General features: G+C 58.8%; 52 protein-coding genes, 1 tRNA gene and 1 pseudogene. 23 read left to right on the forward strand and 31 right to left on the reverse strand.

What is annotated here, in order from left to right:
- From NW838_RS06975 to NW838_RS06995, 5 genes and pseudogenes are all read left to right on the forward strand, one after another.
- A pseudogene (locus NW838_RS06975) lies at window positions 1–650 on the forward strand (flavin-dependent dehydrogenase); the annotation flags it as partial.
- A gap of 789 nt (window positions 651–1,439) precedes the next feature.
- Entirely contained in the window at window positions 1,440–1,778 is a 339-nt protein-coding gene (locus NW838_RS06980) for a hypothetical protein (protein ID WP_414329426.1), read from the forward strand.
- 84 nt (window positions 1,779–1,862) lie between these two features.
- A complete protein-coding gene (locus NW838_RS06985) occupies window positions 1,863–2,204 on the forward strand; it encodes a histidine triad nucleotide-binding protein (protein ID WP_011432043.1) in 342 nt (113 codons plus the stop codon).
- 85 nt (window positions 2,205–2,289) lie between these two features.
- Window positions 2,290–2,940, forward strand: a complete 651-nt coding sequence (locus NW838_RS06990; protein WP_414329433.1) for a precorrin-8X methylmutase — start codon at window positions 2,290–2,292, stop codon at window positions 2,938–2,940.
- Window positions 2,941–3,178: 238 nt separating this feature from the next.
- Window positions 3,179–3,625, forward strand: a complete 447-nt coding sequence (locus NW838_RS06995) for a hypothetical protein (RefSeq protein WP_414427759.1) — start codon at window positions 3,179–3,181, stop codon at window positions 3,623–3,625.
- 103 nt (window positions 3,626–3,728) lie between these two features.
- Here the strand turns inward: NW838_RS06995 and NW838_RS07000 are convergent, their stop codons facing one another.
- Together NW838_RS07000 and hflX are read right to left on the reverse strand one after the other, a co-directional pair.
- Window positions 3,729–5,477, reverse strand: coding sequence for a diflavin flavoprotein (locus NW838_RS07000; RefSeq protein WP_414355649.1), 1,749 nt, complete (start codon window positions 5,475–5,477; stop codon window positions 3,729–3,731).
- A 115-nt stretch (window positions 5,478–5,592) separates the two neighbouring features.
- A complete protein-coding gene (gene hflX, locus NW838_RS07005) occupies window positions 5,593–7,359 on the reverse strand; it encodes a GTPase HflX (RefSeq protein ID WP_414355650.1) in 1,767 nt (588 codons plus the stop codon).
- A 195-nt stretch (window positions 7,360–7,554) separates the two neighbouring features.
- Between hflX and NW838_RS07010 the strand changes: the two genes are divergently transcribed.
- Window positions 7,555–7,689: a hypothetical protein gene (locus NW838_RS07010; RefSeq protein ID WP_414355651.1), complete on the forward strand. Its 135-nt coding sequence runs from the start codon at window positions 7,555–7,557 to the stop codon at window positions 7,687–7,689.
- Between the two features lie 126 nt (window positions 7,690–7,815).
- Here NW838_RS07010 and NW838_RS07015 read toward each other — a convergent pair whose 3' ends face one another.
- The 7 genes from NW838_RS07015 to NW838_RS07045 form a co-directional block, all read right to left on the reverse strand.
- Complete coding sequence (locus tag NW838_RS07015) at window positions 7,816–8,247, reverse strand: DUF488 family protein (protein ID WP_414355652.1); 432 nt, start codon at window positions 8,245–8,247, stop codon at window positions 7,816–7,818.
- Window positions 8,244–8,861: a DUF488 family protein gene (locus tag NW838_RS07020; protein WP_414355653.1), complete on the reverse strand. Its 618-nt coding sequence runs from the start codon at window positions 8,859–8,861 to the stop codon at window positions 8,244–8,246. Before NW838_RS07020 ends, NW838_RS07015 begins: the two co-directional genes overlap by 4 nt.
- On the reverse strand, window positions 8,858–9,541 hold the full coding sequence (locus tag NW838_RS07025; protein WP_011432051.1) for a dual OB domain-containing protein: 684 nt from the start codon (window positions 9,539–9,541) through the stop codon (window positions 8,858–8,860). The genes NW838_RS07020 and NW838_RS07025 overlap by 4 nt, the downstream gene beginning before the upstream one ends.
- A gap of 66 nt (window positions 9,542–9,607) precedes the next feature.
- On the reverse strand, window positions 9,608–10,564 hold the full coding sequence (locus NW838_RS07030; RefSeq protein WP_414355654.1) for an ABC transporter permease: 957 nt from the start codon (window positions 10,562–10,564) through the stop codon (window positions 9,608–9,610).
- A 6-nt stretch (window positions 10,565–10,570) separates the two neighbouring features.
- The gene (locus tag NW838_RS07035) at window positions 10,571–11,620 is read right to left on the reverse strand and encodes an ABC transporter permease (protein WP_414355655.1); all 1,050 of its coding nucleotides are present in this window, start codon (window positions 11,618–11,620) and stop codon (window positions 10,571–10,573) included.
- A complete protein-coding gene (locus NW838_RS07040) occupies window positions 11,610–13,172 on the reverse strand; it encodes an ABC transporter ATP-binding protein (protein WP_414427760.1) in 1,563 nt (520 codons plus the stop codon). The genes NW838_RS07035 and NW838_RS07040 overlap by 11 nt, the downstream gene beginning before the upstream one ends.
- On the reverse strand, window positions 13,144–14,172 hold the full coding sequence (locus tag NW838_RS07045) for a BMP family protein (protein WP_099812061.1): 1,029 nt from the start codon (window positions 14,170–14,172) through the stop codon (window positions 13,144–13,146). The genes NW838_RS07040 and NW838_RS07045 overlap by 29 nt, the downstream gene beginning before the upstream one ends.
- A 401-nt stretch (window positions 14,173–14,573) precedes the next feature.
- Between NW838_RS07045 and NW838_RS07050 the strand changes: the two genes are divergently transcribed.
- Window positions 14,574–15,944 (forward strand): amidohydrolase family protein, encoded by a 1,371-nt coding sequence (locus tag NW838_RS07050; RefSeq protein ID WP_414352109.1) that lies wholly within the window; start codon window positions 14,574–14,576, stop codon window positions 15,942–15,944.
- Here NW838_RS07050 and NW838_RS07055 read toward each other — a convergent pair.
- The 4 genes from NW838_RS07055 to NW838_RS07070 are packed head-to-tail and all read right to left on the reverse strand — an operon-like array spanning window position 15,852 to window position 18,218.
- The gene (locus tag NW838_RS07055) at window positions 15,852–16,310 is read right to left on the reverse strand and encodes an FxLYD domain-containing protein (RefSeq protein WP_414332474.1); all 459 of its coding nucleotides are present in this window, start codon (window positions 16,308–16,310) and stop codon (window positions 15,852–15,854) included. The two genes, NW838_RS07050 and NW838_RS07055, sit on opposite strands and share 93 nt — an antisense overlap.
- Window positions 16,311–16,341: 31 nt before the next feature.
- A complete protein-coding gene (locus NW838_RS07060) occupies window positions 16,342–16,968 on the reverse strand; it encodes a 5-formyltetrahydrofolate cyclo-ligase (RefSeq protein WP_414427761.1) in 627 nt (208 codons plus the stop codon).
- A gap of 44 nt (window positions 16,969–17,012) precedes the next feature.
- Window positions 17,013–17,477 (reverse strand): FKBP-type peptidyl-prolyl cis-trans isomerase, encoded by a 465-nt coding sequence (locus NW838_RS07065; RefSeq protein ID WP_011432059.1) that lies wholly within the window; start codon window positions 17,475–17,477, stop codon window positions 17,013–17,015.
- A gap of 60 nt (window positions 17,478–17,537) precedes the next feature.
- Window positions 17,538–18,218, reverse strand: a complete 681-nt coding sequence (locus NW838_RS07070; RefSeq protein ID WP_011432060.1) for a hypothetical protein — start codon at window positions 18,216–18,218, stop codon at window positions 17,538–17,540.
- Window positions 18,219–18,294: 76 nt separating this feature from the next.
- Between NW838_RS07070 and cobJ the strand changes: the two genes are divergently transcribed.
- Window positions 18,295–20,193 (forward strand): precorrin-3B C(17)-methyltransferase, encoded by a 1,899-nt coding sequence (gene cobJ / locus NW838_RS07075; RefSeq protein ID WP_414373915.1) that lies wholly within the window; start codon window positions 18,295–18,297, stop codon window positions 20,191–20,193.
- An 18-nt stretch (window positions 20,194–20,211) separates the two neighbouring features.
- Here cobJ and modB read toward each other — a convergent pair whose 3' ends face one another.
- Complete coding sequence (gene modB / locus NW838_RS07080) at window positions 20,212–21,999, reverse strand: molybdate ABC transporter permease subunit (RefSeq protein ID WP_414355659.1); 1,788 nt, start codon at window positions 21,997–21,999, stop codon at window positions 20,212–20,214.
- Window positions 22,000–22,036: 37 nt separating this feature from the next.
- Complete coding sequence (gene modA, locus NW838_RS07085; RefSeq protein WP_414427762.1) at window positions 22,037–22,798, reverse strand: molybdate ABC transporter substrate-binding protein; 762 nt, start codon at window positions 22,796–22,798, stop codon at window positions 22,037–22,039.
- Between the two features lie 258 nt (window positions 22,799–23,056).
- Between modA and NW838_RS07090 the strand changes: the two genes are divergently transcribed.
- Window positions 23,057–23,266 (forward strand): TOBE domain-containing protein, encoded by a 210-nt coding sequence (locus NW838_RS07090; RefSeq protein ID WP_414355661.1) that lies wholly within the window; start codon window positions 23,057–23,059, stop codon window positions 23,264–23,266.
- Window positions 23,267–23,294: 28 nt separating this feature from the next.
- On the opposite strand, the gene NW838_RS07095 is transcribed toward NW838_RS07090, so the two are convergent.
- The 14 genes from NW838_RS07095 to NW838_RS07160 form a co-directional block, all read right to left on the reverse strand.
- A complete protein-coding gene (locus NW838_RS07095) occupies window positions 23,295–24,947 on the reverse strand; it encodes a helix-turn-helix domain-containing protein (RefSeq protein ID WP_414355662.1) in 1,653 nt (550 codons plus the stop codon).
- A gap of 343 nt (window positions 24,948–25,290) precedes the next feature.
- Entirely contained in the window at window positions 25,291–25,548 is a 258-nt protein-coding gene (locus tag NW838_RS07100; RefSeq protein WP_011430669.1) for a hypothetical protein, read from the reverse strand.
- A gap of 99 nt (window positions 25,549–25,647) precedes the next feature.
- A complete protein-coding gene (locus tag NW838_RS07105) occupies window positions 25,648–26,025 on the reverse strand; it encodes a ferrous iron transport protein A (protein WP_011432067.1) in 378 nt (125 codons plus the stop codon).
- Window positions 26,026–26,053: 28 nt separating this feature from the next.
- Window positions 26,054–26,353, reverse strand: coding sequence for a 2Fe-2S iron-sulfur cluster-binding protein (locus NW838_RS07110; RefSeq protein ID WP_099813376.1), 300 nt, complete (start codon window positions 26,351–26,353; stop codon window positions 26,054–26,056).
- A gap of 42 nt (window positions 26,354–26,395) precedes the next feature.
- On the reverse strand, window positions 26,396–26,761 hold the full coding sequence (gene nifW / locus NW838_RS07115) for a nitrogenase-stabilizing/protective protein NifW (protein ID WP_414355663.1): 366 nt from the start codon (window positions 26,759–26,761) through the stop codon (window positions 26,396–26,398).
- A complete protein-coding gene (locus NW838_RS07120; protein WP_414355664.1) occupies window positions 26,758–27,021 on the reverse strand; it encodes a CCE_0567 family metalloprotein in 264 nt (87 codons plus the stop codon). The genes nifW and NW838_RS07120 overlap by 4 nt, the downstream gene beginning before the upstream one ends.
- A 66-nt stretch (window positions 27,022–27,087) precedes the next feature.
- Window positions 27,088–27,543, reverse strand: coding sequence for a NifX-associated nitrogen fixation protein (locus NW838_RS07125; protein WP_414355665.1), 456 nt, complete (start codon window positions 27,541–27,543; stop codon window positions 27,088–27,090).
- A gap of 2 nt (window positions 27,544–27,545) precedes the next feature.
- Complete coding sequence (gene nifX, locus NW838_RS07130) at window positions 27,546–27,965, reverse strand: nitrogen fixation protein NifX (RefSeq protein WP_011430663.1); 420 nt, start codon at window positions 27,963–27,965, stop codon at window positions 27,546–27,548.
- A gap of 81 nt (window positions 27,966–28,046) precedes the next feature.
- Complete coding sequence (gene nifN / locus NW838_RS07135; RefSeq protein ID WP_011430662.1) at window positions 28,047–29,384, reverse strand: nitrogenase iron-molybdenum cofactor biosynthesis protein NifN; 1,338 nt, start codon at window positions 29,382–29,384, stop codon at window positions 28,047–28,049.
- A complete protein-coding gene (nifE, locus tag NW838_RS07140) occupies window positions 29,372–30,778 on the reverse strand; it encodes a nitrogenase iron-molybdenum cofactor biosynthesis protein NifE (protein ID WP_414427763.1) in 1,407 nt (468 codons plus the stop codon). The genes nifN and nifE overlap by 13 nt, the downstream gene beginning before the upstream one ends.
- Window positions 30,769–31,128, reverse strand: a complete 360-nt coding sequence (locus NW838_RS07145) for a Mo-dependent nitrogenase C-terminal domain-containing protein (protein WP_414427764.1) — start codon at window positions 31,126–31,128, stop codon at window positions 30,769–30,771. The genes nifE and NW838_RS07145 overlap by 10 nt, the downstream gene beginning before the upstream one ends.
- A 3-nt stretch (window positions 31,129–31,131) precedes the next feature.
- On the reverse strand, window positions 31,132–31,356 hold the full coding sequence (locus NW838_RS07150) for a DUF2949 domain-containing protein (protein ID WP_414355668.1): 225 nt from the start codon (window positions 31,354–31,356) through the stop codon (window positions 31,132–31,134).
- A 42-nt stretch (window positions 31,357–31,398) separates the two neighbouring features.
- Window positions 31,399–31,944: a ferritin-like domain-containing protein gene (locus NW838_RS07155; RefSeq protein ID WP_414355669.1), complete on the reverse strand. Its 546-nt coding sequence runs from the start codon at window positions 31,942–31,944 to the stop codon at window positions 31,399–31,401.
- 54 nt (window positions 31,945–31,998) lie between these two features.
- The gene (locus tag NW838_RS07160; protein WP_099813101.1) at window positions 31,999–32,292 is read right to left on the reverse strand and encodes an Asr1405/Asl0597 family protein; all 294 of its coding nucleotides are present in this window, start codon (window positions 32,290–32,292) and stop codon (window positions 31,999–32,001) included.
- A 773-nt stretch (window positions 32,293–33,065) separates the two neighbouring features.
- Here NW838_RS07160 and nifB point away from each other — a divergent pair.
- The 13 genes from nifB to NW838_RS07225 all read left to right on the forward strand — a co-directional run bounded on the left by nifB (window position 33,066) and on the right by NW838_RS07225 (window position 44,976).
- Window positions 33,066–34,502: a nitrogenase cofactor biosynthesis protein NifB gene (nifB, locus tag NW838_RS07165; RefSeq protein ID WP_011432078.1), complete on the forward strand. Its 1,437-nt coding sequence runs from the start codon at window positions 33,066–33,068 to the stop codon at window positions 34,500–34,502.
- A gap of 25 nt (window positions 34,503–34,527) precedes the next feature.
- Complete coding sequence (gene fdxB / locus NW838_RS07170) at window positions 34,528–34,821, forward strand: ferredoxin III, nif-specific (protein ID WP_414412564.1); 294 nt, start codon at window positions 34,528–34,530, stop codon at window positions 34,819–34,821.
- A 39-nt stretch (window positions 34,822–34,860) separates the two neighbouring features.
- Window positions 34,861–36,060 (forward strand): cysteine desulfurase NifS, encoded by a 1,200-nt coding sequence (gene nifS / locus NW838_RS07175; protein ID WP_414373896.1) that lies wholly within the window; start codon window positions 34,861–34,863, stop codon window positions 36,058–36,060.
- A gap of 56 nt (window positions 36,061–36,116) precedes the next feature.
- A complete protein-coding gene (gene nifU / locus NW838_RS07180) occupies window positions 36,117–37,028 on the forward strand; it encodes a Fe-S cluster assembly protein NifU (protein WP_414355673.1) in 912 nt (303 codons plus the stop codon).
- Window positions 37,029–37,305: 277 nt separating this feature from the next.
- A complete protein-coding gene (nifH, locus tag NW838_RS07185; protein WP_414355674.1) occupies window positions 37,306–38,184 on the forward strand; it encodes a nitrogenase iron protein in 879 nt (292 codons plus the stop codon).
- A gap of 95 nt (window positions 38,185–38,279) precedes the next feature.
- A complete protein-coding gene (gene nifD, locus NW838_RS07190) occupies window positions 38,280–39,743 on the forward strand; it encodes a nitrogenase molybdenum-iron protein alpha chain (protein WP_414355675.1) in 1,464 nt (487 codons plus the stop codon).
- Window positions 39,744–39,808: 65 nt separating this feature from the next.
- Window positions 39,809–41,344, forward strand: coding sequence for a nitrogenase molybdenum-iron protein subunit beta (nifK, locus tag NW838_RS07195; protein WP_414355676.1), 1,536 nt, complete (start codon window positions 39,809–39,811; stop codon window positions 41,342–41,344).
- 253 nt (window positions 41,345–41,597) lie between these two features.
- Complete coding sequence (gene nifV / locus NW838_RS07200; RefSeq protein ID WP_414427765.1) at window positions 41,598–42,785, forward strand: homocitrate synthase; 1,188 nt, start codon at window positions 41,598–41,600, stop codon at window positions 42,783–42,785.
- Window positions 42,775–42,924, forward strand: a complete 150-nt coding sequence (locus NW838_RS07205; protein WP_011432085.1) for a hypothetical protein — start codon at window positions 42,775–42,777, stop codon at window positions 42,922–42,924. The genes nifV and NW838_RS07205 overlap by 11 nt, the downstream gene beginning before the upstream one ends.
- The gene (locus NW838_RS07210) at window positions 42,921–43,184 is read left to right on the forward strand and encodes a nitrogen fixation protein NifZ (RefSeq protein WP_011430646.1); all 264 of its coding nucleotides are present in this window, start codon (window positions 42,921–42,923) and stop codon (window positions 43,182–43,184) included. The genes NW838_RS07205 and NW838_RS07210 overlap by 4 nt, the downstream gene beginning before the upstream one ends.
- Window positions 43,181–43,381 carry a putative nitrogen fixation protein NifT gene (nifT, locus tag NW838_RS07215; protein WP_011430645.1) on the forward strand — a complete coding sequence of 67 codons (201 nt, stop codon included), beginning with the start codon at window positions 43,181–43,183 and terminating at the stop codon, window positions 43,379–43,381. Before NW838_RS07210 ends, nifT begins: the two co-directional genes overlap by 4 nt.
- Window positions 43,382–43,581: 200 nt before the next feature.
- Entirely contained in the window at window positions 43,582–44,736 is a 1,155-nt protein-coding gene (locus NW838_RS07220) for an OFA family MFS transporter (RefSeq protein ID WP_414355679.1), read from the forward strand.
- Window positions 44,737–44,892: 156 nt separating this feature from the next.
- Window positions 44,893–44,976 (forward strand) — tRNA-Leu (locus NW838_RS07225).
- On the opposite strand, the gene NW838_RS07230 is transcribed toward NW838_RS07225, so the two are convergent.
- The gene (locus NW838_RS07230; RefSeq protein ID WP_414427766.1) at window positions 44,977–47,166 is read right to left on the reverse strand and encodes a glycosyltransferase 61 family protein; all 2,190 of its coding nucleotides are present in this window, start codon (window positions 47,164–47,166) and stop codon (window positions 44,977–44,979) included. It abuts the tRNA gene before it with no gap.
- 193 nt (window positions 47,167–47,359) lie between these two features.
- On the opposite strand from NW838_RS07230, the gene NW838_RS07235 reads away from it, so the two are divergent.
- Window positions 47,360–50,053, forward strand: a complete 2,694-nt coding sequence (locus NW838_RS07235; RefSeq protein WP_414355681.1) for a phycobilisome rod-core linker polypeptide — start codon at window positions 47,360–47,362, stop codon at window positions 50,051–50,053.
- A gap of 62 nt (window positions 50,054–50,115) precedes the next feature.
- Here the strand turns inward: NW838_RS07235 and ruvB are convergent, their stop codons facing one another.
- Window positions 50,116–51,252: a Holliday junction branch migration DNA helicase RuvB gene (ruvB, locus tag NW838_RS07240; protein ID WP_414355682.1), complete on the reverse strand. Its 1,137-nt coding sequence runs from the start codon at window positions 51,250–51,252 to the stop codon at window positions 50,116–50,118.
- Window positions 51,253–51,402: the final 150 nt, after the last annotated feature.

Below are 51,402 nucleotides of genomic sequence, written 5' to 3' on the forward strand. Positions count from 1 at the left end.
CCATGCAATCGCCCCTTAGCTTTACCGGCTTTGGATCCCTGGTGCGCAATTGCCCCCGCCTGTGCGATCTGCTGGATACGGCGCTGCGCCACGACCTGCTCAGGGCGGCGGACTTAGCCCAGATCCGGGCCTACCAGGGCAACTCGGCCGTCACCTGGCTCTTCTCGCGGGGGATGATGGTGCCCACCGGCAAGGTGCTGCCCCCCGAGCGCATCAATGCCACTCTCAACAGCTTTTTCGGCATTCTCGCCACCGAGCCGCCGGAGGTGGTGGACGATTTCATCAAAGACCGGGCCGGCTGGCTGGCCTTTAACCGCATGGCCATCAAAGCTGCCCTGCAAAACCCACGGCTGCTGCTGTGGATCTGGGAGGCCGTAGGGGCCAAAGGCTTTGCCCAGTGGCTACCTACCTACCTCAGCTATACCGGCCTGGCCTTGACCTCTGCTTTGTTCAGGGGCTGGCTTCCAAATCTGCTGCGTCGCCTGCAGCCCTGGCTAGAAGCGCGTTACCCCCGCCTGTGGCTGCGCTGCCTGCAGTGGAGCTACACCCTCACCTATGGGGTAGGGCAGCCGCGCATCCAGTTTCAACTCCCCCCCACTCAAGAAAAGGCCCAAGACGCAATACCGACTTGGGTAGAGGAGAGGGCTTGAGCTGGTGGCGCGGTCGGAGAATGCGGCCACGCCAGTTTTTTGATGCCTGTGCTTTTGCTTGCCTCAAGTCACAATCTTCAATGTCTGCTTCAATGTCTGCAGAAAAGGCAGGTGACAATACAGCCTGTTCACAAACTGGGGGATACAAAAATCGTGTTTACGAGGCTTGACCCCAACGAGGTTTAAAACAAGCAGGTTTATAGTCATTTTAAACAGAACTGAAAGATTTCTGTTGTATTGCTTCCTAACTCCCCTCTCCCTTTGGGAGAGGGGTTGGGGGTGAGGGATGACTCCCTCTGGGAGAGGGGCTGGGGGTGGTCGCGGCAGCGGCGCGGAACGCTTGGGGAGTGTCTCAATTAGCCTAGAATGACCATACAACCGTATCCCGTGGTCCCTTAGTGGGCTGTAGTTGTGTAGCTAAAGCCAATTAGCAAAAGATCCCATTGGATGCTAGCAGTCCTCACTTGTGTTTGCTAGCAGCTTTACCTCTTATCTGCACAGATTTCTGCACAGATTATTTACACAGAGCTGAACGAGGGAGTGCCCATCAGGCAAAGCCTTCCTCTGTGGCGCAAAAGTATTTCGCCACGCAGGGATCTGCCTGTCCTTTGCCTTGGCATTTTGCCCAAGTTGAGTATAATCAATACCTAACATCCAGGATCAGATCGAGGATAGTTGGGAAGGGATCCCAACCTTGATTTGGTTTTGAGACTGCTAGTCCCCTTTTTAGGATCTTTCGCAAAAAACTCTGTAGGACTGAGCCCAGTCGCGTCAGCGTTGCGGAGCAACATGGTTTACACCTTCGAGATCATCGGCATCGCCCCTGCTCTACAGTTCTTTCATCAGCAACAGAAGCTGGCCCAGCGGCCCTGTGGGGTGGAATACCTGGGTACCAGCTCCTGCACCCTCGATGCGTTACTGGGATCCGTGGAGGAAGTGCCGGCCCGGCGCGGCTGGGACTTGGATCAGTTGGTCGACGCTGTTATCCGCTTTTGGTGCAGCAACCCCGATTTGGTGAGTTTGTGGCGCTCTCGTTTTCGCGATGCCGGGCGAGATGCGCTGTTGGTCTCGCGAGTGGGGCATATTCAATCACTGCGGCAGGAATTTGAATGGCTGCTGAAGCAGTAGGTGCCGAGCGCCACTCTCGCCACCTGGGTGGGAGAATGTGCGGTTAGCAGGTAGGCTAAGGGCAGAACTAATTTGTGAGCACCCATGAGCGACACAGTTTTCGGCAAGATTATTCGCAGGGAGATCCCTGCACAAATCGTTTACGAAGACGATAGAGCCCTGGCCTTCAAAGATATTGCCCCCCAAGCCCCTGTCCACATTTTGGTGGTGCCCAAAGAGCCCATCCCCGGCATTTCCCAGGCCAAGCCCGAACATGAGGCATTGCTGGGACATCTCCTGCTGACCGCTCAACGGGTGGCTGCCGAGGCAGGTTTAAATAAAGGCTACCGATTGGTGATCAACGAAGGAGAAGACGGCGGCCAAACCGTCTTTCATCTCCACATTCACGTTCTGGGCGGTCGGGGGATGGGCTGGCCCCCAGGTTGAGCGATGGTTTTTCCCACCCATTGGAGCCTCTGCAGGTACAATCCTGTCATTACTGAGGATAAACGGCGGGCGGGGTCTGGGATCGATGGAGTGGCACGTAACCGATGCAGAGAGCCTGATGATCATCGACCAGGAGGTGGGCAAGCACGAGCTTTCTCCTGCTGAGTATGAGGTGGTTCGTCGGGTTATTTATGCTACTGCCGACTTTGAGTACTTGAACCTCATCCGTTTTGGTAACGAAGCCTTACAGGCTGGGGCGGCGGCCTTGGCAGCGCGTACCACCATTGTGGTCGATGAGCCGATGGTGCAGGTGGGCATTGCCTGGGCTGTTCAGAACACCTTTTCCAACCCCATCTATTGCAGCAGCGAAGCCATTACCCGCCCCCAAAGGGACAAGACCCGCTCTGCTTGGGGCTTGGAAACCCTGGCCCAACGCTACCCTGAGGCGATCTTTGTGATTGGCCAATCCCAGACTGCCCTCTCCACCTTGGTGCAGCTGATTAGAAAGAAGGAGGTGGCCCCTGCTCTGGTCATCGCCACGCCGGCTGGGTTTGTGAACGTGGTGCAAGCCAAGCAGGAGCTAGCCGATTCCATGGTGCCCCACATCCGCACTGAGGGACGCAAAGGAGGCCCGGCAGTGGCTGCAGCGGTGTTGGATGGCCTGCTGGACTTGGCTTGGCACGCCTATGTACGGGTCAGCAGCGCAGACTATCCTGGCAAATCCGCCGTTTCTTGACATGCTCCTTGCTCTACTGGCTGGCTAAGCCAAGGCAAACTGCGCAGCGGTAGAGCAGGGCTTTAGACCCCATTTCTAGAGTAGGTCTGCTGATCTGATCGAGATCACTCAACTGGGGGGATCCCGGTCACTCGGCCTGCAAATTGGCATGGGCAAGATGGGAGCTGCGCTCTCAGTCCTGCCTCTTCAGAAAATGGCCTGAGAGACGACTGGGTTGGGCCTATGGAGGGATCTTCCCATGCGGTGTGCCATCTTCTTTTGCTGGCTTGCCTGGGTTTTTGCGCCGGGGGCTTGGGCACAAGCTGAGCCATGCCCGGTGGTCGTCCTTTCGCCCTCTTCACAGTTGCAGTTGTCAGAATCGTCAACACTTGCCTCTACTCTCTCGACAGCCCAGAAAGTGCTCCACACTGCTACTGCACTCGACAAGGCAGAGGTTATCGCTACGCAACATTTTCGCGAACCGGTCAGCCCCTACCAGCGCTGGCGACAGAGGTATGCCCCCTCAGATCCCCTCTCTTCGGGTTTGGGCAGCGTCCCTTATCGGCCAGCCCAGCAGGGATCCCAAAGGATTCAACAGGGAACAGAGAGACTGCCCTTTTGGCTAGAGCAGAGCGGGATCCGCCTGGGAGAAGACAGCCCTTTTTTCCTACATCCCGATGGCTTGGTCTATCGGCAGTCCTATTGAATTTGTGAGTCTGTTCGCTACAGGGATCCCAGCTTCCCCAGGGAGAAGGGCTGGAGGTGAGGGATCATCTCTCACTTCTCCCTTCTCACTGCTCACGCCTCAATCAGTAATGATTCCCCACCTTGCGGTGGTGGATGGCAGTAAGGCCCTCTGGGCTGGAGACCCGACCGGCTTCCAAGGTGCTGTACACCACCCAGTGATCGCTGGTTTCCAGGCGGCTCACCACGCGGCACTCCAGGTAGGCCAAAGCATCGGCCAAGATGGGGGATCCGTTGGCAGCAGGGTAGGTCTTGATCCCGGCAAAGCGGTCGGCCCCCGGTGGAAATCTCTTCAGGAAGTGGCGCATCAAGGGTTGGTAATGGCCTTCTTGCAGCACGTTTAACACGAAGGTATCTCCCACCTGCAGGAAGGATTCGATGGCCCGATCCTTGGCTACTGCAATGCTGATCCCCGGCGGATCGGTGCTGGCTTGGGCCACCCAGGAGGCAAGCATGGCGCTGGTGGCTTGCCCTTTGCGGGCTGTGATAATGTAGAGGCCATTGCTGATGCGGCCCAGGGCGCGATCCAAGTCGGCATCCAAGGCTTTCATCTGCTGAATGTTGCGATCCCGCGTCAGCCACTGCCCCAGATCGGTACCTGCTTCTTCGGCCAGTTGCAGCAGAGCCTCGCCGGCAGGCTGCTTAAGCAGAATGGGGGCAAACACCTCTTTGGCGCCGATCTCCTGCAGGGTGTTGCGGCAGAGGTACACCGACTCATCATCTTCGCCGCCCGACTCAAACAGACCAAAGCCTTGCTTGCTGTGGGCAGAGGCCAAAAGGGTTTTCAGCAGCACTTGAGTGGTGGCGGCCTCAGGCCCTGATTGGGGCGGCATGCCTATCACCACACCGGCGGCCAAGCTCATCAGCTCCCGCACCTCGTGGGCATCCACCAGCCGTAAATCTGCCAGCTCCACCTGGATGCCGGTTTTTTGGATCCCACGGGCAATGGCTTGAGCCAAGGTTTCCGCCTGGCCATAGCCGGACAGGTAGAACACTGCCACCAGGCGCTCGGCTTTGGCCTGCTCGAGGCTCCAGGTGCGATATTGCCCCACCCAGTCGGACAGGTGATGGCGCAGCAGGGGGCCGTGGCCGGTAGCAATGGCAGCGATGGGAGGCAAGGCTTCCATGCGCTTCAGGGCAGACAACACCGAGCGGGCATTGGGCCCCATGAGGCAGTCGTAGTAGAGCTTAAAGTCCGCCTGCAGCAGATGGGGATGCTCATCCCAGGCAAAGTCGTCGCAGTAGTGCATCCCAAACACGTCGCAGGTGTAAAGGATCTGGGTGCCGTGGTCGTAGGTGAGGATGGTGTCGGGCCAGTGCAAGTTGGGGGCAGAGATAAATTCCAGGACATGCCCCTTGCCCAGATCCAAGCGATCTCCCTGTTTCACCACCAGCCGCTGGAAGGGCCGATGCACCAGATCTTCCAGAAATTGCACCGCCACCTTGGAGGCCACCACCGTCATCTGGGGCGCCAGCTCCAGCAGATCACCGACTAGGCCGCTGTGATCTGGCTCGGTGTGGCTGACCACCAGGTAGTCGATCGCAGTGGGATCCACGATCCCTTGCAGGCAATCCAAGTACAACCGGCGAAACTTCTCGTGGGAAGTGTCAATCAAGGCCACCTTCTCGCCGCAAATCAAAAAGGAGTTGTAGGTGGTGCCGTTTTCCAGAGCAAATTCGATGTCAAATCGATCCCGATCCCAATCTTGGGAGCGAATGGCGAGGGTGTCGGCCCCGATAGGCAGAGTTTGCAGCGTCAGGTGGGATGGGGCCAAGCGAGGTGCGACTTGAGGTACAACTGCAGTAGAGGCCATGTTCTCTCCCTAACTTTAAGTCGGGTAACAATCTCGATCTCAATGTAACCGAATGTTTATGTTGACAGGGGGTATAAATGCAATTTGCAAGTTGCGAAATCCTTATGGAATGCTTCTAGGGATCTCTGGGTTCCTGACTATCGAAGGGGTTGGGGCTTAGAACTGCAGCAAATTGGGCCAGGGTGTGGCGCAACTGATCCAGGTTTTGGCCGGTGGTGGCGGAAACAAACAGGGCCTTCGGGTAGAGCAGGCGCACATCCTCTACCCATTCGGGATCCAGGCGGTCGATTTTGTTAAACACCAGTTGCCGGGGGCCGGTGGCCAAGGGCATCTCGTCCAGCAATGTTTCCACCGCCTCGATTTGCCCCTCCCAGTTGGGGTGGGAGAGATCCACCACATGTAGTAGGGCATCGGCTTCCGTCACCTCTTCCAGGGTGGCTTGAAAGGCATCCACCAGTTGGTCTGGCAATTCGGTTAGAAATCCCACCGTGTCGGTCAGCAGGACCGCCTGCCGGTTGGGCAGATCCAGCCGCCGGGTAGTGGGATCCAAGGTGGCAAAGAGTTGGTCGGCCACGTAGACCTGGGCATGGGTGAGGGCATTGAGGAGGGTGGATTTGCCGGCGTTGGTGTAGCCCACCAGGGCCACCACGGGAATTTGGGATGCCTCGCGCCGTTGGCGCAGCCGCTGGCGGTGGCGGCGCAGCTCTTCCACCTCTTGCCGCAGCTTGCTGATGCGCCGCTGGATGGCCCGCCGCTCCATTTCCAGTTGGGTTTCCCCCGGGCCACGGGTGCCGATGCCCCCACCTAGCCGCGACATGGTGCGCCCTCGACCGGCCAAGCGAGGTAGCAAATACTGCAGTTGGGCCAGCTCCACCTGCAATTTTCCGGCCCGGGTTCTGGCCCGCTGGGCAAAAATATCCAGGATCACCTCGCTGCGATCCACCACCCGCACCCCCACCGCCTCTTCCAAGGTGCGCACCTGGCTGGGGGTGAGTTCCCGGTCGAACACCACCAAGTTAGCGCCCAGATCCTGGACCAGCAGAGCCAGCTCTTGCACCTTACCGGATCCGATTACCGTGGCCGAATTGGGGCCTTCGCGCCTCTGCCAGAGGGCTTGCAGCACCTGTCCGCCGGCACTCTCCACCAGGCGGCTCAGCTCCGCCAACCCATCCATGAGATCCTCGTAGCTCTGCCCGGACTCCTGCAGCCCCACCAGGATGGCCCGATCCTGATCCAGATCCACCTGGCGGGCGGTCAACTGGCGCCGAAAGCCATCTTCTAGCTCCGCCACCAGCTCCTGCAGATCCTGTTCTGCCAGGATCCCCAAAGGCAAAGGCTCAGAAACCTGCCAACGGCGCTCTCCCTCCGGCAGCAGATGGGCCAGATAGGCCCGGTGAACAAAGCCCGTAGCCGCTCCTCCCCGGCGTCGGTGCCCTCCTGACTTGGACACGGAAAGGGTGATGAGGGCATCCAAACGCTGCAAAGCCATGGCCGTCAGCGCTTTTTGACCGGGGCCCCCCTCCCCCATTTGGGTGGTGATGCAGCGGATCCCGGATAGGCGCTCGGCCCCCTGGCGGGGCAATTCCCAAGCGGGAATCTGGGTTTCAAAAGGGGATCCCACCCCTACGCGGATCACCTGGCCGCGCCGGTTGAGGTAAACGCTGATGGGCCGGCCTTCCAACTCTTGGGTCAGGGATCCCAGCCGTTGGGCAAACTCCACCGTCACCAGGCGGTTGGGGGGTAGGCGCAGTTGGTAAAGCCGTTGCAGTTGCTTTTGTTGGTGGGGCTTTAACCCTTTGGCCTGTTCGCGAAAGCCTCGCGTAGCGATAGCAGAGCTGAAGCGGGGGTCGGTCTGATGGCGAGAGGTGCTAGCCCTGGGCATAGGGACGGGGAAAGACCCAAAAACAAGCTTTCATCTACCATACACGCTAGCTGACAGCAGGAACTTGGGATCCAAAAGCAACGGCGGCAAACACTGGCCCAGTGTTGCGGGGGCAACAGTACGGCGATGTCATCAGCAACGGGTGCAACATTCAAACCAAGGTCATTCCCGAACAAAAGTAGGCGGAATACTTCCATGACCCAACAGAGGTACGCATGGGGCAGCCAAACCCAGACGATCACAGGCTTCCTGCTCGCCCATCATCTGCTCAAGGTCAACCCCAAAGATGTCAATGTGTTGGATCTGCCCAAGCGGGGATCCCTGTATTGAGCTTGCTGTCGGTGAGAGAGTTTCCAAATCAGTTGGGCATCCCTTTCGCTCCGTGTTGCCAGAACCCTGCTGCAACTTGGAATAGCTGCATAAATCGGAAAAAGCCGTAGTGCCAGCTCTTGGCTTTTATAGATGCACGATTTCAACATCACCCCATTTTCTGTGCAAATATTCAGCAACCAGCCTACGATGACAGTGCTCAGGAGTAGCTTCACTACAAAGCAGACACCCTCCATCGAGAATACTTTTATCCACTTGATCTTCGATACGACGCTCGGCCATCAACGACAAAAACTGTCTCTCATAATTAGACCAGTCACCACTAGCTTTATAAGCATCAAGAATTTCTTGGGTCGGTGCCAATTCTGGCAAATGAATGTATCCAAGCTTACAGATCTCGTGAAGGAAGAACTCTAGGTCATTCTTTTTCGTGAATCCTGCCAGTTGTGAGGTATTGTTAAGTCGAGCATCAACAACTCGAACTAGACCAGGCTGTTTTAAACGATTAAAGAACTGTTCTGCACTTTTCTTCGTGAACCCTATTGTAAATATCTTCATGGCCTCGCGCTCCGCTCATCACTTTTTGACATTTTCTCATCTCGATAGGCGACACGCCTGCCTTGAATGAGATAGGCTTCGGCTATACACTCTTCCCGACTTCTAAACAAGTCCCCCTCTGGAAGTTTGCAAAGGGCAAGAAGACGAGATTCTAGAGCCTCATGAGTCTCCAAAGAGCCATTGGCCAAGATGTGGTTGACCGGAATCCCACTTTGAAAAAGTTTACGCGCCACCAGCAACGATCTATGACATTCAATAGGGTCTTTCTCAGCACACATCAGTGCGATCCGATACCGACTAGAACCTTGGATCAGACGGTCGATCCCTTCGAGGAAGGCTGGCTCATTTGCCAGTCGTTCATACTGAATCCTACCCTGATCATAGCAGCTCGGATTTTCGCTACGTCCTCCCAATTCTTTGCCCAGAAAGACGTAAGCAATACCTGCTGCCGCTAAAGCACTTTTCAACTTTTCTTGTGAATATTGAGGGACGTAACGGCTATATGGACGTGAGCGAACGTCGCCAATACCGGTGATGTTGTACTGGCGCAGTAAGTCTATGAAAAAATCAATCTCGTGGTTTGAGTGACCAATCGTGTAGATCTCTGATTTCATATGAGTCGACCTGAGTAGAGAACAGCCGCTATCAGCTTGTAGTAATAGCCCAAGTAGGGATCGCTAAGGCTAACACACAGCACCGGATCGGGGATGTCATATTGACCGTCTTCGCCCATTAGGAAATCCCGTTCAATCACAGGATCGGTAACATCCATGCAGTATTTTACTCCCTTGTATACAAACTCGCCGCGTACTCTACGCTTAGAATTCGGGTATCCTGGTGCCTTGTAACCAACCAACAGACGCAAATGCTCGACCGGTACAAGGTAAAGAGAAACTCCGCTTTCTCGCCCGACACTTAACCGGTTGTTCCACCCAGCATAGCTGCTCTCGCCAGTGCCCCAGAGATTCTCAGGGTTGTCTAGCCAACTGTTGATATCCTCCCAAGGCAGGTGGCCAACTTTTTTCCAGCGGTGCTTTGGATTGATAACGTGGTTCTCCCTCTGGTGAGGTAGTGGCTGAGGTGTATCACAAGAGACACAGAGAATATCAAGAAGTTCTGGGTCGCCACCGCTCTCGTAGTACCTCTCATGTTCAGAGACCTCATGTGACGGGCGGCTGCTGACAGGACGCACCCATTCTCCTGGCTCTCCGTTCTGCCATTCCTTGCCGGCAATACAGCGACCGGCCATTTTTCTGGAGTTGGCGAAACAGACAATCGTCTTGACGTAAGACATACAGGCTTCTGGGGCAAGGGCAAAGGCTCAATAGGAGTAATTTTCGGCTTCTTGAAAGTCCAGTAGTCAAATCCGTTCTTCAGGGCGAAAGGGGATCAAAAGGGCGCGGGGCGCTTTGGCATGGCGAGAGACCAAAATCAACGCCACAATACTGAGCAGATAGGGCAACATTAAGAAAAACTGATAGGGGATCCGGCTGCCCCAAAGCTGCTGAAGGCGTAATTGCAAGGCATCAAATCCAGCAAACAACAATGCCCCTGCCAAGGCTCGCCAGGGATCCCAAGCGGCAAAAACCACCAGAGCAATGCAAATCCACCCCCGCCCATTGACGATATTGAAGAAAAACGCATCGAACGCAGAGAGGGTTAAAAAAGCGCCGGCCACCGCCATGAGAGCGCTGCCCACCATCACGGCCCCGGTGCGAACGGCATAGACCGGGATCCCCTGGGAAGCGGCAGCCTGGGGATTTTCTCCAACCATGCGCACGGCCAGGCCCAGCGGAGTTCGGTAGAGGATGTAGGCCATGAGGGGCACCAGGAGAAGGCCGAGGTAGGTGAGGGGCGGCTGGGTAAACAGGGTTTCTCCCAGAAAGGGCAGGCTGGAGAGACCGGGGATCGGCCAAGGACTGAAGGGGACGATTTTGGGGGGAGAGGTGACCTGGGGCAGGGCCATGCGATAAACAAAATAAGCAGCATTGATGGTCAAGAGGGTAATGCCAATGCCGGTGACGTGCTGGGAAACCCCAAGGCGGACGGTCAACAGGCTGTGAATCAAGCCCACACCTGCACCGAGGACGGCAGCAAAGGCTACGCCCCACCACAATCCGGATCCCTGATAGACCACCAGCCAACCGGTCATGGCCCCCAGGGTCATGATCCCTTCGATGCCCAAATTGAGAACGCCGGCCCGCTCACAGAGGACTTCGCCCAAAGTGCCAAAGAGCAAGGGAGTGGCAATGCGCAGGGTGGCAACCCAAAAGCTGGTGGTGCTGATTAAGCTGATTAGACTCAGGAGTGCAGACATGGGTGCTCAGTCCCAGCGCAGACGATAACGGGCCAATCCCATGCAGACCAACATCCACAGCAGGGCAGCAGCAACAATGACATCGGCAAGATAGGTGGGAACGCCCAAGCTACGCCCCATGGTATCGGCTCCCACATAAACCCCGGCAATGAAAACTGCGGCCCCCACCACTCCCAAGGGATGCAGTTGGGCCAACAGGGCAACAACAATGCCGGTGTAGCCAAAGCCCGGGGATAAATCCAAGGTGAGATAGCCCTTGAGCCCGAGAAGTTCACAAGCTCCCGCCAAGCCTGCCAGCCCCCCTCCCAGCAGTGAGGTATACAAAATAACTCCCTGGACTGGGATGCCGAGAAACCTGGCCGCTTCCGGGTTCGCGCCTACGGCTCGCATTTCTAGGCCCCAAACGGTGAACCGCTCTATGGCCCACACCCCCAGGGCAGCGAGCAGGGCAATGATCAAACCGGCATGGAGACGACTGCGGGGGATCAGCCGCGGCAGTAGGGCAGCATCCACAAGGGCACGACCTTGGGGCCAACCCAGAGCCAGAGGATCTTTGAGGGGGCCTTCCAGGAGATAGCTAATCCCGAGAAGAATGACAAAATTGAGCAGCAAGGTGGTCACCACTTCGTCCACCTGGAACTGGGTCTTGAGCCAGGCCGGGATCCACAGCAGCAGCCCTCCAGCAATCCAGCCCGCCAGCAGCAGCACCAACACCAACCATGGGCGCGGCAGCAAAAGCCCACCGGTGCCCAAGAGGCTGGCAACCAGAGCCCCGCCATAAAACTGGCCTTCTGCACCGATGTTCCACAACTTGGCCCGAAAACACACCGCCACCGCCAATCCCGTCAGGATCAGGGGAACGGCCCGAGTCAAGGTCTCGCTTAGGGCAAAGGGGGATCCCACCGCTCCCCGCAGCAAAGCTCCATAGGCTGCCAAAACCGGGGATCCCGTCCACAGGATCAGCAGGCTACAGGAGAGGAAAGCCAGGACAATGGCTGCCATCGGCGCACTCAGGATCAGCCAGAGGGGCACCGTGGAACGGGGTTCAACACGCATCGGCCACCTCCTGCCCGGCCATACGCAACCCCAAGGCGGTCACCGTTGTGGTTTGGGTCGGGACTGCCGAGGAAAGCCGACCGCGATAGAGCACCGCCACTCGATCCGCTAAACTCAGCAATTCATCCAGGTCTTCGGAAATGAGCAGGATCCCGGCTCCAGCCCGGGCTGCTGCCAGAAGTTGGGCATGCACATAGGCCACAGCCCCCAGATCCAGTCCCCGCGTCGGTTGGTGAGCCACAATCACCTGGGGATCCCGACACAGCTCCCGCGAGAGGATCACTTTTTGCATATTTCCGCCGGACAGCAGTTGCACTGGCATCTGGAGCGCCTGCCGCGGATCCCCACTCTGGAGTCCCCGCACGTCGTAGGTCTGTAGCCAGGTGTGGGCCTGCTGATAGATTTGGCGGTGACGCAGGATCCCCCACCGCGAGAATTCGGGATCCCGATAGCGCTCGATCACCCAATTCTCCCACAGGCTAAGGGAACCGATCAGTCCGGTCTTGTGGCGGTCTTCCGGGATCCGGGCCATGCCTTGCCGCACCATCTCAGCAGGAGAGATCAGCCGCAGGACTCGGCCATGCAGATGGAGATGACCTTGGTGGGGCCGGATCACCCCACAGACCAGATCTGCCAGAACGGCCTGCCCATTGCCCGCCACCCCGGCAATACCCACGATTTCGTGACGCCGCACCGTCAGAGAAACCTGCTCCAGATGCTGCTGCCCTGCCCGACAGGAGACCTGCTGCAGCTCCAGGATCGTCTCCCCAACAGACAAGGGCGCTTTGACCACCGCCGCCAACCGCTGCCCCACCATCGCTTCCGCCAGAGTTGTGGGATGGATCTCAGCCGTCTTGCCCGCCATCACCACCCGCCCTGAGCGCAGCACCATCACCCGGTCACTGATGCGCATCACCTCCTGGAGCTTGTGGGAAATCAGCAGGATCCCCAGCCCGCGACCGGCCATCTGCCGTAGGGTGTGAAAAAACGGCTCAATTTCCGGTGGGGTCAACACCGCCGTAGGCTCATCCAAAATCAGGATCCGCGCCCCTCGATACAGCACCTTGAGGATCTCCACCCGCTGCCGCTCCCCTAAGGTCAGGGATCCCACCAGGGCCTCGGGATCCACGGCCAACCCCAATTCCTCGGCCAGCTTTTGGATGCGCCGCCGTCCCTCTCGCCGCCGAGACCACAGGTGCCACAGGGGCTGAGTGCCCAGAAGAATGTTGTCCAGCACCGACAGATTATCGGCCAAGACCACATGCTGATGCACCATGCCTATCCCTGCCGCCAGGGCAGCCGCCGGGGATCCCAGCTTGAGGGGCCGACCAAACACCCACACCTGACCCTGATCGGGAACATAGTGCCCAAACAGGATGTTCATCAGTGTCGTTTTGCCCGCCCCATTTTCCCCCAAGATGGCCAGAATCTCCCCGGCCCGCAGCTCAAGATCAATCTGGTCGTTGGCCAGCAGAGCACCAAAGCGCTTAGTAATGCCCACCACCTTCAAGGCCAAAGGCGCTTCAGAGGGTGGACTTGGGTTCGCTATCATCGATGGCTACAACAAAAGACCCTGCCAGAATCTCTGCCTGCCTCTGCATCACCTTAGCTTTCAGTTCAGCCGGAACCTTGTCGGCGAAGGTTCCCCAGTCGGAGAGGCTGGATCCCCCATATTTCATCATGCTGTAGATCCCGTAGTCCTCTGCCTTAAATTCTCCGGCCTTCACCGCGGCAATGGCTCTGTCGATGGTGGGTTCCATGTGCCACAGGGCGCTGACCACCACCGTTTCCGGGTAGTCCGGCTGGGTATCGATCACATTGCCGATGGCCAAAACGCCCCTCTCTTTGGCGGCATCAGATACCCCAAACCGCTCCGCGTAAAGGATATCTGCGCCGGCATCAATTTGGGCAAAAGCCGCCTCTTTGGCTTTGGGGGGATCAAACCAACTGCCGATAAAGGTGACCAAAAACTTCACCTCCGGCTGCAGTTCCCTCGCCCCTGCCATAAAAGCATTCATGAGGCGGTTCACTTCTGGAATGGGATAGCCCCCCACCATGCCGATGATTTTGGAGCGGGTCAGCCCCCCGGCCACCATTCCCGTCAAATAGGAAGGCTCGTGGATGTAGTTGTCAAACACGGCAAAATTGCTCAGGGCAGGATCCGGCTTGAGGCTGGATCCCATCAAGAAGCTGACCTTAGGATAGTCTTTGGCCACCTCCCGCGCTTCCCGCTCCACCCCAAAGACCTCACCCACCAGCAGTTGGACGCCGCTCTCGGCATACTGACGCAGCACCCGTGGGTAGTCGGTGTTGGAAACTGACTCCGACCAGGTATAGTCAATATCCCCCCGCTTCTGGGCAGCCATCAACGCTTTATGGATCCGGCTCACCCACTGCTGCTCAATGGGAACCGTATAAACCCCAGCCACTTTCAGCTTGGTTCCTTGAGCCACCGCGGCATCGCGAACCAACCAGCGGCTCCCCATCAGGCCAGCCACAAAAGCCCCAGAACGCAGGCAGAAGTCCCGCCGGGAGAGTTCTAAACGTGCCATAGTCGCTTCTGTTGAGGTTAGTTCGAGATCGGGTTACTGACCGGTTTATCGTAAAGGGGGGATCCCTGAAAATATGTGTCCTGAAATACAATTTTTTGAGAAGGAGCTTGTTTGTAATGGACAACGAAGTTTCGCTGACGGTTGGAATGGATGTAAGGGCCAAGTCCTCTCAAATCAGCTCTCGATAGATTATCCCTCTGACTACTTGGTTGATATCTTGCACAACCGGATGCTGTTGGGGACTACAGCCCTCTTTTATAAAGTGAGCAATAACCCAATCAACTGGTTTCCTAAATTCGGGCTTTGAGGTAATTTAAGACATCTTTATCTGATTTGGCCTATCATTCAGTCAACTGTAGTTGCTTCTTTCCATCCTAAGTTCAAACAAATAGCCACAACATATGGATCTCATTTTGCGCCGGGCCAATTTGCCGGATGGCCGCAAGGGAATCGATATCGGTATCCAGGGGGATCGCATTGTGGCTCTGGAAAGCAACTTGCAAGCCACTGCCCCCCAAGAAATTGATGTCAGCAACCGCTTGGTGTCGCCCCCCTTCGTGGATGCCCACTTTCACATGGATGCCACCCTCACCTATGGGATCCCGCGCGTCAACCAGTCGGGCACCTTGCTAGAAGGGATCGCCCTCTGGGGGGAGTTGAAGCCGCTGTTGACCCCCGAGGCGGTGATGGAGAGGGCCTTGACCTATTGCGACTGGGCAGTGGCGCGTGGGATCCTGGCCATCCGCACCCATGTGGATGTGTGCGATCCCAACCTGTTGGCGGTGCGGGCGCTGCTGGAAGTCAAGCAAAAAGTGGCTCCCTACTTGGATTTGCAACTGGTGGCCTTTCCTCAGGATGGCTACTATCGCTCGCCAGGGGCGGTGCAGCTTCTGGAGAAGGCTCTGGATTTGGGGGTGGAGGTGGTGGGCGGGATCCCCCACTTCGAGCGGACGATGGCCGAGGGAGCAGCTTCGGTGCGGGCCCTGTGCGAGATTGCTGCGGCGCGCGGCCTGCGGGTGGATCTGCACTGCGACGAGACCGACGATCCGCTTTCGCGCCATGTGGAAACCTTGGCCTACGAAACGCTGCGGCTGGGCTTGCAGGGGCGGGTAGCCGGATCCCATCTAACTTCCATGCACTCGATGGACAACTACTACGTCAGCAAACTGATCCCCCTGATGGCCGAGGCGGAGCTGGGGGTGGTTGCCAACCCGCTGGTAAACCTAGTGCTGCAGGGGCGCCACGACACCTACCCCAAGCGGCGGGGGCTGACCCGGGTGCCCGAGCTGATGGACGCAGGCTTGACGGTAGCCTTTGGCCAGGATTGCGTGATGGATCCCTGGTACCCTTTGGGCAGCGGCAACATGCTGGAGGTGGCCCACATGGCCATCCACGCCGCCCAACTGACTGGCTATGAGCAGATGCGCCAGTGTTTTTTGGCGGTAACAGAAAACCCGGCCCGCATTCTGGGGTTGGAAGGCTACGGCCTGGAACCCGGCTGCTACGCCGATCTGGTGGTGCTCCAGGCCGCCGATGCCGTCGAAGCCATTCGCCTGAAACCAGCTTGCCTGTATGTCTTCCGCCGGGGCCGGCTGATCGCCCAAACCCCGCCTGTGGTTGCCCAGCTCCATTTGCCTGAGCGCCCCACCCAGGTGGAGTTCAGCCGCCAGCTTTGGACCTCATCGGCGCACGGTACCGCTGAAGCCGCTGGCCTTGAATTGCTCCAGGGTGAGGGGCAGGGGGCTGGTTATGGGCACCGAGATGCGAATTGAAAAAGGGCTCTCGCCGGGAGGAACTTCTGCAATGGCCCCCAGGCGGGTACGCTCCGGCAGAACCTCGTTGCCGTTGGCATCGTAAAGCCGACCGAAGACATCCGCGTTCAGCAGGGTATTTTTGGAGCGGTTGACCACTGTGCCTTCGACGAACAGGCACCTGGCCGGTATGGGGTTGCCGTTGCTGGTCACCAGGTTGGTGTATTCGGGGGTATCGGGACAGGGGGTGACGTGGAGATCCTTCAGTTGCAGGGGGATCGCCCCAAAGCCCATCAAGAGCACCGCCAATGCCACACAGCCAAAGCTCATGCAGACAAGACGCAGCTTTTGGGTTAGCCACTGCGCCGGCTTCCAAACTTGGCTCATCGTTTTTCCTCCAAGGCCCACCCTCTTTAGTCTAGGGGATCCCCGTCTCGTAGAACCTCTCCTCGGTTTGGATCCCATCCAGGCGCTGATCCCAAGGATCCTGAGGCAGGGGCTGCTCCAGCAAGCAGGCTTGGGGGAGGATGCCCCACTTGGGCACACTGGGATCCGGCAAAGCGGCCAAAAAGCGGTCGTAATAGCCGCCGCCATAGCCCAAACGCCTTCCCCACCGATCGCAGGCCAGGGCGGGCACCAGGATCAAATCCGCCTTGCCAGGGTCGATAACTGTGCTGCCGGGAGAAGGCTCCAGCAAGCCCCAGCAGTTGGGGACAAGCTCAGCCGGCTGGTAGCGGTGCCACTGCATTTGCCGCCGCGGCAGACAACGGGGGATCCCCCACTGCTTCTCTGGAAAAAGGGCAAACAGGGATCCCAAGTCCACCTCGGAGCCGAAGGCCACATAGGCCAGGATGGTTTTGGCGGCCAAAAGTTGGGGGCAAGAGGCCAAATGAGCCACGATCTTCTGGCTGATAAGGGATCTGTCCAACCTCTGCCGTAGCTGGCGAAAGTGCTGGCGCAGGCGAGCTTTTTCTAGGGCAGGATCTGCTGCCAGAGAACTGGGCCGCCAAGAAGAAGACAGTTCCGGGGAAGGGAGTTCCTGCACAAGCCCAATGCCGCCTGGATATTCGGTCTCTGCAAGATCTGAATCTACTGGATGGCCAGGAGCTCCACTTCAAAATCCAAGGTGGCGTTGGGGGGGATCACCCCGCCTGCCCCGCGGCTGCCATAGGCCAACTCCGGCGGAATGCGCAAGTACCGCTTGCCCCCCACCCGCATGGTGGCCAGCCCTTCCTCCCAGCCACGGATCACCTGCCCTACTCCGTAGGTGAAGACAAAAGGCTGATTGCGCTTGTAGGAGCTATCGAAGATGGTGCCATCCTGTAGCTTGCCCACGTAGTTGACCACCACCGTTTGCCCCGGCTGAGGCGAAGGCCCACTGCCTTGAGCAATATCGTAGTACTGCAATCCCGACTCGGTGGTGATGAAGTCCTTGGCTGGGGATTGCACGCTCACCACCGGATTGTCCTTGGCCCGCGATAGAGCTATGGCCGGCTGGCCGCCCCACACCCCAAGCCACAGCAAGCCCAGCACCAACAGCAGCACCCGTTTCATCCGTTGGCGTCTCCCCACCGCCGACTTTTTGCTTTCCTTTACCAATCTTAGGGGATCCCGTCAGCCTTTCAGTTCGGCAAATTCGATAATCTGACCCTGGTGATCCCGCACCCAAAAGACGAAGGGCTTCTCGGAGCGAATGCTGTTGCGGATCCCTTGTTTGTTGATTCGCTTCAGAAGGGCCTTAAGGGACTCCCGCTCATAGCTGACATGGCGATAGCGAACGCCGCTGCTGCGGCCCGCTGCCGGTACAGTCCCGTAAGCAGAAGCAGATGAGGAGCTAGGCCTAGAGGCGTTGCCGTAGGAACCGGACCCCGCATAGGGATCTGTAGAGCCAGGGATCACGTGCAATTGAACATTGTCGGAGAGTTGGTACCAAAGTCCGGGGGTATCCAATTGGGTGGGCCCAGAGGTGGGACGGGCTTTGGCATCGAAGCGGGGACTGAGGCCAATATCCCCTGGAAAGTAAGCGGATCCTAGGCTGTAGCCGACCATGCTCTGCTCGTAGCCGTAGTAGTACTGCAGGGGCAGCTCCGCTTCCGGCAGTTTCAACACCTTCTCGTAAAACCCTCTGGCCTGCTCCAAGTCCGGCACGATGATGGTGTGGACGCGGGGAGCGCCGCTTAAGAATGTCCACATGGCCCCCCCATAGGCCGATAGCAGCAAAAACATCAGCCCCTTCGTGGAGAGCAAAACCTCCAGGGGGATTAGGGGCAGCATCAGTCCAGGTGGGATGACCATCGGCACTTTTCCCTTCGCGGGTGGCTCTATGTCCAGTATAGGATCCGGGGAGAATCCTGGCCTTGGCCCACGCTCGATGAAGCTTGCTCTGTTTGCCCCCAGCCCGCGCGCCCGCCGGTTGGCCAACTCTCTGATCCCGCTCTTGGGCAAGGAGGTGAGCTGCTGGAGCAAAGCTGACCCGCAGGGGCTGCCCTCCCCCTGGCAGGCTTACGGGGATCCCAAGGATCCCACAGCGCCAGGCTCCCTAGCAGAAGCCGTTGCCCAAACCTGGCCCCAGGTGCAGGGCTGTCTCTTCATCTTGGCCGCAGGGTCGGTGGTGCGGCTCATTGCCCCCCTCTTGCAGGACAAGCAGCGGGATCCAGCGGTGGTGGTGGTGGACGAAGCCGGTCGCTGGGCTATTAGCCTGTGCGGGGGACATGTGGGGGGGGCCGATGCCCTGGCGCGGCAGGTGGCCGCTACCTTGGGAGCCCAGCCGGTTCTCACCTCTGCTTCCGAGGGGCTGGGGATCCCGCCTTTGGATTTGCTGGGGGATCCCTACGGCTGGCGGCGGGGCGCTGGAGATTGGAACGGGGTGGCAGCCGCCTTGACGCGGGGAGAGCCGGTGGCCGTTCACCAGACCTGCGGCACGCGGCTTTGGCGACAAGCTTGGCCGGCAGATCATCCCCTAGTGGCCTCCTCTCCTCCCCATCCCGTTGCCCAGATCTGGATTGGGGAATACCTCTCCCCTCCCACGGGGATCCCGACAGTGCACTGGCATCCGCGGGTGCTGTGGGTGGGGGTGGGCTGCGAGCGGGGCACCACCCGCGCTTGGCTAGAGGGATCCCTGCGCCGCCTGCTGCAGGCCCATGGGCTGGCGTTCGAGGCCATTGCCGGCTTGGCCACCTTGGAGCTGAAGCAAAACGAGCCAGGTCTTCTGGAGCTGGCCCAAGCCTATGGCTGGCCCATTGAGTTTTTCCCGGCAGAGGCTTTGGCTGGGATCCCGGTTCCCCACCCTTCGGAGGCCGTTCGGCAGGCGGTGGGCACTCCCTCCGTAGCCGAGGCGGCTGCTCTTTTGGCGGCTCAGATCTGGGGAAGAGGTGACCGAGCTTTTGAGAGGCCCTCTTGCGTTGCGGAGGGGAAGGCAACTCTTCTCTGCCCCAAGCAGGTCTTCACGTCAGAAACCGAAGGGGCCTGCACCCTGGCCATTGCCCGCGCGGCGCAGGAGTATTCCCCTCGCAGCGGCCACCTCTGGCTCATCGGCACTGGTCCTGGGGATCTGGGTCAATTGACTTTGGCTGCCCGTATGGCTTTAACTCAGGCCGATGTGGTTGTTGGCTACCAGCTTTATCTGGATCTGGTGGATCCCCTTTTGCACCCCGGCCAAATCCGGGAGGCCTCTCCCATTACCCAAGAGCTGCAGCGGGCCAAACAGGCCATCGCTTGGGCGCAGCAGGGGCTGAAGGTGGCGGTGATTTCTTCGGGGGATGCGGGCATTTACGGCATGGCGGGGCTAGTGTTGGAGTGCTTGGTCCGCTCTGGCTGGGATGGGATCCGCCCTTCTCTGGAGGTGCTGCCGGGGATCTCTGCCTTCCAGGCGGCTGCTGCCCGGCTGGGGGCTCCGCTGATGCACGACTTCTGCGCCATTTCCCTCTCGGATTTGCTTACCCCTTGGCCGGTGATCGAAAAACGCCTGCAGGCGGCTGCAGCTGCCGATTTTGTGGTGGCCCTTTACAACCCCCGCTCCCGGCAGCGGGTGGATCCCTTCTTCAAGGCTCTACAGATCTTTCTGCAGGCCCGACCCGCCCATACCCCCGTGGCTTTGGCCCGCAACCTCTACCGCCCTGGCGAAACTCTCCGCCTTACCACCCTGGGGGAGCTGGATCCAGAGGAGGTGGACATGCTCACCCTGGTCTTTATCGGCAACTCTCAGACCTTTCGCCATGGAGACCGGCTGATTACCCCGCGGGGCTATTGCCTGGGCGAAGAACCCACTTGACGGGTGTTAAGCCCAGACTCAAAACACCATCAGATGCCGGGGATCCAACTGCAGCCACCACGGGGATCCCCAACCTTCCACCTCTCGCCAGCGCTCCCGCCACACCTCGGCTTGCAGGTGGTAGTCCTGGCTGTGGGCAGGAGGACCGCCCAGCCTAAAGAAGAGGGTCAGCCGGTGGGGGGTCTCGCTCCACTTCACCAGCCAAGCCGGAAACGTGTTGGGCAGCTTCCCGTCGGGCCGGAAGGTGAGGTGGTGGGCGCGGATGGCGATGTATTCTCCCGCTGGGGATCCCTGTACCTGCAGCTCACAGCCCCAATCCAAGGCCAGCACCCGTTGAGGGCCCAGGAGCTTGGCCCGCGAGATGTTTTTGCAACCCGTCAGTTGCGCCACACTAAGGCAGGGGGGAGCCTCAAATAGCTGACGCTTGTCCCCCTGGGCAATGATTCGCCCCTGCTCCATTACAGCCAGATCCCCGCAGAGGCGGAAGGCTTCCTCAATGTTGTGGGTTACCAAAAGCGTGACTCCCTTGTAGCCCGCTAGGATTTCCCCCATCTCCTGCTCCAGTTGGCTGCGCAGGTGGGCATCCAAAGCAGAAAAAGGCTCATCCAGCAGCAAGATCTCCGGCTCAGAAGCCAAGGCTCGCGCCAGGGCCACCCGCTGCTGCTGTCCTCCAGAGAGCTCGGTGGGGTAGCGGTTTTCCCAGCCTTTCAGCTTGACCAACCGCAGCTGGGCCTGGATCCGCTCTTGTTTTTCCGCTTCGCTCAAGCCCGCAGGGATCCCAAAAGCGATGTTCTGGGCGACGGTGAGATGGGGAAACAGAGCGTAGTTCTGGAAGATCACCCCTACCCGCCGCTGAGCCGGAGGCAGCCGGATCCCCTGTTCGGCGTCAAACAACGCCCGCTCGTTGAGCAAAATGCGCCCACCATCCGGGGTTTCGATCCCGGCAATGCAGCGCAAAAGTAGGCTTTTGCCGGATCCAGAGGCCCCCAGCAGTCCTAATGGCCGCCCGTCGCAGCTCAGTTGCGCCTGCAGCTCAAATTGGGGCAGCTTCTTGTCAATGTCCACCCAGAGGCGGGGGGCCGGAGTTGAGAAATCCGGATCCCTTCTGGCCAGAACCCGCAGGGGGCGAGGGGGAAGCTGCTGCAGAGGCTGTCGCTGAAACCAAAGGTTAACTGCCGTCATCACCCCCAAGGACAACATCAAGACCAAGGCCGAGCTAATGGCTGCCCCCCGCATGTCCCCCGCCTGAACGGCAAAGAAGATGGCCATGGACAGGGTTTGCGTGCGGCCTGGGATGTTGCCTGCCAGCATCAAGGTGGCGCCAAACTCCCCCAGAGCGCGAGCAAAACTGAGGGTAACCCCCGCTAGGATCCCCGGCAAGGCCAGTGGGATCAGCACCCGCGTAAAAATCTTGGCCCTACTTGCTCCCAGGGTGCGGGCTGCCGCCACCAGCGTCGGGTCGATCTGCTGGAAAGCTCCCAGGGCCGTGCGGTACATCAGGGGCAGGGCCACCACCGCTGCCGTGATCACCCCGGCATACCAGGTGAAGATGACCGACAAGTTCAGCGAGGCCAAAAGTTGTCCCAGAAGGGTTCGCCGGCCAAACAGCAGCAGCAACAGGAAGCCCACCATGGTGGGCGGCAACACCAGCGGCGCCAACAAGAGGGCCTCGATGAGAGAGCGCCAGCGACCTCGGTAGTGCAACATCCCGTAAGCCGCCAGCGTCCCCACCCCAAAGGTGATGCCCGTGGCCAAGCCGGCAATCCGTAGGGAGATCCAAAGCGGGGATAGGTCGTAGTCGCTCATTTGGAGTAACTCATCCGCGCCATTGCAGAGGGATCCCTCACAGGCGGATAAAGCCGTACTTCACAAACACCTCTGCTGCTTCTTCTGAGGTTAAAAACTCCAAGTAAGACCGTCCGGCGGGAGTATCGCGCACCAAGGCCACCGGGTAGATAATTGGCGTAATGGGATCCGCCGTAGCCACTACTCGCACCCGATTTGAAAGCTGAGCATCCGAGGTAAACAGGATCCCAGCGTCAGCATTGCCCTGTTCTACCGCCGTTAAGATTTCCCGCACCGTGCTGGCAAACACCATCTTGGGCCGCAGCGTCTCAAACACCCCCGCCTCGGTGAGAATTTCCTGGGCATAGCGTCCGGCGGGCATGGCCTGCAAATCTCCAATCGACAAAACCCGGATCTCTTCCGCCACCAAGTCGGCAAAATCCTGAACCTTGGTTCTGGCATTGGCAGGCACAATTAAAGCCATGCGGTTGCTGAGAAGATCTCGCCGGGATCCTGCCACCAGCAGGTTTTGCTGGGCAAGGGCGTCCATAAAAGAGGCGGCTGCGAAAAATACCACGTCCAGAGGCGCCCCCTGCTCCACCTGTTGCTGGAGAGAGCCGGAATTGGCGAAGTTGTACTCAACCTTGATGTCGGGATAGCGGGCGGTGAACAACCGGTCGATTTCCGTTAAAGCCGGTTGCAAGCTCACCGCAGCCCCCACCAAAATGGGCTGAGATTGTGCCAAGCCGGGAGCCGACCCCCACCTCAAAGCCAGGGCGGCCAGGATCCCTAGGAATAACATTGCAGTTCTTCGTTTCATAGCCATTCTTCTTTGACCCGTGACAACTCTCAGAACAGGAAAATCCGCCAATGGTTCGGTGCTTTTGACTGTCGGAATTGGGTTGTAATTTGTATCTGTAGATACACACCTAGACTATCGGCAGCCCTTCCTCCCCAGAGGCAACGATAAGCATCTGATAGTATTGAAACCAATGTTGAATGGCCATCTGCCGAGATCCCTTCTTGTTCAGTTTGGTCAACACCCCTGTTGCTTTAAGTGTTCAACAAAGGAGAAATCATGCAAATCAGCACTCGCAACTTGTTTAAAGGAACTGTAAAAAGTGTCCAGGTGGGCATGGTCAATGCCGAAATTATTCTGGAAGTTGCACCGGGTATAGAAATAACAGCCATTATTTCTAAGCACTCTGCCGAACGGTTGGGTATAGCAGTTGGAAAAGAAGCGTATGCTGCCATTAAAGCCTCAGATGTGGTCATCGCCGTGGATTAGTGGTGGATTAGCAAATTGAGTGACTGGCCTAGACTTGCTGTTGCCTGGGATCCAAATACAGGGCTTTGATAAGGCGCTGGCGATCGTTTAGGCTGATCTGAAGCCGCCCATTCTCTACATCCCGCACCCAGCTCTGGCTGCGCCCCAGCCTCTGGGCCAATTCCCGCTGGCTGATTCCCTTTTGCTGGCGTGCCGCTGAGATATCTGCCCCACGCAAAGCCTTGCCTGAGGAAAAATCTTTTGGGTCTTCGGGATGGCAAGGGAGATCAGAGGCTGTTGCAGCAGGCGCAGACTTTGCCCTACGCTGCCGCCGGGATCCCGATTCTCGGGTTGGGGATCTGGCTTCTTGAACTACTCGACGATGCCAGTCGGAGGGCAGATGAAATCGTTGAATGCGAGCCTGCATCAAGAGTCCCCACTTGCCCCGCGGCCCGGCAGCCGTCAGCAAGCCACCGTTGTTGGCATCTTCAATCCAAAAGTTCAATGCCTCGTCCGCATCCTCGGGCACAGCTTCCAGGCGAGCCCACAGGGGTTGAATGGAAGAAGGATAGGTGAGGGGATCGAACTCCGGCTTGAGGCCGTAGTGGTTGAGAACCTCCAGATCGCTTTCAAAGGTGCGCACCAGCCGTTTGCGTTCTTGGAGATTGAGATAAGCTTCCTGCAGTCGCTCTTCCCCGTAGGCCACTCGCATCAGGGTGGGCACCGTCAGACGCTGTTGCCGCCCCATCCTCACTTTGAACAACAGCCACAGCAGCAGGCGCATGGCTCCTTCATGGTGTTGCCAATGGCTCATCACGGCCTGCAGCAGGGATAGGGGCAGGCTGCTGTACTGATAAAAGGCTTGCCCCTGGCGGCACCCTTGTCGATTGAGAAAGTACCGTGTCCATTCGCCGGGCTGAATCGCCCAAGTCAGGCCCACCAGATGGTTGCAGCCCTGCTCATCTTTTTGAAAGTGGCGATGCATCTTGAGCAGCCTCCACAGAGGGCCAGCCGGTACCGAAAACCCCTTCACCCGCCCCTGATCCGGCCAATCGATGGAGACTTGAATCCGACAGAGCTGCTCTATCCAGGTCATGAACAGGTGGAGACGGGTCATCTTGCTCAGATCTTTACGTTTATCCCAGCCCAAATAGGACTCCAATTGTGAGTCGGTGAAAACAAAGGATTCCTTCCAGGGGCTATCCAACCCGGCGGCATAGGCAGCAAAAATAAGATGCAAACAGGCAGTTCGCACATCGATCGGAGCACTTTGTGGGATCCCGTCCAAACATAGAGTTAGGGTCAGAGATCCCTGGTTGTGGCCAACAGATTTCTGATAGCAAACCTGGTTATCTCCCTGCTTTTGCAGATTGAGAGATTGAAATTGAGATAGGAAATTGCAAGCTTCCCAGACCACAATTGACGAAGCAAAAGCCTGGCTATGGCCGTTCAAAAATAGAGGTGGACTGCTGCGAATGCGGGCCGTGACCGTGCGGTTGCGCCCCTTCATGGCTTCATAAGGCTGCGGGGCAGAACCGGGACACAGGCTAACGCACTGAGGTTCTGGGAAGAAACCTTCGCAGTCATTGCACAACAGAGGATTAATCCAGTATTCCCCATCCTGAACAACAATAGCTTTCGTAGGACAGCTATCTACGCAAGCGTGGCAACCGATACAATCCCCTGAGATTTGATAAGCCATAGCCCTCGAACTCCATAGCGTTTCCCTGTAGCTCTCCTTTGTTCACGCCTGCTATCGCATCTGCAAAACCCTAAACCCGGCCATGGAGACCTTCCTCGCAAAGCCGTGGCAGCCCGGCGAGAGACCTTAGTTTAAGGTCTGTTTCCTAAGCTCAATTCGTGAACTGGATTGAACGATACCTCAAAAGATCCCCGGCAGGCCAGGGAGATTTGGTCTAGGGTGAACCTTCTGGAAAGCTTTGTTTTCTCTTAACTTCTAATGTTTGCAGTGAACTTTTGAGATGGCTTTGCAGGCTACTCCTCCCCCCTTGAGAGCCTTTTAGGGATCCGAACTGCAGCAAGTGTCAGGCAAAACGCTCAATAACCAAGCCGACACAAGGTCGTCCGCCCACCCAATACGCCGATTCATCGGCCAGGTTGTGGCTTGGCTCCAGATGCCAACCCAAGGGATTGGGTTCTAGCTCCAGCGCCCGCACGATTTCCTCTGGGCTTAGTCCTGTGCAGAGTTGGATGTGTTGCAACTTGGGGAAAGGCTTTTCCACAAGGCTAAGCTCTTCAGCAGCTTTAAGGATGGAGCCCAGGTGCAACAAACAGGTGTTCATGGCTTTGCTCCCAAATCAAGATAGGTTATGAAGAGATGAGCTTCCCTTACTTTGAGTGTCCCTCATTACAGGTTAAAAATTGGGTAAATAGACTACATTTTAGAAGGCTCTTGGCAAATTTAAGATTGTTTTCTTATTCGGTTCTTGGGTAGACATCAAGGCGCAACGGGGATCCATGTAAACCCAGATGGGTTTAGCTAAATGAGCAGGAAGGGAAAGTTGGCCACTGGGTAGGAGTAGGATCCACTCAGGGTGACGTTGGATAACCTGGAGATAGGTACCTGGAGTGAGACCCATTTGCTGCAATTGGGCGCAAGCAGCTTCGGATCCGCGCAGTTGGTAGATGCGACCTTCTTCTCCAACCTTCATGAGTTGGAGAGGAGATATGGTTATTGAGATCTTAGGGACGGTGGGCGGTGCCAACATATAGGGATCCCTAATCTTAGAAGAGGCCATTTGAGCCTTGCCCGAGTCCATTTGCGAGCAGCTTGGAAGCAGCGATCTATCAAACCAAGTAAGCTTCCTGGTGAGTGCGAATCGTACAATTGGAGCGAGGTTTAGCCACGCAGAGCAGCACAAATCCTTTGGCTATTTGCTCCTCATCCAGAAAGGTTTGCTCCGATTGATCGACTTCTCCCTCTACCACTTTGGCCACGCAAGAGGAACAACTACCGGAGCGGCAGGAAGAGGGCAAATCCACATCTTGATCCTCAGCCGCTTCTAGGATGGTCGAATCTTCATCTACTGAGATATAGGTGTCGAGCCGTCGTTTTGGGTTAACCAAGTGAACTGTGTAGGTAGCCATGATGAGATCTCCAGAGAGTTGACGAGGGGTAAACAAGGGAGCTTAGGCAGGGATCCCAGGGCTGCATTCGCCCCGCTCTCCCAAAGAGCTGCAGCCGGCACAGCCGCCGACAGCATCTGGACAACCGTAGTCTTGAAAGACTCGGAATAGCTTCTCCTGCTGCGGAGTAGAGGTGAGAAAGGTTTGGTACGCTTTTTCCAGCGCTTGCCGAGCTTGCTCCAATCGCTCTTCTTCGCTGCCCTGGAAACACTCCAGAGGGCCTAGATACTGAGCGAATTTGCGTAAGATATGCAGGCGATTCACGTTGACCACCCGCGGATCGTAGGGGAGCTCGAAAAAAGCGAAATAATCCTCGGCATTGACTAGGGCTTGGAAGTCTTTCCAACGGCGGTTGTGGTTCCAACTCATCGGCAGGTCTCCAGGGTTTTCAAGCGTTGTCTGAGGGTGTGCAGCCGGGCAAACAGGGCATAGGTGCGGGCTGCCAAGTCGGGGAGTCGCTCGAACCCGTCGGGTAGCCCCTCGGCCAGATCGTGCAGATCCATTTTCAGTTGGCCTGCTTTGCTGTTTAGTCGTTTGATCTCGGTGCGGAGCTGGTCGGCAGAGAGGTGTTTAAAGGGCTCGAAATCCAGGCCGTTCACAACATTCTCAACGTCACTCTCATTCAACATGGGCAAGGCACTCCTAATTACTGAAGAAAAAGAAGAAAAAATGGCTGCCGGGACGGAGACAAGCGGCTACAGTCGGCCCACCTCAGGGTAGGTTCGGGCCAGTTGGATCCCTTTGTCGATAAGGGCAGTGGCTTTTTCGCTGAGCTGTTCGAGAGACTCGAAACCGAAGCGATGGGCGTCTCGCAGGGTGTTGACCACCAACAACAGCCGCCCTGAGAAGACCAGCACCCAACCAAAACCTTCACTGTTGAGATCCAGCACCACCTGAGCCAGGAGGCCCGTCTCCTTTTCGATCAGGGCGGCAATGGCGCGGTAGTAGATGAGGATGCGGCTCCGCACTGCCGGATCCACCTCCCCTTCCAGGGATATTTGGCGCTTCTGGGCTTTGGTGACGACAAAGGGCTTGAGCAGCAACTCATCCCTCCAGGTGCGGTAGGTGCCGTAGGGATCCGCCGCCCGCAGCTGGCGGACGATCTCCTGCAGGATGGGGCTGGTCGAGGGGGAAAGAGGGGTAACCGTCATGGCTAAACCTCCGCAGGGGAAGTAGAGGGATTTGGGGCTTCGGCTTTGCGGGCGCGCTCGGCCAAGAGCACTTTGCGCAGCCAGGGGGGAGGGTTGTGCAGGGTGGATACCAGGCGCTGCAGCAAGCTCTCGATGGATTCTTCTTCCGACTGCACTTTGATGGGGGTGATGCGGCGGTTGATCAGGCGGGCGGCGGCACTGCTGCCAATGGCAGCCACGTAGATGAGGGTGACATCGGCCAAAGCCTGCAGCTTGGGCACCAGCTTGTCCTCGTTGCCATCTGCCTCCAAGTTGCCCCCAAAGGTAAGGGTTTTGCAGAAGCGGTAGCCTTCGGGGGTGACTTCGTAGAGGTCGATCTGGTTGGCCCAGCCAAAGTGGGCATTGACGTGCTTGCCGTCGCGGGTTGTAAAGGCCACTTGCATGAGGGTTCTCCTTAGAAACGTGAACTTGAGGGTTTGGGGGAGCTAGGGGCACTTGGGCTGCCCTTCGAAGCTCTGGATCCCTTAGAATCCATGCCCAGAAACCTGGGGTGGGCTGGGGTGACGGGCTTCCTCCTGCTCCATCAGCAGGTTGCCGACAGCAAACAGTTGGGATAGGGTGCCGCGATAGCCCACCTGACAGATGTGGTTGGCCCCCAGCCGGTCGAAGATGGGGATCCCCATCCGATGCACCGGGATCCCCAGCCGCTTGCCCAGGCGCGCCACGTGGGAGTTGCCCACCAGCAGGTCAGCCCCGGGTGCTAGCTCCTCCAGATCCCCCAGATCTCCCACCCGCACTGCCTCAATGGGAAGGGTGGTCAAGTGGGGATCCGGTGTGGGACTGATGGCCGCCTGGATCTGACAGCCCATATCCAGCAGCCAGTCCACCCACCCCCAGAGCAGATCGGCTTCTAGGGCCAAGGCAATCCGCTGGTTGCCGAAGAAAAAGTGGCAATCCAGGAGGGCATCTTGAACCTGGCTGCGCTGGCGGCGGTAGCGAGAGGGCACCGGCTGCTGGCTGTGATCGGCCAAGGTTGCCAAAAAGGGATCCACAGCCTTGAGACCGGTCAGGTGGGGGAAAACCCGATAGGGGGTGCCAAAGCGCTGGGCCAGGATCTGAGCGGCAGGGCGCATGCTCTCGCCGACAGCTATGGTGAGGCCGGAACGCCCGAGCTGGCGCAATTGCTCAAGGGTGGTGCCGCCGTCTGGGGTCGCCCTAAAGCCGGTGCCCAAGTGTCCGTCCAGGGAACCCGCGGGATCCGGCACCAGGATCGGCTCTAGGCCAAAAGCCTCCGCCATTTCTTTGATCTCCTGGGCGTCGGCAGGGGTGAGGGCAGGCCCGCACAGCACCGTTACCTGGGCAGGGCGGACGGATCCCGACGGCGATTCCGGCAGGGTGCTGACCAAGCTGTTGACGGCGATGGCATAGCCGTCCTGCAGGGATCCCTTAAAGTCAGGCGTGGAGGCCAAGACGATGGGCAGATCCTGCAATTGCGGCTGGCGTCGGCGCAGCTCCCGCAGGATGCGCGGCATATCGTCGCCGCGGGTTTCCGTGAGGCCGGTAGTGAGGAGGCCGATTAGCTCCGGCTGGGCCTTCTCCACCAAGGTGAGAATGGCAGCTTCGACATTCTCCTCGCCTCCCAAGATGGTGTCCACCTCGGACATGGCAGTGGTGGACATGGGAATGGCCTCGCGGAAATGGCGTACCAGCAGCGCTTTGGCAAAGGCCGTGCAGCCCTGGGAACCGTGGAAGAGGGGCAGACAGCCCTTGATCCCCAGAAAGGCCAGGGCCGCCCCCAGCGGAGCGCTGAGTTTGAGGGGGTTGACGCTGAGGGGCTTGCGTTCTTGAATCAACTGGGCCATCCTCCCACCTCCTTTGCTGCTGAGGTCTCCCAGGGGGCAGGCCGTCGCAACTGCTCCCAGATGGGGCTGTGGAGGGCGGCATCGATCTCCCGCGCCAAGTTCACCAGGCCGCGATAGCCGGCATAGGCATGGTGCCGCTCCTGGTTGATGTCCAGAAAGGGGATGCGGGCCTTGAGGGCGGTGTACTGGTTGCGTCCGCCGGCGATGAGCAAGTCCGCTTTCGTGCGCTCCACCACCTTGAGCAGCTCTTGAGGGCTGCCCTTGTCCAAGAGAATGCCATCCTGGCCAAGCAGCTCGCGGATGCGGGCTTTGTCTTCTTCGGTGCTTTTGCGGGTGCTGGTGGCCGTTACCTGCATCCCCAGATCTCGAGCGGCGGAGATGATCGACCAACTTTTCACGCCGCCGGTATAAAGGACAACTCGTTTGCCCGCCAGCCGCTGCCGGTAGGGGGCCAAAGCCGCCTCGGTGGCGCGAGTTTCCCGCTCGATGAGGGCCTCGGTACGCTCCTGCAGTTCGGGATCCTTCAGCCCTTGGGCAATGGCCCGTAGGCAGTGGTTCATCTCCTGCAGCCCGTAAAAGGAAGCCTCAATGTAGGGGATCCCATAGCGCTCCTGCATCTTGCGGCCCACATTGAGCAAGGCTTTAGCGCAGATGAGAACGTTCAGCTTGGCCCGGTGGGCGGTACAGATCTCGTGGTAGCGGCCATCGCCGGTGATCTTGGCCAAGATGCGGATCCCCAGCTCGTCAAACAGAGGCAAGACATCCCACAGCTCGCCGGCAATGTTGTACTCGCCGATGAGGTTAATGTCGCGGCGGGTGGTGTATTCCGGGGAGGCCGTGCCGATCACATAGTCCAGCAGCGCTTCTCCGGCCAGACGGTTACCCAAGTTTTTGCTGCCCACAAAGCCGGGCGCATTCACCGGAATGACCGGGATCCCAAGCTGGCGGCTGGCCCGCTGACACACCGCCTCTACATCATCCCCAATGAGGGCAGTCACACAAGTGAGATAGACGAAAATGGCGGCAGGTCGGTATTTGGCCTGTAAGTTGCAGATGGCCTGGAACAGCTTCTCCTCCCCTCCGAAGATGATCTCGTTCTCGCTCAGATCGGTGGTGAAGCCCACCTGATAGAGTCGGGAGCCGGAAGAGAGGCTGCCCCGCGTCCCCCAAGAGTTGCCGCTGCAGGCGATTGGCCCATGTACTAGATGGGCGGCATCGGCGATCGGCACCAGGGCAATCGAAGCCCCGTCAAAGGCACAGCCTCCCTGCGCTCCTCCTGGCTTGGCTTGCTCGGCACAGACTTTGTTTTTGCCTTTGCCGTCTTTCTTGTGGTTGTGCTCGCAGGCGGTCTCGTTGAGCAGCTCCGCCACTTTGGTTCGGCTGATCATGGGCATGATGGGATCTCCTGAGAAGAGGGGGGCTGGGGTTGAGCCGCAGCTTCGGCCAGATAAGCCGCCGCCCGTAGCCGCAGGGCGATGATCTCCTCGTAGAGGGGGTTGATGCGACAGAGGGCCGGAATGTGGACGGTGCGGGATCCCAGTCGGATATCCCGCTCAAAGGGACAGGAAGCCGGGATCAAACGACAAATCCAACGGGCCTGCCGGGATCCGCGAATTTCAATGCTGTTGAGCCAGCGGCGTGGCCACTTCAGGGCGGATCTGAAAATTGAGTTCAAAACCAGGCCGAGCCATCCCAAAGGGTTGCCGACTCTGGGATAGGGAAGAGAAGGGTAGGGATAAGTCATGGCTTAAACCTCCGAATGGGTAGGACTTGTAACAAGGGAACGTAGAGCGCACCATTCAAAAATCTGCTCCAGTTGCTCCAAAGAAATCAGCCCGTAATGCCAGAGGATCATCGGCAGGGGGCCCTGTTCACACCCATGCCGTTTCAGGGCGAAGGTGAGGGCGGATTCCGGGATCCCAAGCTCGACTTGCAAAAACTGGAGCAGCGGCGCCCGATCGGGGGTAAGCATGGCAGAGTCTCCCAAAACGAGAGGTGGGCGTGAATGGGCAGGCTAGGGTGGGGACAAGCCCAAAACCAAGCTGTCGGCAGCGAGAAAGTGGGCCAGGTGAAAGGCCCGTTCTTCTGTCTGCAGCAAAATCTGCTCGTAGAGGTGACGGGTGGCGCGATCCCCAACACTTTCCGCCAGAGCCGCCTGGCGACGCAGCAGATCGATCAGGCTTTGCTCGGCCCGCAAATCCGCTTCCAGCATGGGCCGCACGGCCAATGCATCGTCCCCTTCCGGGCTGAAGCAGCACAGCTCCGCCAGCTTGGCAAAGCTGGAGGCCGGGATCCCACCTAGGCCGTTCAGGCGCTCCCCCACCTCATGGGCGTGGTTCTGAACTTCCTGTAGACTTTCGTTGAAAAATTGGTGAATTGAGTAGAACTCTGCTCCTTCGACAACCAGATGGTGCTTCAGATACTGCAAATACAGCCCCTGAAGACTGGCCCAAGCCAGGTTGAGGCCCTCGCAGATGGGAACCGTGATCTCCCGTCCCAGGTGAACGGGGTTGTCTCGGACTTGTTGGAAGGAGCGAGTTGAGGGGGATGGAGTGGTCATTGGCGCTACCAAAACGAGGTGAACAGGAGAAGCAAGAAGGCAAACGGCAGAGGTTCAGGGGTGGTCATCCCCTCCTGCAGATCTCTCAGGGGGATCCCAGGTCTGGAGAGACCAGCAGCGATCCAACCAACTCAGCCAGCCAGAGCGGTTGAGGGTGAAAAGGCGGAGCACACTGTGGACGAGGAGGGCTTCGGTGGGGGTGCGAATCATCACCCACAGTTGGCCGGTCGGGGTACAGCCACAGGTCAAATCCAGCTCCTGCAGACGGTAGAGAATCCGCCAGCGATCGCAACGGGGCACCTGCAGCACTTCAGCCGTTTTCGGTGGGGGAGAAACAAGGGGGGACATAAGCTCACCGGTTGGGAAGCAGGGGGCGAGTCTCAACAGAGGGGCAGAACCGTTGGGTTTCTGTTCCCCCGCTTATATCCCCCGCTTATAGCAAGCGGCTGCAGGGGCTCAGGCTTGGCAGCGGGCGATCAGGATTGATTGAGTTATTGCCGATGTACTCAAACCCTGGAAGCTTGGCCCAGAGGGCAAAAAAAGTTTTTCTGAGGGCAGGGGGTTGAGTCTTTTGCCCGCAGGGATCCAGTATTTTCGGGGAAGGGTATGGGTATTTGAGCGAGTACATCCCCCCTGTCACAACAAGAAAGTCCGACGGCCTGCCGCCGCAATAGTCTTCACTTCCTTGGCGAGGACTTTGCCCCAGGGGGATCTTTCCTCAAACTCAAACGGCTATTTTCAATACACTTTTGGGCTGATACGATATTAAATCGTAGCAATTGATGCAAAACGCAGCCGAGGCTGCGGCGCTTGAGTGCATCTGAGCAGATTTTTAGTATTTCTTAAGCATTGCCCCAAGCCCTTGTCGAATCAGGGATTCCGGGGATCCTCCCCACAGCCGGATCCCCCGCCCCTTTGGGTCAAAATACGGCATCCCCGGCCTTGAAAAACCAGACCCTTGACCCCTAAAAAAAGTTGGATTTGGCCTGCCATCAGGCTTTGCAGGTCTTGAGTACAAAGCCAATAAACTCGATCAGTTCTACCGGGCTGAGTGCAACGGAGCGGGCAGAGGGCGGTTGATATAACCGCCAGTAACGTTCTATCCCCTGGTTGACCCCACTATGCCGCCCCTTTCAACTCCGCCCCGCCAGGGATCCCCCTTCCCATCGGCCTGCGCTTGCAGCAGCAGCCCCCGCCAGGCTCTCCCCCCTCATCTGCAGCAACGCATCGCCACCCATCCCTGCTACAGCGAAGCAGCTCACCATCACTACGCCCGCATGCACGTGGCGGTAGCCCCCGCCTGCAACATCCAGTGCAACTACTGCAACCGCAAGTTCGACTGTGCCAACGAGAGCCGGCCCGGTGTGGTCAGCGAGCTGCTTACCCCGGCGGAAGCCGCCCACAAAGTGCTGGTGATTGCCGGCAAGATCCCGCAACTGACGGTGGTGGGCATTGCTGGGCCTGGGGATCCCTTGGCCAACCCCAAGCAAACCTTCGAGACCTTTGCCCGCATTGCCGAGAAAGCTCCGGATCTCAAGCTTTGCCTTTCCACCAACGGCCTGATGTTGCCGGACTACATCGACGAGATCAAACGGCTGAACATTGACCACGTCACCCTGACCATCAACATGGTGGATCCAGAGATCGGAGCCAAGATCTACCCCTGGATCCGCTGGCGGCGCAAGCGCATTCGAGGGGTGGAGGCAGCCCGCATCCTGCACGAACGGCAGATGGAAAGCCTGGATCTGCTGCGGGAGGCAGACATCCTCTGCAAAGTCAACTCCGTTCTCATTCCCGGCATCAACGACACCCACCTCTTGGAAGTGAACCGGGTGATCCAGGAGAAAGGGGCTTTCTTGCACAACATCATGCCCCTGATCTCGGCGCCTGAACACGGCACCTACTTCGGCCTTATCGGCCAGCGGGGCCCCACCCCTCAGGAGTTGAAAGCCCTGCAAGATCGGTGCTCCGGCAACATGCGGATGATGCGCCACTGTCGCCAGTGTCGGGCGGACGCGGTGGGCCTTCTGGGGGAAGACCGCAGCCAAGAGTTCACCAAGGAGCGCTTTATGCAGATGACCCCCGAGTACGACCCCGAAAAACGCCGCCAGGTACAGGCAAGCATTGCCCAACTGCAAGCTCAGCAGCAGGCAGCCCCGACCCACTGGACAGCCGACCTGCCTCCCGACAGCCCCTCCATCCTGGTGGCCGTGGCCAGCAAAGGCGGTGGCTTGGTCAATCGCCACTTCGGCCATGCGCGGGAGTTTTTGATCTACGAGGTCAACGCCCGTGGGGCGCAGTTTGTCGGCCACCGCAAGATCCCGCAGTACTGCCACGGGGGATCCGGGGAGGACAACAACCTAGAGCAAATCCTGGATCTCATCAGGGATTGCCGAGCCGTGCTGGTCTCCAAGATCGGCGATTGCCCCATGAAGCGTATTCGCGAGGCCGGCATCGAAGTGGTGGAAGACTACGACCTCATCGAAACGGTGGCCCTCAAGTTTTACCGCACCTGGTTGGTCAACCAGGCCCTGGACAGCAAATCTTCCCGATCTTGAGACCTCATCTTTTGGAGACGCGGCCATGGCTACTGTAACTGCTCTCACCAAAGGCGGACTGCCCTGGATCCCACAGTTTATCGAAAGCCTGGATATCACCCGCTGCCTCGGCTGTAGCCGTTGCCTCAAGGTCTGTGGCCGGGGTGTGTTCGCCCTCAGAGCCCTCAACGAAGACGGCGAGTTTGTCGAAAACGAAGAGGAAGAGGAAAGTGAGCGCAAAGTGATGACCATCCTCAATGCCGCCCTCTGCATCGGCTGTCAGGCTTGCGCCCGCATTTGCCCAAAGCAGTGCCATTCCCACGCTCCGCAAGCCGTTTAACGTTGCCCAACCCCTACCTTGTATCGATTCGGAGCCTGTATGAACCCCGTGATCTACCTGGACAACAACGCCACCACCGCCGTGGATCCCCTGGTTCTGGAGGCGATGCTGCCCTATTTGCAGACCTTCTACGGCAACCCCTCCTCGATGCACAGTTTTGGCGGCCAGGTGGGGCGTGCCCTCAACCAAGCCCGCGAACAGGTGGCAGCCCTTCTGGGAGCCGACCCGACGGAGATCGTCTTCACCAGTGGCGGCACCGAAGGCAACACCACGGCCATTTATGCAGCCTTGGCAGCCCAACCCCAGAAGCGCCACATCATCACCACGCAGGTAGAGCACGCCTCGGTGCTCAACGTCTGCAAGCACCTGGAAAAACAAGGCTACCGCGTCACCTACCTCTCGGTGGATGAGCAAGGCTGCCTGGACTTGCTGGAGCTGGAGGCAGCCCTGACCGGCGATACTGCCCTGGTGAGCTGCATGGCCGCCAACAACGAGACGGGCGTGCTTTTCCCCATCGAGGCGGTGGGATCCCTGGCTCGCAGCTATGGGGCTGTTGTCCATGTGGACGCAGTACAGGCGGTGGGCAAGATCCCTCTCGATCTGCAGCGCCTGCCGGTGGATCTCCTCACCCTTTCCGGGCACAAGCTGCATGCCCCCAAGGGGATCGGCGCTCTCTATGTGCGGCGGGGCTTGCGCTTCCGTCCGTTGCTGCTGGGAGGGCATCAGGAGCGAGGCCGCCGCGCCGGGACGGAAAATGTGCCGGGCATCATCGCCCTGGGCAAGGCAGCGGAGCTGGCCCAAGCCCACCTGGGGGATCCCCATGAGCGGCTGCTGCGGGATCGCTTGGAGCAGGGCTTGCTACAGCGGATCCCGGATGTCCAGGTTAACGGCCACCCCACTCAGCGGCTGCCCAACACCACCAACTTGGGCTTCAAGTTCGTGGAAGGGGAAGCGATCCTCTTCTGGCTGAACAAATACGGCATCTGCGCCTCCTCCGGCTCCGCCTGCACTTCCGGATCCCTGGAGCCCTCCCATGTGCTGCGGGCCATGGGCCTGCCCTACACCGTTTTGCACGGCTCAATCCGCTTCAGCCTCTCTCGCTTTACCCAGCCGGCAGAGGTGGAGCGGGTGCTGGAGGTTTTGCCGGGGATCATCGAGCATTTGCGGGCCATCTCCCCCTTCAGCCACGAGGCGGAAGACTGGCTGCAACAGCAGGAGCGGGAACTGGCTCGCCGCTGACCCCCCTCAAACTCATCTTCCCTCGACCGTTCGCATCCTCAACTCAGGATCCAGCCATGTGGGACTACAGCGAAAAAGTTTTGGAACTCTTCTACCACCCCAAAAACCAAGGGGCGATGGATCCCAGCTCCGAGCCCGGTGTTCGGGTGGTGGTTGGAGAAGTGGGCAGCATCACCTGCGGCGATGCCCTGCGGCTCTACTTAAAGGTGGACGAGGCTAGCGAGCGGATTTTAGCTGCCAGCTTCCAAACCTTCGGCTGCACCAGCGCCATCGCCTCTTCCTCGGCTCTGACGGAGCTGATCACCGGCCTCACTCTGGATGAAGCCCTGCGGATCGACAACCGCCAAATCGCTGACTACCTAGGCGGCCTGCCCCCCGCCAAGATGCACTGCTCGGTGATGGGGCAAGAGGCTCTGGAGGCAGCCATCTACAGCTATCGCGGCCTTCCTCTGCCTGACCACACGGATGATGACAGCGCTTTGGTCTGCTCCTGCTTTGGCGTCAGCGAGCAAAAGATCCGCCGCTTGATCCGGGAAAACCACCTCACCTCCGCTGAGGAAGTAACAGCCTACAGCAAAGCGGGTGGTGGCTGTGGTTCCTGCCTGGCCCAGATTGAAGACCTGATCGCCGCCGTTCTGGCCGAGACTGACGCAACCCCTTCAGAAGATTCAAGAAATTCAAAAGGGAACTCCCAAAACCAGACAGAGCCCTCTCCCGCTGCTCCCTCTCCCCTCACCACCTTGCAAAAGATCGCCCGCATTCAGGCCGTCCTGGAGGAGGAAGTTCGCCCGCTGCTGTTGGCCGATGGCGGCGATGTGGAGCTTTACGACCTGGAAGGGGATCAGGTGTGGGTGCGCCTCAAGGGATCCTGCACCACCTGCCCCAGCCAGCAAAACACCCTGCGGTTGCTCATCGAAACCCGCCTGCAAGAACAGGTGTGGCCCACCTTAACCGTGCATGCCCTCTAGTTCCCCATTCTCGATAAGCCTGAGAGCCCTATGATCTGCCCCACTGTTACTCCCCGTCGCTTCCCCCATCTCCTGCCTCGATTCGGGAGAGCCCCACCGTTCAACCGGTTTGCTTTTGGATTCCAAGGGATCCAAGGCTGCCTTCCCGCGAGCTGAAATCCTTTGCAGTAAGGATCCCGTCTCGCTAATGCGACCAGTTGCGCCCATTGGCAAGAGATTTCTAACCCTTAAGTCGCCCTCAAGTTTTTCCTCAAGTCTTCATTAGGAGAACTGAACCATGAGACAAATTGCATTCTACGGCAAAGGCGGTATCGGCAAATCCACCACCTGTCAGAATACCGTTGCCGGTATGGCCGAATTGGGGCAGCGGATCATGATCGTCGGCTGCGACCCGAAAGCCGATTCCACCCGCCTCATGTTGCACTGCAAAGCCCAGACCACCGTCCTTCACCTGGCGGCTGAGCGGGGATCCGTAGAAGACGTGGAGCTGGAAGAAGTGGTGCTCACCGGCTACCGAGGGGTGCGCTGCGTGGAATCCGGTGGCCCCGAGCCTGGTGTTGGCTGTGCCGGACGAGGCATCATCACCGCCATCAATTTCTTGGAAGAAAACGGTGCCTACGAGGATCTGGACTTTGTCTGCTACGACGTGCTGGGGGACGTGGTCTGCGGCGGTTTTGCCATGCCCATTCGGGAGGGCAAGGCCCAAGAGATCTACATTGTTTGCTCCGGCGAAATGATGGCCATGTATGCGGCCAACAACATCGCCCGCGGCGTGCTGAAATACGCCTACTCTGGCGGCGTGCGCTTGGGTGGCTTGATCTGCAACAGCCGCAAAGTGGATCGCGAGATCGAGCTGATCGAGGCTCTGGCCGAAAAGCTGAACACCAAGATGCTGCACTTCATCCCCCGCGACAACGTGGTTCAGCACGCGGAATTGCGCCGCATGACGGTGATCGAGTACTCCCCCAACTGCAACCAAGCTGACGAGTACCGCGCCCTGGCCAAAAAAATCATCAACAACACGGATCTGAGGATCCCCACCCCCATCTCTATGGATGAGCTGGAGCAGTTGTTGATAGAGTTCGGCGTTTTGGACGACGACCAGAAAATCGCCCACCTCATCGGCAAAACCGAAAAAGAGCTGGCCCCTGTCTGATCCCCGAAAAGACGGGCTGGGGGTAGCTGGTTTCCTCCCTCAGCCCCCCTTCGCACTGTGGCTTTTATCCATGACACCCAATAGCTGAGGTTCTCATGACTACTCTGAAAAGTACCCTCAAAGAGGAAACCCGGAAAATCGTAACGGAGGTTCTGGAAACCTACCCCGAAAAAGCTCAGAAAAAGAGAGCTAAGCACCTCAACGTCTATGACGAGGGCAAAGCAGATTGCGGAGTAAAATCTAACATTAAATCCATCCCCGGCGTCATGACCACTCGCGGCTGTGCCTATGCCGGTTCCAAAGGAGTGGTGTGGGGGCCGGTCAAAGACATGATCCACCTCAGCCACGGCCCCGTGGGCTGCGGCTACTACTCCTGGTCGGGACGGCGCAATTACTACGTGGGAATCACCGGGGTGAACACCTTCGGCACCATGCAGTTCACCTCTGATTTCCAGGAGCGGGATGTGGTGTTTGGGGGGGACAAAAAACTGGCCAAACTCTTGGTAGAAGCCAGCGAACTCTTCCCCTTGGCCAAAGGCATTACCATCCAATCCGAATGCCCCGTTGGCCTAATTGGGGATGACATCGAGGCGGTGGCTAAAAAAGCGGCCAAAGAGATTGGCAAAGCGGTGGTGCCGGTGCGCTGCGAGGGCTTTCGGGGGGTCTCCCAGTCCCTGGGCCACCACATTGCTAACGATACAGTGCGGGACTGGGTTTTGCCCATTGCTGACAAGAAAGCGAAGGAGGGATCCCTCAACTTTGAGCCCGGCCCCTACGATGTGGCCCTGATTGGGGACTACAACATCGGCGGCGACGCTTGGTCTTCCCGGATTTTGCTGGAGGAGATGGGCCTGCGGGTAGTGACCCAGTTTTCCGGCGATGGCACCTGGAACGAGATGCTGCTTGCCCCTCGGGTGAAGCTGAATCTCATCCACTGCTACCGCTCCATGAACTACATCTGCCGCCACATGGAGGAAGCCTACGGGATCCCCTGGCTGGAGTTCAATTTCTTTGGCCCCACCCAAATTGCCAAGTCGCTGCGGGCCATCGCCCAGCGGTTCGACGAGACCATTCAGGCCAAGGCGGAGCAGGTGATCGCCAAGTACCAGCCCCAGAGCGAGGCTGTCATTGCCAAGTATCGTCCCCGCCTCGAGGGCAAACGGGTGATGCTGATGGTGGGCGGACTGCGACCCCGCCACGTCATCCCGGCCTTCCGGGAGCTGGGCATGGAGGTGATTGCCACCGGCTACGAATTCGGCCACGGCGACGACTACAAGCGCACCACCCAGTACATCGACGACGGCACCCTCATCTACGATGACGTGTCCGGCTACGAGTTTGAAGAATTTGCCAAGAGGTTGAAGCCAGATCTCATCGCCTCCGGCATCAAGGAGAAGTACGTCTTTCAAAAGATGGCTTTGCCCTTCCGCCAGATGCACTCTTGGGACTACTCCGGCCCCTACCACGGCTACGACGGCTTTGCCGTGTTCGCTCGCGATATGGATTTGGCTTTGAATAGCCCCACCTGGGATCTGGTCAAAGCCCCCTGGAAGTCTTAGCTTGCCGCCGGGATCCCAGACGCCAACGGCCCTTCCTTCCCCTGCCCCTCATTAGGAGACCGACCATGCCGCAAGATATCCAAGACATCAAAGATCATGCCCGCCTGTTTCAAGATCCGGAGTATCAGGCGCTTCTGCAGTGCAAGCAAACCTTTGAAGATCTCCCTTCCCCAGAAGAAGTGGCCCGGGTGGCCGAATGGACAAAATCTTGGGAATACCGGGAGAAAAACTTTCAGCGGGAAGCTTTGACGATAAACCCTGCCAAGGCTTGCCAGCCCTTAGGGGCCATCTTCGCCGCTGTCGGCTTTGAGGGAACTCTGCCCTTTGTCCATGGATCCCAGGGGTGTGTGGCCTATTTTCGCACCCATCTCACCCGCCACTTTAAGGAGCCCTTTTCGGCGGTCTCCACCTCGATGACGGAAGATGCGGCGGTGTTTGGCGGCCTCAAAAACCTAATCGAGGGACTGGAAAATGCCTACGCCCTCTACAAGCCCAAGATGATCGCCGTGTGCACCACCTGCATGGCGGAGGTGATCGGGGATGACCTGGGAGCCTTCATCACCACGGCCAGAAATGAGGGAGTTATTCCCCACAACTTCCCGGTGCCCTATGCCCACACGCCAAGCTTTGTGGGATCCCACATCACCGGCTACGACAACATGCTCAAGAGCATTCTCAGCACCCTCACCGAGCCGGTGGGCCGCACGGGTAGCAATGGCTACATCAACGTCATCCCCGGTTTCGATACCTACATGGGCAACTTGCGGGAGATCAAGCGCATCTTCGGCTTATTCGGGATCCCGCTGACCCTGCTGGCGGACAACTCCGACTATTTGGATTCGCCCAACGACGGCACTTTCCACATGTATCCCGGAGGAACCCCTTTGGAGGCGGCTGCCCAATGCCTCAACGCCGAGGCTACTTTTTCCTTCCAGCGCTACACCACGCCCAAGACCCTGGAGTTTCTAGCAGAGGCCTCGGGTCGGCCCACCCTGACGGCGCGGCCAGTGGGTATTCGGGGCACGGATGAGTTTTTGATGCAGCTATCCCAGTTAACGGGCAAGCCCATTCCCGCCGAGCTGGAGATCGAGCGGGGCCGGGCGGTGGATGCTTTCACCGACTCCCAAGCGTGGATCCACGGCAAGCGGGTAGCCCTGTATGGGGATCCGGATCTGGTGATGGGCTTGCTCAGCCTGTTGCTGGAGCTGGGAGCGGAGCCGATCCATGTGGTGGTGACCAACAGCAACGAGGAGTTCGAAGCCGAGGCGCGGGCACTGCTGGCCTCCAGTCCCTATGGACAGGGGGCAACCGTCTGGGGGGGCAAGGATCTCTGGCATCTGCGCTCTCTGATGTTCACCGAGCCGGTGGATCTGCTGATCGGCAATTCCTACGGCAAATACCTGTGGCGGGATACGGGCACACCTTTGGTGCGCATCGGCTACCCCATCTTCGACCGCCACCACCTGCACCGCTACCCCACCTATGGCTATGTGGGGGCGCTCAACCTCCTTAACTGGATTGTCAACACCATTCTGGATGAGGCAGATCGGCGCAGCATCATCCCCGGCAAAACCGACATCTCCTTCGACTTAATTCGTTGATGGCCAGAGCAGCGGGATCCCAAAGGCCGGACTTTGTCGGACTTTGTCAAGGATCCCCTGCTCCAAAGACTCCACCCCGCTAAGAGGAACAGCCAAGCCTTACAGGAATCTGATGAATTCTGCGGCAACTTGGTTGAGCTTTCTACCCTGGACATGATTGCCCTGACGCAACCGGGGTCCCGCTAGCGGTGCGGAGCACCATCGACGGTTACCGATTGCCTAGGCGGGCCGTAGGTCTTGGAGGATGGATCCCATGAATTCCTCTGTTACCATCAACGACACCACCCTACGCGATGGGGAGCAAGCGGCAGGGGTAGCCTTCCAAATCCCCGAGAAAATCTCCATTGCTGCCCTCTTGGATGCCATTGGCGTGCCCGAGATCGAGGTGGGGATCCCGGCCATGGGCGCCGTGGAAACGGAAGCCATTCGCGCCATGCTCAGCCTGGGGCTGCGGGCCCACCTGCTGGGGTGGAACCGGGCTGTGCCCAGCGATATCCTCGCCTCTATTCGTTGCGGCCTCAAGCGGATCCACATCTCCGTGCCGGTCTCGGATCGGCAAATCGCTGCCAAGTTCCAAGGGGATCGCCCTCGGCTGCTGCGACAGTTGCGCCAATGCGTGGAGATGGCCTTGGAGCAAGGGCTGTGGGTCTCGGTGGGGGCAGAAGATGCCAGCCGCACCTCCCTGGAGCAGGTCATCGAGCTGGCCCAAATGGCCCAGAGCTGGGGCTGTCGGCGCTTCCGCTACTGCGATACGGTGGGCGTTTTGGATCCTTTTAGCACCTACAAGCAGATTCGCCGTCTGGTGCGGGCCATCGATATCCCTGTGGAGATGCATACCCACGACGACCTGGGCATGGCCACTGCCAATGCCTTAGCCGGGATCCGCGCCGGCGCTCAGTCGGTGAACACCACCGTCAACGGCCTGGGGGAACGGGCCGGCAATGCCCCCCTGGAAGAGGTGGTGATGGCTTTGCGCTACACCTTGGGGATCGATGTTGGGGTGGATACCTGCCGTCTGCGGGAGCTGTCTCAACAGGTGGCACGGGCCAGCGGTGCTCCCCTCCCCCCCTGGAAGGCCATCGTTGGCGACAACGCCTTTGCCCACGAGTCGGGCATTCACGCTGCAGGGGTGCTACGGGATCCCCAGACCTATGAGCCTTTCCCGCCAGAGGCGGTAGGCAGCCAGCGGCGGCTGGTGTTGGGCAAACACTCCGGCAGGCATTTGCTGCTGCAAATCCTCAAGGAACAGGGGATCCCTGTCGAGCAGATCCCACCTGGCCAACTGGAAAAGCTCCTGGAACAGGTGCGGCAGCACGTCACCCACTGCAAGCATCCGATCCCACCGGCGGAACTGGCCCGTTATTGCCGCGCAACGCTGACGCAATGGGCGCAACACACTCCAGAACCCATCCCAGAGGAGAGCCATCCCGATGTTGTCTAACCGCTTGTCCGGAAAGGAAACTTCCAAATCTCAGGCCATTTTGGCAGCCGTGTCTCGACGGGCGCGCCAAGTAGGCCGCAGCCTAACCCGCCAAGAGCTTTGTCAGGTGCTGGCAGAAATCACAGGAGGTACCCCATGAGCGACGAACTGGAGCTGGATCGCCCTCCCCAATTTGAGCTGGGCGACAAAGTCCGCATCCGTAAGGTCATCCGCAACGATGGCACCTTCTTCGGCCAGCCGGTGGGGAAAATCTTGGCCGTTCCGGGCGACGAAGGTTACGTGATTTCCATTGGCACCTTTCTACAACGGTTTTACGTCTATGCCGTCCACTGCTTGGCCAAAGGCTTGGTGGTGGGGTGCCGTGCCCAAGAGCTGGAACTTGTGGAGAAAGGGCTATGAAAGTCATCCTGCACGAAAGTGCCTACGGGCATTTGATGGTCTACGTTCCCAAAAAAGATCTGGAAGAATCGGTTGTTGCCACCCGTTCAGAGGCCGGGGAAACCATTTTCACCTTGAGCAACGGTTGGGAATTGTCCATCCCGGAGCTGCCGGAGCCTTTGTCTCTGCCCAAGACGGTAGAGGCCAAACGCCTCTAGCCAACGGTTGGCTGAACAATTCAAGCAATTCTATTCCTATCGGCTCATCCTCGAAAGGGCTGAGAGAATGGGTTGAACTCAGCTCTAACAAGCTCCAAATACCCATGAAAAGGGTTGGATCCCCCGTTACTTTGTATGGACAACCGGCCCATATGGGGAGATGGCTTTTTATCCTCCTGGGGCTCCTGGTTCTTCTTTGCTTGGGAACCGTCTATTCCTGGAGCATTTTCCGCAAGCCCCTGGAAACAGAGCTGGGGATTGGGGCCAGTGAGAGCCTGCTGCCCTACACGGTTGCCCTCGTGTTCTACGCTACCCTCATGCCCATCACAGGGTTTGTCATCCCCCGCTGGGGATCCCGCCGAGTACTGGCTCTGGGGGGCAGCTTGGTGGGTTTGGGCTATGGGCTGGCTAGCTTTGCCCCTTCTATTGGGTGGATTGCCCTCTGCTATGGAGTCATTGCCGGCAGCGGTGTGGGAATAGCCTATGGAGTGCCAATGGCCGTGGCAGCCCGTTGGTTTCCCGATTGCAAGGGATTGGCGGTGGGATCCACCATTGTCGGCTTTGGCCTATCTCCCCTGCTCACTGCTCCCCTGGCCAACTGCTTGATCGAGGCGCTGGGGGTTCGACCTACGCTGCTGATTTTGGGGATCCTCTTCGCGGCAGTGATCCTGGGGATCGCAACCCAACTGAGATTTCCTCCCCCCGATTGGATCCCTTCCCTATCTTTTCCAAGAAAATCCACGGACAGCCCAGATCACCCTCTACCGGCTTCTAGGCGCTCTCTCCCTCTGCTGAGAAACCCCTCCTTCTATGGCCTGTGGATCTGCTACGCCATCGGCACTCTGATCGGTTTAAGCGCCATTGGGATTTCCGGCCCCGTGGGGGAAGAGCTGATCGGCCTAGATCCCACTGCGGCTGCCAACAGTGTGGCTCTCTTCGCCCTTTTCAACGGGATCAGCCGTCCTCTGTTTGGCTGGTTGGCCGATCGCTTACATCCCCATCAGGTCACTACGGGATCCTACGGGCTCATCCTGCTGGCCTGTGGGCTGATGCTCCTGCCTCCCCAGGGATCCCTTCTGGGCTATTGGGTAGCCTTTTCCTTGCTTTGGTTTTGCCTGGGGGGGTGGCTGGCTATGGCTCCCGCCCTGACCTTGCGCTTGTTCGATCCGGGACGCTACGCCCAGAACTACGGCATCGTGTTTACCGCCTATGGAGTTGGGGCTTTGACGGGAACGATGATCACGGGCCAAATTCGGGATAGGCTAGGCAGCTATAGCTACACCTTTTATGGGATGGCCGTCTTGGCGGTGGCAGGGATCTGGGTGGCCAACGCTTTTTTGAAAGAGAAGTTGTAGGAGCTTCAAGCCAGCGGGCACAGCAGGGATCCCATCAGCAGGGGCAGCAATCCCCTACTTCATACCCTCCACTGCAGGGCTGGGTGAACCAACTTAAAGACTTGCCCCCCCAAGGCAAGCAGTTTGGTAGAGTAGTACGGCTATTGCCGACAGATTGGGATCGTGGCGGAATGGTAGACGCTACGGACTTAAAATCCGTTGTTCCTCAAGAACGTGAGGGTTCGAGTCCCTCCGATCCCATCATCCCTTGATCCCTGTCTGTTCCAGCACATTCAGCAAGTCCGGGATCCGAACCCAGGCATCTTCTCGATCCAAATCGGGGCTGGAAAGAAGAGCCACCAAAGCCGGATCGCAAACAGGCGCCACCAAGGGGAAATACCTTAACCCTGCCACCTGAGCAATACTCCAAAAATAGGGAAGCACTGCATTGCTGGGCAAGATCTCGATGACGGTGGTGCCGGGTGGACAAAAGGCGAGGTTGGTCAGGCCCGCCCCGTGGATCCCGATCACCGCCTCTGCCCCTTGCATTAGGGCTATTTGCTCGGGAAGAGAGAGGGTTTCCATCTGCACCGGTACAAATCCCCAGGGGCGCAAGCAGGCCAGCACCTCCGCTTCGTTGATCACCCGCCGCCAGCGGGCAGAGCGACGGCTGATGTAAATTCGCCGCGGTTGTAAGGGGTCAATGGATAAACTCGGCTGGGCCAGTTGCCGCAGCACCTCCAATCCCCTAGGCGTCAAGCACCCCACCGGAGCGCCTGCTGAGGGCACGATCAGGTTTTGGGCTTGCAGATGGGATCCCCCCAACTGCTCAAAGCTGAGGATGCGCTCGGCTGGGATCCCCAAAGCAGCCAAGCTCTGCACCTGAAAGGGCTTTCTTTGATACCCGTGGATCAAGATGGGGATGTCCTTTTCCAGGGCGCCCGACCGCTGCAGGATATCGAGGGCCGGCAGAATATCCACCATCCAGTGAAAGTAATTAACTGCCCCCAAGGGCAAAAGGGCAACGGGGCCATCCAGTGGGATCGGTGGGGGGAGATGGGGCAAGCCCAGCAGGGGGTGGTGTCGCAGGTGATCTGGCCTGTAGTCCCAGTCGAGGAACTCCGGCGGCGGCAAGCTCAGGGATAGATCGGCGAGCAATTCTCCCCGGCGGGTGAGCACCCCGCTGGCAAAGCTGGCGTAGAGGTGGCGGGGATAGTGGCCCACGTGGACGGATCCTCGGGGGATCTGGGCGACAAAGGTCTCTGCCAAGGGGATGCGCTGCGGGCGCAACTTTTGCAAAATGTCGGGATCAGCGGCAGGGGGCGCTTTTAGACAGAGAACCCCCCCTGGATCCAGCAGTTGGTAGTCCCCTTCGCCCGTGGCCTGATGCCACTGCCGGGTGGTGAGGTAGCCTTGGGTTGGCACCGGCCAGAAGTCAGTTGTAGGGGGGGTGTTCTGGGAAAAAGAGTCCGCTTGAAGGGCAACGCCTTCTGGAGCCCAACGCTGCCGCCAAGCCGAGTACAGCAGGCAATCGGGGCCCTCCCCTCTGCATGCCTGCTCCAGTCCAGACCGCAGAGGGCTTTCTCTGCCACTGCCCTCGCACCACGCCTGCACCCAATTCCGTTCCGCTGCCACCGCTCGGCAAACCTTCTCCCAAGCCGCCTCAGGGTGAGCCAACCGCACTTCCGCTTCCGCCCAGTAGCTGTAGAGCTGCGCTGTCCCGGTGCCCCGCGCCTCAGCCGCCTGGAAACACCCCACAGCCTGAACTGGATCCTGCAGATCCAGCCACGCCAGGCCCATCTGTACCCAGGGATCCCCCCACTCAGGGCGCAGCCGCGCAGCCTCCTGCAGAGGGGAAATCGCCTCTCGCAAACGGCCCAGCTTCATCAGGGCCAAGCCCCAGCGCCAAAAACTCTCTGCCGCCGTCGGATCCTGCTGGCAAGCCCGCTCAAACCACTCCGCTGCCGCAGCCCACAGCCGGCTCCGCTCTTGGGTCAGGCCAATGCGGTGGGCAGCCAAAGCCTGGCCAGAAGACAGCTCCAGCCCAGAAAGCCCATCCCCCAACTCCAGAAGCTGCCGATACAGAGCTGCTGCCTGCGGCCAATGGCCCTTCTCCCACAGGCTTTCCGCCAAAGCCTGCAAGCTCCTCAGCAGGTGGTAGACGGCCTCGGATTCGGCCACCCCCCCCGCTTGCAGCATCGCCAAGCCCTCTTGCCACACCAGCTGCGCCTCCAGTTCCCGACCCAGCAGGAGATAGGCGACTCCCAGCTCCCAATACAGCTCTGGAGAGGGGGATCCCTGCTCGAGCTGTTGCTGTAAAACCTGGGTAACGCGTTCGTAATGTCCCTGCTCCCAATCCTCAAGGAGAAAAGCGGAAGACAACAGATGGGAGGGTAGAGCTGGGTTGAGAGCCATGTCTTTGTGGATGAGAAACAGTGTTACAAACTGCAACAACCTCCCCACTCTGGGCCCGTGCCCCTAGTATTCTAGGCTTGGCTTCCCCCTCAGGGATCGGACAGCGATCCTTCTCAGCTCAAAGAGGGATGCTCCTCCAGTCGTGGGTCAGCCTCTTCACCCCCTTCGATGGCACTGTCCTCGGCCTTTGTCGGCAGTTTTTTCGATCAAAACGGAGTTTAAAAGATCGATGGGTATCAACGTATCCGCTGGCGCAGTCGTTTCCAACCCCCGTCTCTACCAAACCGTGCCTGTATCGACCATCTCCCAGGCGGAACAGCAGGATCGCTATCTGGGACGCACCGAGCTGGATCGCCTCGAGGACTTTTTCTCCAGCGGCCTGAAACGGCTAGAGATTGCCGAGGTCATTGCGGCCAATTCGGAAATCATCGTCAGCCGGGCAGCCAACCGCATCTTCACAGGGGGCTCGCCCATGGCCTATCTGGAGCGGCCAGAAGCGACCCAAGACGAGAAAGAAGCCTTCAAGCTGGGTACTGCCTTCTACGTGGAATCCACCGGCGGATTCATCGAGGCCATCCGCAACATCTTCAGCGCCAGCGGCGTGGAGATTCCCCCCAATTTCCGCCCCATCAACATCTCCCGCTACGGAGCTGCCAACATGCGCAAATCGCTGCGGGATCTGAGCTGGTTTTTGCGCTACGTCACCTACGCTTTGGTGGCCGGGGATCCCAGTATCATCGCCGTCAACACCCGCGGCCTGCGGGAGATCATCGAAAACGCCTGCTCCGCCGAGGCCACCATTGTCGCCATTCAAGAGATGAAGCGGGCAGCGGCTGGCTACTTCCGCAAAGATGCCGAAGCGGTTGCCATCATCAACCAATACTTCGATGTTTTGCTGAGCGAGTTCATCGCCCCCGCCCCTTCCGACAAGCTGCGGCAGCGCAATGCCAGCACCGCCGACGGGATCCCTCTGCAAGGGCTGCAGCTACCCCAGGTTTACAACTTGGCTGCCGAAAAAGTTCCCGTTTTTGCCATGAAGCCGGGGCTGTCCAACGCCGAGAAAGAAGAAGTCATCAAGGCCGCCTATCGACAGGTGTTTGAGCGGGATATCCGCCGCGCCTACGGCCTCAAGCTTTCCGACCTGGAGTCGAAGGTGAAAAACGGCGAGATCTCCATGAAGGAGTTCATTCGCCGCCTGGGCAAATCGGAGCTGTATCGCAAGCAGTTCTACGAGCCTTACATCAACAGCCGCGTCGTGGAGCTGGCCTTCCGCCACTTCCTGGGGCGGGCTCCCGAAACCCGCGAGGAAGTGCAGACCTACTTCTCCATCATCTCCAGCAAGGGCCTGGCCGGCCTGGTGGACGCCCTGGTGGATAGCCGCGAGTACGGAGACTACTTCGGCGAAGAGACGGTACCCTACCTGCGCAAGCTGGGGGTAGAAGCGCAAACCAGCGCCAACTGGGGGGCCAAATTCGACCTCTACAACTACGCTGCCCCCCGCCGCAAGGTGCCCCAGTTCATTACCCTCTTTGCCCGCTACAACCGGCCCCTGCCGGATCAGCATGCCTATGGCTCCGGCAATGACCCGCTAGAGATCCAATTTGGGGCCATCTTCCCCAAGGAAACCCGTTCCCTCAGCGCCCGCCCTGCTCCCTTCAACAAAGATGTCAAGCGCATCCTCATCCGGCGCGGCTTTGCCCTCACCAACGAGCGCACCAATCCCAGAGCAGCAGGGGATCCCGGCAGCCTTGGCCCGAAGGTTTTCAAGCTCACCCAGACTCCGGGAGATCGCAGCCGACGGCTGGGGGTGCGGGCCGGCATTGTCGGCAGCGAGGGATCCACCCAGGCGGTGATCCGCGCCTGCTACCAACAGGTATACGGCTATGTGCCCTACGAAGGCCAACGGCTGACCCGCTGGGAGATCAAGCTGGAGTCGGGGGAAATTCCCGTCAAAGAGTTTGTGCGCCAACTGGCCAAGTCGGATCTCTTCCGCAACAAGTACTGGTCCAGCTTGTATGTCTGCAAAGCCATCGAGTTCATCCACCGCAAGCTACTGGGCCGACCCACCTACGGACGGCAAGAGATGAACCGCCTGTTTGACATTGCCTCCAAGCAGGGGTTCTACGCGGTGGTGGATGCCATCTTGGACGGCGAGGAGTACCAGCGGGTCTTCGGGGAAGATATCGTGCCCTACGAGCGCTACCTCACCCCCGGCGGCCTGGCGCTGCGGCGGATGCGCCCCGGCTCCACCGACATGGCAGTGACCAAGCCCATTCGCACCGACGAGGACATTCCGCTATTTGTCAAGTTGGGCCAGCCCCAGGACATGCCTTCCGGCGAGCTGGAAATCCAGCGGCGGGCTCAGCAGGGGGTGCCCAAGGTACGCCAAGAGATCCCCATCTTCAAGCTCACCAGCCTGGCCAACAAAGCGGAAGTGAACAACCTCATCCGCGCCGCCTATCGGCAGGTCTTCGAGCGGGATATGGACATCTACAACATCAGTGCCGAGCTCAGCTCCGCCGAGTCCAAGCTGCGCAACGGCGAGATCACCGTCAAGGAGTTCATCGAGGCGCTGGGGTGTTCAGAGCTGTACCGCTCCGAGTTCTATGCCCCCTATCCCAATACCAAGGTGATCGAGCTGGGCACCAAGCACTTTCTGGGCCGTGCGCCCCTCAATCAGCAGGAGATCCGCAAGTACAACCAGATCTTGGCCACCCAGGGGGTGAAAGCCTTTGTGCGCGCTTTGCTGAACACCCAGGAATATCGGGATCTCTTCGGCGAAGACACGGTGCCCTATCGCCGCTTCCCCACCTTGCCGGCGGCCAACTTCCCCAACACCCAGGAGCTGTACGGTCGTCTCACCAAGCAAAACCGCGAGCTGGTGGTGCCCAGCTTCAGCCCTGTGGGCAATGACCGTAGCTAGATGGGGCTCTCAACTGCTCTCTTTCTTGTGAGAGAGGGGTCGGGGGTGAGGGGAGAGACGAGTTAGCTCCACAAAGGCAGGGGGGATTGGGCTTCATAGCCCAAATGCCGTAGCGCAGCGGGAGTGACCACTCGGCCACGGGGTGTACGCTGCAAGTAGCCGATCTGCAACAGATAAGGCTCATACACTTCTTCAATGGTTTGGGGATCCTCACCCGTCACCGCGGCCATCGTCTCCAAGCCAACCGGCCCTCCACCGAACTGCTCCACCAGCACCGTCAGAAGCTTGCGATCTGTCCAATCCAGCCCCATAGGATCCACCTGGAACAGCTCCAGAGCGGCTGCTGCCACTTCTCGGCTAATGTGGCCGTCCCCTCGCACCTGGGCGTAATCTCGCACCCGCTTGAACAGGCGGTTGGCAATGCGGGGTGTGCCCCGAGAACGGCGGGCGATCTCTGCAGCCCCTTCTGGATCGGTGGAGACATTCAAGAGGCGAGCCGTGCGCAGCACGATCTGCACCAGCTCGTGAGGCTCGTAAAAGCGCAGCCGTTGCACATGGCCAAAGCGATCCCGCAGCGGAGAAGTGAGGGCGCCAATGCGGGTTGTGGCCCCGATGAGGGTAAAGCGTTCCAAGGGCAGAGAGGTGATGCGGGCAGAGCGACCTTTGCCAATGGTGATATCAAGACGAAAATCCTCCATCGCCGGATAGAGCAATTCTTCTGTAACCTTGGGCAGGCGGTGGATCTCGTCAATAAACAACACATCCCCCCGCTTCAAGCGCACCAAATACCCGGCAATGTCGCGGGGGCTCTCCAAAGCCGGCGCGGTGGTCATGTAGAACTGGGATCCCATTTCTGCCGCCAGCACTGCTGCCACCGTGGTTTTGCCTAGACCAGGCGGGCCGTAGAACAGCAGGTGATCCAGAGGCTCTTGGCGAGCGCGGGCCGCTGCAATGGCAATGGAAAGCACTTCCTTAAGTTCCGTCTGGCCGATGTATTCCGCCAGAGTGCGCGGGCGAAGCGATTCTTCCTGGGCTTCACCGAGGTGGGCTTGCGGCTGCAACAGGGCAGAGGGATCCGCTTCCCTTTCCCCGGCAAGGCTCAACTCCTCGCTTTCTTTTCTCCAGGCTGAAGACTTTTGCTGCCGCCGCTTGGGGCTCTCAGCGTTCTGGCCTGCATCTCGAGAAGAAATAATTGCCATGTTCCTAAGTCACAGAGGCAATGGCCCCAATTTAACCCCAGAAAAGCTCCAGGCAAGATTGCTGCAGAAAAAAAGAAAAAGACCCCCCGGCATTGGCCAGGGGATCGTCTGCTTTTGTCAAGCCGTCAGGTCAGACCATCAGCCACGCAC

The organism is Synechococcus sp. R55.2 (assembly GCF_047462075.1).
Taxonomy (GTDB): Bacteria; Cyanobacteriota; Cyanobacteriia; order Thermostichales; family Thermostichaceae; genus Thermostichus.

Coding starts and splice junctions, on each gene's coding strand:
- NW838_RS07120 (WP_414355664.1), bottom strand. CDS start 27,021: ATGTTGAATGAGAGTGACGTTGAGAATGTTGTGAACGGCCTGGATTTC.
- NW838_RS07020 (WP_414355653.1), bottom strand. CDS start 8,861: ATGAAATCAGAGATCTACACGATTGGTCACTCAAACCACGAGATTGAT.
- NW838_RS07010 (WP_414355651.1), top strand. CDS start 7,555: ATGACCCAACAGAGGTACGCATGGGGCAGCCAAACCCAGACGATCACA.
- nifX (WP_011430663.1), bottom strand. CDS start 27,965: ATGCAAGTGGCCTTTACAACCCGCGACGGCAAGCACGTCAATGCCCAC.
- NW838_RS07150 (WP_414355668.1), bottom strand. CDS start 31,356: ATGCTTACCCCCGATCGGGCGCCGCTGCTCCAGTTTTTGCAAGTCGAG.
- NW838_RS07100 (WP_011430669.1), bottom strand. CDS start 25,548: ATGAACACCTGTTTGTTGCACCTGGGCTCCATCCTTAAAGCTGCTGAA.
- fdxB (WP_414412564.1), top strand. CDS start 34,528: ATGGCTACTGTAACTGCTCTCACCAAAGGCGGACTGCCCTGGATCCCA.
- nifH (WP_414355674.1), top strand. CDS start 37,306: ATGAGACAAATTGCATTCTACGGCAAAGGCGGTATCGGCAAATCCACC.
- NW838_RS07050 (WP_414352109.1), top strand. CDS start 14,574: ATGGATCTCATTTTGCGCCGGGCCAATTTGCCGGATGGCCGCAAGGGA.
- NW838_RS07105 (WP_011432067.1), bottom strand. CDS start 26,025: ATGGACTCGGGCAAGGCTCAAATGGCCTCTTCTAAGATTAGGGATCCC.
- NW838_RS07145 (WP_414427764.1), bottom strand. CDS start 31,128: ATGACTTATCCCTACCCTTCTCTTCCCTATCCCAGAGTCGGCAACCCT.
- nifU (WP_414355673.1), top strand. CDS start 36,117: ATGTGGGACTACAGCGAAAAAGTTTTGGAACTCTTCTACCACCCCAAA.
- nifT (WP_011430645.1), top strand. CDS start 43,181: ATGAAAGTCATCCTGCACGAAAGTGCCTACGGGCATTTGATGGTCTAC.
- NW838_RS07090 (WP_414355661.1), top strand. CDS start 23,057: ATGCAAATCAGCACTCGCAACTTGTTTAAAGGAACTGTAAAAAGTGTC.
- NW838_RS07125 (WP_414355665.1), bottom strand. CDS start 27,543: ATGACGGTTACCCCTCTTTCCCCCTCGACCAGCCCCATCCTGCAGGAG.
- cobJ (WP_414373915.1), top strand. CDS start 18,295: ATGAAGCTTGCTCTGTTTGCCCCCAGCCCGCGCGCCCGCCGGTTGGCC.
- nifE (WP_414427763.1), bottom strand. CDS start 30,778: ATGCCCATGATCAGCCGAACCAAAGTGGCGGAGCTGCTCAACGAGACC.
- NW838_RS07030 (WP_414355654.1), bottom strand. CDS start 10,564: ATGTCTGCACTCCTGAGTCTAATCAGCTTAATCAGCACCACCAGCTTT.
- NW838_RS07015 (WP_414355652.1), bottom strand. CDS start 8,247: ATGAAGATATTTACAATAGGGTTCACGAAGAAAAGTGCAGAACAGTTC.
- NW838_RS07235 (WP_414355681.1), top strand. CDS start 47,360: ATGGGTATCAACGTATCCGCTGGCGCAGTCGTTTCCAACCCCCGTCTC.
- ruvB (WP_414355682.1), bottom strand. CDS start 51,252: ATGGCAATTATTTCTTCTCGAGATGCAGGCCAGAACGCTGAGAGCCCC.
- NW838_RS06985 (WP_011432043.1), top strand. CDS start 1,863: ATGAGCGACACAGTTTTCGGCAAGATTATTCGCAGGGAGATCCCTGCA.
- NW838_RS07000 (WP_414355649.1), bottom strand. CDS start 5,477: ATGGCCTCTACTGCAGTTGTACCTCAAGTCGCACCTCGCTTGGCCCCA.
- nifW (WP_414355663.1), bottom strand. CDS start 26,761: ATGAGTTGGAACCACAACCGCCGTTGGAAAGACTTCCAAGCCCTAGTC.
- NW838_RS07095 (WP_414355662.1), bottom strand. CDS start 24,947: ATGGCTTATCAAATCTCAGGGGATTGTATCGGTTGCCACGCTTGCGTA.
- NW838_RS07205 (WP_011432085.1), top strand. CDS start 42,775: ATGTTGTCTAACCGCTTGTCCGGAAAGGAAACTTCCAAATCTCAGGCC.
- modA (WP_414427762.1), bottom strand. CDS start 22,798: ATGAAACGAAGAACTGCAATGTTATTCCTAGGGATCCTGGCCGCCCTG.
- nifN (WP_011430662.1), bottom strand. CDS start 29,384: ATGGCCCAGTTGATTCAAGAACGCAAGCCCCTCAGCGTCAACCCCCTC.
- NW838_RS07210 (WP_011430646.1), top strand. CDS start 42,921: ATGAGCGACGAACTGGAGCTGGATCGCCCTCCCCAATTTGAGCTGGGC.
- nifK (WP_414355676.1), top strand. CDS start 39,809: ATGCCGCAAGATATCCAAGACATCAAAGATCATGCCCGCCTGTTTCAA.
- NW838_RS07070 (WP_011432060.1), bottom strand. CDS start 18,218: ATGGTCATCCCACCTGGACTGATGCTGCCCCTAATCCCCCTGGAGGTT.
- NW838_RS07025 (WP_011432051.1), bottom strand. CDS start 9,541: ATGTCTTACGTCAAGACGATTGTCTGTTTCGCCAACTCCAGAAAAATG.
- modB (WP_414355659.1), bottom strand. CDS start 21,999: ATGAGCGACTACGACCTATCCCCGCTTTGGATCTCCCTACGGATTGCC.
- NW838_RS07035 (WP_414355655.1), bottom strand. CDS start 11,620: ATGCGTGTTGAACCCCGTTCCACGGTGCCCCTCTGGCTGATCCTGAGT.
- NW838_RS07055 (WP_414332474.1), bottom strand. CDS start 16,310: ATGAGCCAAGTTTGGAAGCCGGCGCAGTGGCTAACCCAAAAGCTGCGT.
- NW838_RS07160 (WP_099813101.1), bottom strand. CDS start 32,292: ATGTCCCCCCTTGTTTCTCCCCCACCGAAAACGGCTGAAGTGCTGCAG.
- nifD (WP_414355675.1), top strand. CDS start 38,280: ATGACTACTCTGAAAAGTACCCTCAAAGAGGAAACCCGGAAAATCGTA.
- NW838_RS07040 (WP_414427760.1), bottom strand. CDS start 13,172: ATGATAGCGAACCCAAGTCCACCCTCTGAAGCGCCTTTGGCCTTGAAG.
- NW838_RS06990 (WP_414329433.1), top strand. CDS start 2,290: ATGGAGTGGCACGTAACCGATGCAGAGAGCCTGATGATCATCGACCAG.
- hflX (WP_414355650.1), bottom strand. CDS start 7,359: ATGCCCAGGGCTAGCACCTCTCGCCATCAGACCGACCCCCGCTTCAGC.
- nifS (WP_414373896.1), top strand. CDS start 34,861: ATGAACCCCGTGATCTACCTGGACAACAACGCCACCACCGCCGTGGAT.
- nifB (WP_011432078.1), top strand. CDS start 33,066: ATGCCGCCCCTTTCAACTCCGCCCCGCCAGGGATCCCCCTTCCCATCG.
- NW838_RS06980 (WP_414329426.1), top strand. CDS start 1,440: ATGGTTTACACCTTCGAGATCATCGGCATCGCCCCTGCTCTACAGTTC.
- NW838_RS07110 (WP_099813376.1), bottom strand. CDS start 26,353: ATGGCTACCTACACAGTTCACTTGGTTAACCCAAAACGACGGCTCGAC.
- nifV (WP_414427765.1), top strand. CDS start 41,598: ATGAATTCCTCTGTTACCATCAACGACACCACCCTACGCGATGGGGAG.
- NW838_RS07155 (WP_414355669.1), bottom strand. CDS start 31,944: ATGACCACTCCATCCCCCTCAACTCGCTCCTTCCAACAAGTCCGAGAC.
- NW838_RS06995 (WP_414427759.1), top strand. CDS start 3,179: ATGCGGTGTGCCATCTTCTTTTGCTGGCTTGCCTGGGTTTTTGCGCCG.
- NW838_RS07045 (WP_099812061.1), bottom strand. CDS start 14,172: ATGGCACGTTTAGAACTCTCCCGGCGGGACTTCTGCCTGCGTTCTGGG.
- NW838_RS07065 (WP_011432059.1), bottom strand. CDS start 17,477: ATGAAACGGGTGCTGCTGTTGGTGCTGGGCTTGCTGTGGCTTGGGGTG.